We start from the raw sequence: 57,671 nt of genomic DNA, 5'->3' as shown, positions 1-57,671 counted from the left end.
GTCCCGGCGCTCGCGGGCCAGACGGAGGAGGCGGTGCGCCCGATCCTGCGCCACCAGGACGCCGACCTCTACTACCGCGACCGCTTCGACGGCATCGGCATCGGCTACTACGGCCACCGCCCGATGCCCATCACCGCCGACGAGATCCTCTCCTTCGACGAGGCCGACGAGATGCCGTCGGTCCTGAAGTTCACCGAGGACGACTTCGCCCCCGCCTGGACCGAGACCCAGTCCCTGCTCCCCGCGACGCGGGAGGCCAAGGTCGAGGAGGGCATCAACGGCCTGTTCTCCTTCACCACCGACAACTTCCCGCTCCTCGGCGAGTCCCCGGATGTCAAGGGCTTCTGGGTCGCCGAGGCGGTCTGGGTCACGCACTCCGCGGGCGTCGGGCGGGCCATGGCCGAATGGCTGGTCGACGGCCACTGCTCGTCCTTCGACCTGCACGAATGCGACGTCAACCGCTTCGAGCCGCACCAGCTGACCCCGGAGTACGTGCTGGCCCGCGACTGCCAGAATTTCGTGGAGGTCTACGACATCCTGCACCCCCTGCAGCCGTCCGGGAAGCCGCGCCCGATCCGCACCAGCCCCTTCCACGCGCGCCAGCAGGAACACGGCGCGTTCTTCCTGGAGGCGGCCGGCTGGGAGCGCCCGCAGTGGTACGAGGCCAACGCGGGCCTGGTCGAAGGCCGCAACGTCCCGACGCCGAACGACTGGGCGGCGCAGTACTGGTCGCCCATCGTCGGCGCCGAGGCCCAGGCCACCCGCGAGACCGTCGCGATGTACGACATGACGGCCCTCAAGCGCCTGGAGGTCAGCGGCCCCGGTGCCTCCGCCTTCCTGGAGCGCCTGTGCACCGGCAAGGTCGCCAAGTCGGTCGGCTCGGTGACGTACACCCTGCTGTTGGACCACGACGGCGGCATCCGCAGCGACGTCACGGTCGCCCGGCTGGCCCGCGACCTCTTCCAGGTCGGCGCCAACGGCAACCTCGACCTTGACTGGTTCACCCGCCACCTCCCTGCCGACGGCACGGTCCAGGCCCGCGACATCACGCCCGGCACCTGCTGCATCGGCCTGTGGGGACCGCTCGCCCGTAAGGTCCTGCAGCCCCTCACGGACGAGGACTTCACCAACGACGGCCTGAAGTACTTCCGCGCCAAGCGCGCCCACATCGGCTCCGTCCCGGTCACCGCGATGCGCCTGTCGTACGTCGGTGAACTCGGCTGGGAGCTCTACACCACAGCCGACCAGGGCCTGAAACTGTGGGACACCCTGTGGCAGGCGGCCAAGCCCCTCGGCGGCGTCGTCGCCGGCCGCGGCGCCTTCAACAGCCTCCGCCTGGAGAAGGGCTACCGCTCCTTCGGCACCGACATGACCTACGAGCACGACCCCTACGAGGCCGGCGTCGGCTTCGCCGTCAAGCTCGACAAGGACAACTTCATCGGCAAGGCCGCACTCGAGCGCCGCAAGGCCGACGTACGGCGCAAGCTGACCTGCCTCACCATCGACGACCCGCAGGCGGTCGTGATGGGCAAGGAGCCTGTGTACGACGGCGACCGCGCGGTCGGCTACGTCACCAGCGCCGCCTACGGCTACACGATCGGAAAGGGCATCGCATACGCCTGGCTCCCCGCCGAACTCGCCACCCCCGGCACCCCCGTGCACATCGGCTACTTCGACCAGCGCGTCGAGGCCGTCGTCGCCGAGGAGCCCCTGTTCGACCCCACCATGTCCCGCCTCCGTGGCTGACACCCCGCGCCGACTCCGAGGGAAGGAACACCGCCGGTGAACGCACAGCTGCTCGACGGCAAGGCGACCGCCGCCGCCATCCGTCGCGAACTCGCGGAACGCGTGGCCAAGTTGACGGCCACCGCCGACCGCCCGCCGGGCCTGGGCACCGTGCTGGTCGGCGACGACCCGGGCAGTCACGCCTACGTCTGCGGAAAGCACCGCGACTGCGCCCAGGTGGGCATCGCGTCCATCCGCCGCAACCTGCCCGCCGACGCGTCGCAACAGCAGGTCGAGGAGACGATCGACGAGCTCAACGCCGACCCGGCCTGCACCGGCTACATCGTCCAGCTCCCGCTCCCGCGCCACCTGGACGCCAACGCCGTACTGGAACGCATGGACCCGGCCAAGGACGCCGACGGCCTGCACCCCGTCAACCTCGGCCGGCTCACCCTGGGCGTCGAGGCACCCCTGCCGTGCACCCCGCGCGGCATCGTCGAACTGCTCCGCCGCCACGACGTGCCCCTCGCCGGAGCCCGGGTGTGCGTGATCGGCCGGGGCATCACCGTCGGGCGTCCCATCGGGCTGCTGCTCACCCGCCGGTCCGAGAACGCCACCGTGACCCTGTGCCACACCGGCACCAAGGGCCTGGCCTGGCACGTACGCGAGGCGGACATCGTCATCGCGGCGGCCGGTTCGCCCGGGCTGGTCACCAAGGACATGCTGCGCCCCGGCGCGGCGGTCCTGGACGTCGGCATCACCCGCACCGACCAGGGCCTGGTCGGCGACATCCACCCGGACGCCGCCCAGGTGGCCGGATGGCTCGCCCCCATGCCCGGCGGTGTGGGCCCCATGACCCGAGCGATGTTGCTCGCCAACGTCGTCGAGGCCGCCGAGAGGAACGCCACCGCCGTATGAACGCTCCCGCCCCGAAGTACCCGCAGTATCCGCACCTTTCAGAAGACGGAGACGTCCGATGAGCCCCCGCACCCCCGGCGCCGACCTTCCCGAGCACCCCGACTGGCTGTGGCGTACGCCCGACCCCAAGCGGTCGTACGACGTAGTGATCGTCGGAGGCGGCGGACACGGCCTGGCCACCGCCCACTACCTCGCCAAGAACCACGGCATCACCAATGTCGCCGTGCTGGAGAAGGGCTGGCTGGCGGGCGGCAACATGGCCCGCAACACCACGATCATCCGCTCCAACTACCTGTGGGACGAGAGCGCCGGCATCTACGAGCACGCGCTCAAGCTGTGGGAGGGACTGGGGGAGGAGCTCGACTACCCGATCCTCTTCTCCCAGCGCGGTGTGCTCAACCTCGCCCACAGCCTCCAGGACGTCCGCGACAGCGTGCGCCGCGTCGAGGCCAACCGGCTCAACGGCGTGGACGCCGAATGGCTCGACGAGCAGCAGGTCAAGGACGTCTGCCCGATCGTCAACATCTCTCCGGACGTGCGTTATCCGGTCATGGGCGGCACCTACCAGCCGCGCGCAGGCATCGCCAAGCACGACCACGTCGCCTGGGGCCTGGCCCGCTCCGCCGACGCCGCGGGCGTCGACATCATCCAGAACTGCGAAGTGACGGGCCTCGACATCGTCGGCGGCCGGGTCGTCGGTGTACAGACCACGCTCGGACCCATCGCGGCGGGCAAGGTGGCGCTGTGCTCGGCCGGCCACACCTCGGTGCTTGCCGCCATGGCGGGCATCGAACTGCCCGTCCAGAGCCACCCGTTGCAGGCCCTGGTCTCCGAACTGCTGGAGCCGGTGCACCCGACGGTCGTCATGTCCAACGCCGTCCACGTGTACGTCAGCCAGGCGCACAAGGGCGAGCTGGTGATGGGCGCGGGCATCGACGCCTACAACTCGTACACCCAGCGCGGTGCCTTCCACATCATCGAAGAGCAGATGGCGGCGGCCCTGGAACTCTTCCCGGTCTTCGCCCGCGCCCATGTGCTGCGCACCTGGGGCGGCATCGTCGACGTCAGCCCCGACGCGTCGCCCATCGTCGGACTCAGCCCGGTCGACAACCTGTACCTCAACTGCGGCTGGGGCACCGGCGGATTCAAGGCCACCCCGGGCGTCGGCTGGGTCTACGCCCACACCATCGCCCACGACACCCCTCACCACCTCAACGCCCCCTTCTCGCTCGACCGTTTCACCACCGGCGCGCTCGTCGACGAGCACGGCGCGGCCGCGGTGGCCCACTAGGGAGCCGAACCCATGCTGCTCATCCCATGCCCCTGGTGCGGGCCTCGCGACGAGGCCGAGTTCCACTACGGCGGCCAGGCCCACGTGCCGTATCCGGAGGACTCCGCGTCCCTCACCGACGAGGAGTGGGCCCGCTACCTGTTCTTCCGCGACAACCCCAAGGGCCCCTTCGCCGAGCGCTGGAGCCACGCGGCCGGCTGCCGCCGCTGGTTCAACGCGGTGCGGGATACGTCGACGAACGAGGTCCTGGCGGTGTACCGGTCGGGTGAGGAACGCCCGGCGACGGTCGAGGCGCGCCCGGCCGGCTCTCAGCCGAGCCCTTCACAATCAGCCCGTCTGGGGGTACCCCCTCTGGGGGAGTCTGAGCACGAGGCCCTTTCGGGGCCGATCGGGGGTCTGGGGGCGGAGCCCCCGGCACGGAAGGACAACCAGCCTCACCGCCTGTCCACCGGTGGCCGAGTCGACCGTAGCGTGCCCCTGACGTTCACCTTCGATGGCACCGAATACCAGGGCTACCGAGGCGACACCCTCGCCTCCGCCCTCCTCGCCAACGGCGTCATCCAGGCCGGCACCAGCATCAAGCTCGGCCGCCCGCGCGGCATCTTCTCGGCCGGCGTCGAGGAGCCCAACGCGGTCGTCCAGATCGAGGCACCGTTCCCCGAGCCGATGCTGCCCGCGACGACCGTCGAGTTGTACGACGGTCTGGTCGCGAGCAGCCTCCCCGGCCAGGGCCGCCTCGCCACCGAGCCGGACCCGGCCCGCTACGACGCCGTACACGCGCACTGCGACCTGCTGGTCGTGGGCGCGGGCCCGGCCGGCCTCGCGGCCGCCGCGGCGGCGGCCAAGAGCGGCGCCCGCGTCATCCTGGCCGACGACCAGCCGGAGCTGGGCGGCAGCCTCCTGGGCACGGGGGAGCACCTCGACTGGGTAGCGGAGGTCGGCGAGCGGCTGGAGGCCGAATCCGAGGTGCGCGTCCTGCGCCGTACCACGGTCTTCGGCTACTACGACGACAACCACCTCCTCGCCGTCGAGCGTCGCACCAACCATCTCGGCGCCGACGCCCCCGAGAATGTCTCCCGTGAGCGCGTCTGGCGCATCCGCGCCCGCCGCGTCGTCCTCGCCACCGGCGCCCACGAGCGCTCGCTGGCCTTCGCGGACAACGACCGCCCCGGCGTGATGCTGGCCTCCTCGGCCCGTACGTACGTCCACCGCCACGGCGTCCTGCCCGGCCGCCACGCGGTCGTCTTCACCACCAACGACAGCGCTTACGCGGCGGCCCTTGACCTCGCCGCGGCCGGCGTGGACATCACGGCGATCGTCGACACCCGCCCCGACGCGGGCGAGTGGGCCGAGCGGGCGCGGGCGGCCGGCATCGAGGTCCTGGCCGGGCACGCCGTCACCGGCGCGGAGGGCGAGGCACGCCTCACCGCCGTGACCGTGGCCCCGCTCGGAGACTCCGCCGGGCAGCGGCAGTTCGCCGCCGACCTGCTGCTGGTCTCCGGCGGCTGGAACCCGGTGGCGCACCTGTTCAGCCAGTCGGGCGGCAAACTGCGCTACGACGAGGCGCTGGGCTCCTTCGTCCCCGACACCGGCCGCCAGGCGGTCGAGGTCGTGGGCAGTGCCAGCGGCGTCCTCGACGCGGCCACCGTCCTGGCACAGGGCGCGGCCGCCGGTGCCCGCGCCGTCGAGGCCGAGGGCTACACGCCCGAGGCGCCCCGCCTCCCCGCGGTGGCCGCGCAGCCGCGACCGGCGCCCGCCATGCATGTGTATGTCGTCCCGGGTGCCTCCGCCGCCCCCCGCTTCGTCGACCTCCAGCGTGACGTCACCGTCGACGACCTGGTCCGCGCGACCGGCGCCGGCCTGCGCTCGGTGGAGCACACCAAGCGCTACACCACCGCCGGTACCGCCAACGACCAGGGCAAGACCTCCGGTGTCCTGGCCAGCGGTGTCGTCGCCGAACTGCTCGGCGTGGACATCTCTGCGCTCGGGACGACCACGTTCCGCCCGCCGTACACCCCGGTCTCCTTCGCCGCCCTCGCGGGCCGCGACCGGGGCGCGCTGAGCGACCCGATCCGCACGACGGCCGTCCACGAATGGCATGTCGCGCACGGAGCCCTGTTCGAGAACGTCGGCCAGTGGAAGCGCCCCTGGTACTACCCGCAGGACGGCGAGGACATGGACGCCGCTGTGCTGCGCGAGTGCCGGGCCACCCGCGAGAGTGTGGGCTTCATGGACGCCTCGACCCTCGGCAAGATCGACGTCCAGGGCCCGGACGCCGGCGTCTTCCTCGACCGGCTCTACACCAACATGATGAGCACCCTGAAGGTCGGCATGATCCGCTACGGCGTCATGTGCCGCCCGGACGGCATGGTCTTCGACGACGGCACGGTCATCCGCGTCGCCCAGGACCGCTTCCTGGTCACCACGACGACGGGCAACGCGGCCACGGTCCTGGACTGGATGGAGGAGTGGCTCCAGACGGAGTGGCCCGAGCTGAAGGTCCACTGCACGTCCGTGACCGAGCAGTGGGCCACGGTGGCCCTGGTCGGTCCGAAGTCCCGCGAGGTCCTCGGCGCGCTCGCACCCCAACTCGCCGTGGCCAACGACGACTTCCCGTTCATGTCCTGGCGCGAGACGACCGTGGCCGGCATCGAGGCCCGGGTCTGCCGGATCAGCTTCTCCGGCGAACTCGCCTTCGAGATCAACGTGTCACCGTGGCAGGCCCTCGCCCTGTGGGAGGCCGTGTACGAGGCCGGCGCCCCGTACGGCATCACCCCGTACGGCACGGAGACCATGCACGTCCTGCGGGCGGAGAAGGGCTACCCGATCATCGGCCAGGACACCGACGGCACCGTCACGCCCCAGGATCTCGGCATGAGCTGGGTGGTGTCCAAGAAGAAGCCGGACTTCATCGGCAAGCGGTCCTACGCCCGTGCCGACACCACGCGTCCGGACCGCAAGCACCTGGTCGGCCTGCTGCCGGAGGACCCGGGCACCTTCCTCCCGGAAGGCACCCACCTGGTCGCCGACGGTGTGCTGCCGGCGCCGCCCGTCCCGATGCTTGGCCACGTCACCTCCAGTTATCGCAGCGCGGCCCTCGGCCGGACGTTCGCGCTCGCCCTGATCAAGGGCGGCCGGGACCGCATCGGCGAACGGCTGTACGCCCCCGTCGGCGACCGGATGGTCCCGGTGACCGTCGCAAGCCCCGTCCTCTACGACCCCGAGGGAGCCCGCCGCGATGGCTGACAACGCCCTGACCGCCCCGCTTCGCAGCCCTCTGTCGCATGTCGCGGTCCGCCTGGCCGCCGCGACACGCACCTCCGGGGGTGAGATCCGGCTGGCCGAACTCCCCTTCCTGGCCCAGATCAACGTGCGTTTGGACGCCAAGGGACCGGCGGCGGAAGCCGTCGGGCTCGCGCTCGACCTCCAGCTGCCGCTCCAGCCGAACACCGTCGTCCGCGCGGGGGAGTTGACCGCGCTGTGGCTCGGCCCGGACGAATGGATGCTGGTGGGCCCGCCGGGCAGTGAACGGGACCTGGAGAGCCGGATCCGTGAGGCGGCGGGGGACGAGCCGGCCTCCGTCACCGACGTCTCCGCGCAGCGCACCACGCTCCTCGTGACGGGCCCCCGCGCCCATGACCTGCTGGCCCACGGCTGTCCGCTGGACCTGCATCCGCGGGCCTTCGGCTCCGGACGCTGCGCCCAGACGAGACTGGGCCGCACGCAGGTCGTCCTGGTCGCCCGGGACGACCCCAGGGCCGGGTTCTGGGTGCTGGTCCGTTCGTCGTTCGCCGGCTATCTGGCGGACTGGTTGCTCGACGCGGCGACGGAGTACGTCTGAGCCTGAGCGAACTCGGCGGGGGTGACCCCGTCATCCCTGTGGGAGCTCCGCCGAGGGGCTCCCACAGGGCTTTGTGCAGCACGATTCGTCATACGCATCGAAAGTCGGACGCCTGTGATCGCCACGGCCCACGCCACCACCCCGGCACACCCGGGCACAACCGAACTCCACCTGCCCGGCCTGCCACGGCCCGGCCGGACGCTGGTCATGGGCGTCGTGAACGTCACCCCGGACTCGTTCTCCGACGGCGGGCCGGCCTTCGCCGCTGACGCGGCCGTCGCGCACGGGCTGGCGCTGCTCGAACAGGGAGCGGACATCGTGGACGTGGGCGGCGAGTCGACCCGCCCCGGCGCGGTACGCCCGCCGGTCGAGGAGGAGCTGCGACGCGTCCTGCCCGTCGTCCGTGAGCTCGCCGCGGCGGGCGCGATCGTCAGCGTCGACACCATGCGGTCCGAAGTCGCCGCCCGTGCGCTGGCCGCGGGCGCACGGCTGATCAACGACGTCTCGGGAGGCCTCGCCGACGCGGCGATGCTGCCGCTGATGGCCCGGGCGGGCACGCCGTACCTGCTGATGCACTGGCGGGGCCACGCCGCCGGCATGCAGACGAACGCCGTATACGGCGACGTCGTCACCGATGTGCTCGACGAGCTGCGCCTGCGGATCCAGGCCGCGCTGGAGGCGGGGATCCCGCCCGATTGCCTGATCGTCGACCCCGGGTTGGGCTTCGCCAAGGAGCCCGAGCACAACTGGGAGCTGCTGGGCCGGCTCGGGGAGGTCCGCGCGCTGGGCCACCCCGTCCTCGTGGGCGCGTCACGCAAGTCGTTCCTGGGCCGATTGCTGGCGGACGAGGCGACGGGACAGCCCCGCCCGGCACGACAGCGGGACGCCGCGACCACCGCCGTGTCCGTGCTCGCCGCCGCGCAGGGCGTCTGGTGCCTGCGCGTGCACGATGTCGCCTCGACACTCGACGCGGTACGGGTGACGGCGCGCTGGGGCGCCCAGCCGGCGGCGTCGGTACGGTCGCCGCTGGCTGAGGGCGCAAGCGCACGACCGGCCGACCGCCGAGACCGCCGCGCACGAAGGGCCGTCACAGGCCGTTTTGCGTCCGCGGGTCCTCATGGCTGGTCGCGCAGTTCCCCGCGCCCCTGAAGGGGCGCGGCTCAGCCCAGATGGCCCATGCGGCGGCTGATCTCGTCCGCGCCCTTGATCAGCAGGGGGGCGAGCTCGTGGATGCGTTCCTCAGTGAAGCGGTATGCGGGGCCGGAGGCGCTGAGGGCGGCGACGACCTCGCCGTCGCGGGAGCGGATCGGGGCCGCCATGGCGTGCAGGCCGATCTCGAGCTCCTCCAGCGTCACCGCGTAGCCGCGCTCCCGCGCCTCGGTGAGGTTCTTCTCCAGCTTCGTCCTGGCCGTCAGGGTGTGCGGGGTCAGCTTCCGCAACCCGGACGCCGCGAGCACGTCGGCGCGCTCCTTCTCCGGGAGGTGGGCCAGAAGGATCTTGCCGCTCGATGTGGCGTGCACTGGGGTGAGCTGCCCGACCCAGTTGTGCGTACCGACCGCTCCCGGGCCGCGTACCTGGTAGAGGTTGACCGCGTAGTGCTCCTGGAGGACCGCGATGTTGACGGTCTCGCCGATCTCCTCGCTGAGGCGCTCGCACACCTGCCGGCCCTGCTGGGTGACGTCGAGGCGACCCGTGACCGCGCCCGCCAGACGCACGATTCCGAAGCCGAGCCGGTACTTGCCGCGCTCGGCTGTCTGCTCGACCAGGCCGCGCGCCTCCAGCGCTCCGAGCAGGCGGAACGCGGTCGACTTGTGGACGTCGATCTCGGCGGCGACCTCGCTGACACCCGCCTCGCCGCGCTGGGCGAGGATCTCCAGGACGCTGACGGCACGGTCGACGGACTGCACCCCGCTCACCGCGGGGCCTGCTGTTGCGCTTTCTGCCGCGTAGTTGCCCATAGCGCAACTATACGCAGGGTGTCCGCGGGTCCCGCAGGGGCCGTGGTGGACGACAGGGTGGCTGGATCCGGCCGTCCGCATGCTCGCACGGCCCGCCCCGTCGGCGGAAGACCACCGTGCACTTCCCGTTGATCAGCACCCGGCTCTTGCTGTGCCACTCGGCGGCGCGGCGAGCACCTGGGCCTCGACGTCGCGGCCGACGGTGACCAGCTCGTCGGGGTCGCGGGAGTGGTCCACGCGGACAACGTCCTGCTCAATGATCGGGCCTTCGTCGAGGTCGGACGTGACGTAGTGCGCCGTGGCCCCGACCAACAAGCACCGGGGCCGGTTGCTCGGCATCCTCATCCCAGGTCTCGGTGGCGAACACCGACAACACCGCCCTCCCCGGTTCCGCGCGGCCCGCGTCGGCCGGTGAGGAAAGCCGCGACAGCTTGCGCGAGAGCGGCATCGGGCGGTCCTGACCGTACAAGGCGACTCAACCGGGCGACATTCAGCCGTCCGGCCCTTCATGGGGGCTGGCCGGCTGCATGTGTGTGGGCGTCCGGTGGCGGACTTCCCGCGGGATGACAACTTCGCTCGGTCAACCCCTTGACAGTGAGTGTCCGCAGGGAGACAGTTTGGTCGGCCGTTGCTTATAGCGAAGAAAGTTGCGCGATATGCAACAGGGTGACTGGCCCGGTCTCGGTCCTCACCGCGTCCCGGCGAAGTCCTCTTCCTCCCCTCGTCGATCGCTCCGGGGGAGTGATCGACGCCCTCCCGCCCTAGAACGTCAGGCCGAGGTTCGCATTCGGCCGTCCCCTCGACGAGGAGATCGACCGTGACACACGAGGTACGCGCCGTCGTCGCCCGCAAGAAAGGCGCCCCGGTCTCGGTGGAGACCGTCCTGGTGCCGGACCCCGGCCCCGGTGAGGCACTGGTGCAGGTGCAGGCCTGCGGTGTCTGCCACACCGACCTGCACTACCGGGAGGGCGGGATCTCCGACGAGTTCCCGTTCCTGCTCGGCCACGAGGCCGCGGGCGTGGTCGAGGCGGTCGGTCAGGGTGTCACCGACGTCGCGCCCGGCGACTTCGTCGTCCTCAACTGGCGTGCGGTGTGCGGCACGTGCCGCGCCTGTAGCAAGGGCAAGCCGTGGTACTGCTTCGCCACCCACACCGCTACCCAGCCGATGACCCTGGCCGACGGCACCCCGCTCTCCCCGGCCCTCGGCATCGGCGCCTTCGCCGAGAAGACCCTGGTCGCGGCCGGACAGTGCACCAAGGTGGACTCGACCGCCTCTCCCGCGGCGGCCGGCCTGCTCGGTTGCGGTGTGATGGCCGGGTTCGGCGCGGCGGTCAACACGGGCGGCGTCGCCCGCGGCGACTCGATCGCGGTGATCGGCTGCGGCGGCGTGGGCATGGCTGCCATCGCGGGCGCCAAGGTCGCCGGCGCCGGCCGCATCATCGCCGTCGACGTCGACGAGCGGAAGCTGAAGTGGGCCGAGCGGTTCGGCGCCACCGACACCGTCGACTCCTCCAAGACCGACGCCGTCGAGGCGATCCGTGAGCTCACCGGCGGCTTCGGCGCCGACGTCGTCGTGGACGCGGTGGGCCGCCCCGAGACCTTCAAGCAGGCCTTCTACGCCCGTGACCTGGCCGGCACCGCCGTCCTGGTGGGCGTCCCCACCCCCGGGCTGACCCTCGACCTGCCGTTGCTGGACGTGTTCGGCCGCGGCGGCGCCCTGAAGTCCTCCTGGTACGGCGACTGCCTGCCCTCCCGGGACTTCCCCGCCCTGATCGACCTCTACCGCCAGGGCCGCTTCGACCTCGGCGACTTCGTCTCCGAGACGATCAGCCTGGACGAGGTGGAGGACGCGTTCGCCAAGATGCACCACGGCGAGGTGCTGCGCTCGGTGGTCGTCCTGTGACCGTGCGGATCGAGCGCCTCTTCAGCTCCGGCACGTTCGAACTGGACGGCGGCAGCTGTGAGGTCGACAGGATCATCGCCTCCCTCCGCGAGCGGCTGCTCATGCTTCCCGCCGACACCACCGTCCACACCGGCCACGGCGCCACCACCTCGGTCGGGGCCGAGGCGCCCCACGTCGACGACTGGATCGCCCGCGGCCACTGACCCGGCGTCACCGCACCAAGAACGCCCGTCAGCACTACGAACGCCCGTCACAGCACTACGAATCTGGAGGAAGACCATGGCGGCACAGCCGAAGGTGGTCATCATCGGCGCCGGCATCGTCGGGTGCGCACTCAGCGACGAACTGACCGCACGCGGCTGCACGGACGTCACCGTTCTGGAGCAGGGCCCGCTCTTCGCCACGGGCGGCTCCACCTCGCACGCCCCCGGTCTGGTCTTCCAGACCAACGGCTCCAAGACGATGACCGAGTTCGCCCGGTACACGGTCGAGAAGTACAGCGCGCTGACCCTGGACGGGCAGTGGTGCTTCAAGCAGGTCGGCGGCCTGGAGGTGGCCACCAGCCCCGAGCGGCTGGCGGAGGTCCAGCGCCGGCACGGCTGGCTGACCTCCTGGGGAGTGGACAGCCGCCTGCTGACCCCGGAGGAGTCCGCCCGACTGCACCCCCTGCTGGACCCGGAGCGGATCCTCGGCGGCTTCCACATCCCCAGCGACGGCCTGGCCAAGGCACTGCGGGCGAGCGAGGCCCAGGCCCGCCTGGCCACGGCCCGCGGCGCCCGCTTCCATGCCCACCACACCGTGACCGGGATCGAGACGACCGGCGACACGGTCAGCGCGGTCGTCACCGACCAGGGAACCTTCCCGGCGGACATCGTGGTCTCCTGCGCAGGCTTCTGGGGCCCAAAGATCGGCCGGATGGTCGGGCAGCCGGTGCCGCTGGTGCCCCTGGCCCACCAGTACGCCCGCACCACCGCACTCCCGCAGGTCAAGCGGAGCAACGACGAGCTCACCGAGGCGTCCCTGCCGATCCTGCGCAACCAGGACGCCGGCCTGTACTACCGCGAACTCGTCGACCGGATCGGCATCGGCTCCTACGCCCACCGGCCCATGCCCGTCTCCCTGGAGGAGGTCGCGCACCCGCGTGACGCCGTGATGCCGTCCTCGCTGGAGTTCACTGAGGCCGACTTCGAGGGCGCCTGGGCCGACTCCCTCGCCCTGCTCCCCTCCCTGACCGACACGAAGATCGAGGAGGGCTTCAACGGCATCTTCTCCTTCACCTCCGACGGCATGCCGCTGATGGGCGAGTCGCCGAAGGTCCAGGGTTTCTGGCTGGCGGAGGCCGTGTGGGTCACCCACTCGGCCGGCGTGGCCAGGGCCATGGCCGAGTGGCTGGTCGACGGCCGTCCTGGCACCGACGTCCACGAGTGCGACGTCAACCGCTTCGAGGAGGTCCAGCTGGCGCCCTCGTACGTGCACGAGCGCAGCTGCCAGAACTTCGTCGAGGTGTACGACATCCTGCACCCGTTGCAACCGGCGGAACGCCCCCGCCCCCTGCGGGTCAGTCCCTTCCACTCCCGTCAGGAGACCCTCGGCGCGGTGTTCCTGGAGGGCGGCGGCTGGGAACGCCCGCACTGGTACGAGGCAAACGCCGACCTGCCCGAGGTGGCCCGCGTCCCCGGTCGTAACGCCTGGGCGTCCCGCTACTGGTCGCCGATCGCCGGCGCCGAAGCCCTCGTCACGCGTGAGCGCGTCGCCCTGTACGACATGACCCCGCTGAAGCGACTGGAGGTCACCGGCCCCGATGCACTCGCCTTCCTGCAGGAGCTGACCACCAATCAGCTCGACAAGCCGGTCGGTTCGGTCACCTACGCCCTGCTGCTCGACGCCGTCGGCGGCGTCCGCAGCGACCTGACCATCGCCCGTCTGGAGACCGAGCGCTTCCAGATCGGCGCCAACGGCAACCTCGACCTGGACTGGCTGCGCCGGCGCCTGCCCGGCTGGAGGCACCTCCCAGCGGTAGCTGGGGGAGGCTCCGTGCAGGTGCGTGACATGACCGCCGGCACTTGCTGCCTCGGCGTCTGGGGCCCGCGTGCCCGCGACCTCGTGCAGCCGCTCACCGACACCGACTTCTCGCACGAGGGCTTCGGCTACTTCAAGGCCAAGCAGGCGTACCTCGGCGACGTCCCGGTCACCGCGATGCGGCTGAGCTACGTCGGCGAGCTCGGCTGGGAGCTCTACACCACAGCCGATCTCGGTGCCAAGCTGTGGGACACCCTGTGGGAGGCCGGGCAGGAGCTGGGGATCATCGCCGCCGGCCGCAGCGCCTTCAACAGCCTGCGCCTGGAGAAGGGGTACCGCTCCTGGGGCCATGACATGACAACCGAGCACAACCCCTACGAGGCCGGCCTCGGCTTCGCCGTCCGCCGTAACAAGGAGCACTTCACCGGCAAGGCCGCGCTGGAGGGCATCAGCGACGAGACGGTCACCCGCCGGCTCACCCCGCTGGTCATCCATGACCAGCACTCCGTGGTGATGGGCCACGAACCCGTCCATGTCGACGGCCGCCCGGTCGGCTATGTGACCAGCGCCGCCTACGGCTACACCATCGGCGCGCCGATCGCCTACGCCTGGCTGCCCGCCGAACACGCCGCCCCCGGAACCCCGGTGGAGATCGAGTACTTCGGCGCCAAGGTCGCGGCCGTCACCGCCGCCGAGCCCCTGTTCGACGCCGAGATGTCCCGTATCCGTCGCTGAACCGGCCCGAGCGCCGGCAGTACCACACCCTCATCGGCAAGATTCCCAGGAGATGGACACATGGCCACTTCGTACGACGTGATCGTCGTCGGCCTGGGCGGGATGGGCAGCGCAGCCGCCTATCACCTCGCCGCCCGCGGACAGCGCGTGCTCGGCCTGGAGCGCTTCGGCCCCGCCCACAACCTCGGCTCCAGCCACGGCGGATCCCGTATCTACCGGCAGGCCTACTTCGAGGACCCGGCCTATGTGCCGCTGCTCCTCCGTGCCCACGAACTGTGGGAGAAGCTCGCCGCTGACTCCGGACGCGAGGTCTTCACCGAGACCGGCGGTCTCATGATCGGCCGTGAGGACAGCGAGGCCTTTGCCGGCACCCTGCGCAGCGCCCACGAGTGGGGTCTGGACCACGAGGTCCTGGGTGCTGCCGACATCCGGCGCCGCTTCCCCACCTTCAACCCGGCGGCCGAGGACGTCGCCTTCTACGAGCGCAAGGCCGGCATCGCCCGGCCCGAGGCGACCGTCACGGCCCACCTGGACCTGGCCCGGGCCCACGGCGCCGATCTGCACTTCGCGGAGATGGTCCTCGGCTGGGAGGCCGACGGGGCGGGCGGCAAGGCATGGGTGGTCACCGACCGCGGCGCCTACACCGCCGACCGGCTGGTCATCGCCCCCGGGGCCTGGGCGCCCAAGCTCCTGACCGACCTAGGCGTGAGCGTCATGGTGGAGCGTCAGGTCATGTACTGGTTCCAGCCCGAGGGCGGCACCGGACCGTTCACCCCCGACCGGCACCCCGTCTACATCTGGGAGGACCCGGACGGCACCCAGATCTACGGCTTCCCCTCGCTCGACGGCCCCGACGGCGGCGCCAAGGTCGCCTTCTTCCGCAAGGGCGTCCCCAGCGATCCCGACACCCTCGACCGCCGGATCCACCCGGACGAGATCGCGGCCATGGCCGAGTACCTGCGCCCGCGCATCCCCACCCTGCCCGGCCGTTTCCTCAAGGCCGCGGCCTGCATGTACGCCAACACCCCGGACGAGCACTTCGTCCTCGCCCGGCACCCCGAGCATCCGCAGGTGACGGTGGCCTGTGGATTCTCCGGCCACGGGTTCAAGTTCGTTCCCGTCATCGGCGAGATCCTCGCCGACCTGGCCACCGAAGGCACCACCGACCACCCCATCGCCCTGTTCGACCCCCGCCGCGTGCGTGTCTGACACTTTCCGAAGGTGACGAGATGACCCTTACGAAACTGCCGCCCAGCCTGATCCCCACGCTGTCCGGCGAGTACTACACGGACCCCGAGGTCTTCGCCCAGGAGCAGGAGCGGGTTTTCGAGGCCATGTGGTTCTGTGTGGCCCGCGCCGCCGAACTGGCCAAGCCCGGTGCCTTCCGCACCTACCAGGTCGGACGCGAGAGCGTGCTCATATCCCGCTCGCGGGACGGCTCGATCAAGGCGTTCCTGAACATCTGCCGGCACCGCGGGGCCAAGCTGTGCACCGAGGAGTCCGGCGAGGTCAAGCGGGCCTTCCAGTGCCCGTACCACGCCTGGACCTACGGCCTGGACGGCAAGCTGGTCGCCGCGCCGAACCTGACGTCGATGCCGGACATCGACCGGACCGAATACGGCCTGATCAACGTCCATGTGCGGGAGTGGCTCGGGTACGTGTGGGTGTGCCTCGCCGACAACCCGCCCTCCTTCGAGGCGGACGTGCAGGGCGCGGTCGTCGAGCGGCTCGGCGACCTGGAGTCGATCGAGCGCTACGGAATCGACGACCTGAAGGTGGGCCGCCGTATCACCTACGACGTGAAGGCCAACTGGAAGCTCATCATCGAGAACTTCATGGAGTGCTACCACTGCGCCACGATCCACCCCGAACTCACCGAAGTGCTGCCGGAGTTCGCGGACGGTTACGCGGCCCAGTACTACGTCGGGCACGGCGCCGAGTTCGGCGAGGAGGTGCAGGGCTTCACCGTCGACGGCTCCGAGGGCCTCGACCGCATCCCCGGCGTCGCCGACGACCAGGACCGCCGGTACTACGCAATCACCGTCCGGCCGCAGGTCTTCATCAACCTCGTGCCCGACCACGTGATCTTCCACCGGATGTACCCGATGGCACCCGACCGCACGGTCGTCGAGTGCGACTGGCTGTACCTGCCGCACGTCGTGGAGAGCGGCAAGGACGTGGACCGTTCGGTGGAACTCTTCCACCGGGTCAACCAGCAGGACTTCGACGCTTGTGAGCGCACCCAGCCGGCGATGAGCTCGCGGGCGTACGCCAAGGGCGGCGTCCTGGTGCCCAGCGAGCACCACATCGGCGAATTCCACACCTGGCTGCAGAACAAGCTCGAGGTTCGGCCCACACACTGACCCCCCACCCCCAGTACCGCCCGCCCACCTGCTGTTGCGGCCCCTCCGGCAGGTGGACGGGCTATGGGGCTGTCTGCTCCTGAGGCGCGGAAGGACGCCGCAGGAAAGGGGCGCTCCGCTACGGCGGCGATCCCATCCGCCTCCGTCTCCTTTACGACCGTGACAGCCTGATCTGCGAAGTCTCCGACGGCAGCAGCACGTTCCTGTACCTGCGCCGCGCGGCCACCACCGACGAAGGTGGCCGAGGGCTGTTCCTCATCGCTCAGTTCGCCCGGCGTTGGGTCACCCGGTACGCCGATCGCGGCAAGGTCATCTGGAGCGAACAGTCCCCGGACGCCGCCGAAGCCGGACTCGACGAAGCCATGGGCGACATCCTGCTGGATCCGTGGGACGAGCCGACCGTAACCCAGCTCCGCCTGCAGGCTTTGGTTGCGAAAGGCGCAACGTCGAGCGTCATCAGAAATTGATATGCGACTCCTCCCTTGACAACCCCGCGCTGCGCGGAAAGCATGTTGCGTATAGCGAATGTCGTTGTGTTATGTGAGACAACCCTCGTCTGGAGCCGGCATGAGGAGCATCACCGTCGTCGGAGCGTCGCTGGCAGGCCTGAGCACGGTCCGCGCGCTGCGCGCAGAGGGCTACGACGGCGAGATCGTCGTCGTGGGGGAGGAGCGTCACAGTCCCTACGACCGCCCGCCGTTGTCCAAGGACTTCCTCAAAGGCGACCTCGACGCCGACGCGCTCGCGCTCGGCGACGCGGACGAATACGAGGGCCTGGACGTGCAGTGGCTGCTCGGCGAGCGCGCGGTGCGCCTTGACCCGGTCGCCCGGGCCGTCACCCTGACCGACGGACGGCATGTGCGCACCGACGGGGTCGTCGTCGCGACCGGCGCCAGTCCCCGGACGCTCCCGGGTACGGACGGGCTGGCCGGAGTCCACACTCTCCGCACCCTGGACGACGCTGTGGCCCTCCGAGCCGAGCTGTTGGACGGCCTGCCCAGCGTCGTCGTCATCGGCGCCGGGTTCATCGGCGCCGAGGTGGCGTCCACCGCGCACCGGCTCGGGCTCCACGTCACCGTCGTCGAGGCGCTCGAGGTACCCCTGGAGCGCCAACTCGGGCGCGAGATGGGGCTCGTGTGCTCCTCGCTCCACAGCGATCACGGTGTTCAGCTGCTGTGCGGAACCGGCGTGGCGGAACTCGTCGGCGAGGGCCGGGTCACGGGCGTAGGGCTGGTGGACGGGCGCCTGCTGCCCGCCGACATCGTGGTGGTCGGGGTGGGCGTCCGGCCCAACACCGACTGGCTCGCCGGTTCCGGTGTGCAACTGGACGACGGCGTGGTGTGCGACGCCGGCTGCGCGACCGGTGTCCCGGGCGTGGTCGCCGTCGGTGACGTCGCCCGCTGCCCCAACCCGTTCACCGGACGGCACGCTCGCATCGAGCACTGGAGCAACGCCACCGAGCAGGCGAAGACCGCCGCCCGCACGCTGCTGACCGGTGTGTCGGCCGCCGCCCCGCTCACCGCGCCGTACTTCTGGTCCGACCAGTACCAGGTACGCATCCAGGTCGCCGGGTATGTCGCTCCGGGCGCCGTGCCCGAGGTCGTCGAGGGCGATGTCGACAGCCGCACCTTCACGGCCGTCTACCGGCGCGAGGGCACCCCCGTCGCCGTGCTCTCCCTCAACCAGCCGAAGTTCTTCAATCGGCTCCGCCGCACTCTCGTGCCCGCCGCCGCGGCCGTCCTGTCATGAGCTCCGCGCCTCAACTCTCCGTGGAATCCGCAGGGGAGACCGCCACGAGCATTCCGCGGCACCTGCGTTACACCTGGGACCACGAGTGGCTGGCCGTGGACGAGAGCAACGCCACGGTGGGCATCACCGCATTCGCGGCGCAGGCCCTCGGTGACGTCGTCAACCTCCGACTGCCCGAAGTCGGTACCTGGGTCGAGGCGGGGGAGAGCTGTGGCGAAATCGAGTCACTGACAGCCGTCAGCGGCTTGTACGCCCCCGCCTCGGGCCGGGTCCTGGAAGTCAACACCGCGCTGGCCGACGACCCCGGCACCGTCAACGCCGCCCCCTACACAGGCGGCTGGCTGTTCCGGCTGCGGGTCGAGAACATCGCCGGCGCGCTGTCCGCCGACGCCTACGCCGTCCACTGCGCCCACACCCAAGGAGACCGCCGATGACCCTGTTCAACCAGCCCCTGCACGAGCTAGACCCGGCCGTCGCCGCCGCGGTCGACGCCGAGCTGGAGCGTCAGCAGTCCACCCTGGAGATGATCGCCTCCGAGAACTTCGCGCCGGTCGCGGTGATGGAGGCGCAGGGTTCGGTCCTGACGAACAAGTACGCCGAGGGCTACCCGGGCCGCCGTTACTACGGCGGCTGTGAGCACGTCGATGTCGCCGAGCAGATCGCCATCGACCGCCTCAAGGAGCTGTTCGGCGCCGAGTACGCCAACGTCCAGCCCCACTCCGGCGCCTCCGCCAACCAGGCCGCCCTCTTCGCGCTGGCCCAGCCGGGCGACACCATCCTCGGCCTGGACCTGGCCCACGGGGGCCACCTCACCCACGGCATGAAGATCAATTTCTCGGGCAAGCAGTTCAAGGTGGTCCCGTACCACGTGGATTCCGAGTCCGGCCTGGTCGACATGGCCGAGCTGGAGCGGCTGGCCAAGGAGCATCGTCCGAAGGTGATCATCGCGGGCTGGTCGGCGTACCCGCGGCAGCTGGACTTCGCGGAGTTCCGCCGGATCGCGGACGAGGTCGGAGCGTACCTGTGGGTGGACATGGCGCACTTCGCGGGTCTCGTCGCGGCGGGGCTGCACGCAAACCCGGTGCCGTACGCCGATGTGGTGACGTCCACGACGCACAAGACGCTGGGCGGGCCGCGCGGCGGCATCATCCTCGCCCGCAGCAAGGACTTCGCGAAGAAGCTGAACTCGTCCGTGTTCCCTGGATTCCAAGGCGGCCCCCTGGAGCATGTGATCGCGGCCAAGGCGGTCTCCTTCAAGGTCGCCGCGAGCGAGGAGTTCAAGGAGCGCCAGCGCCGTACGGTGGAGGGCGCGAAGATCCTCGCCGAGCGTCTGACGGCCCCGGATGCCTGTGATGCCGGGGTGAAGGTGCTGTCCGGCGGCACCGACGTGCACCTGATCCTGGTCGACCTGCGTGATTCGGAGCTGGACGGCCAGCAGGCCGAGGACCGCCTCCACGAGGTCGGCATCACCGTCAACCGCAACGCCGTCCCCAACGACCCGCGCCCGCCGATGGTGACGTCCGGCCTGCGCATCGGCACCCCGGCCCTGGCCACCCGCGGCTTCACGGCCGAGGACTTCGCGGAGGTCGCGGACGTCATCGCCGAGGCGCTCAAGCCGTCGTACGACGCCGAGGCGCTCAAGGCCCGGGTCAAGGCCCTGGCCGACAAGCACCCGCTGTACCCCGGCCTGTAACCGACAACCTCCCGCAGGGGCGTGCCCGTGATCACTCGGCACGCCTCTCCAACCCCACGGAGTATGGCGTGGCAATCAGTGTCTTCGACCTGTTCTCCATCGGCATCGGCCCGTCCAGCTCGCACACCGTCGGCCCGATGCGCGCCGCCGTGATGTTCGTCGCCCGGCTGAAGCAGGACGGCGTGCTGGCCCAGACCGCCGCTGTCCGAGCGGAGTTGTTCGGCTCCCTCGGCGCCACCGGTCATGGCCACGGAACCCCCAAAGCGGTGCTGCTCGGCCTGGAGGGCAACGAGCCGCACACGGTCGATGTCGCCCAGGCCGACCTGGACGTCGAGCGGATCCGCACCAACGGACGCATCCGCCTCCTCGGCGCCGAGATCGGCCCGGCCCACGAGATCGACTTCGACGCCTCGACCCAACTGGTCCTGCACCGCAGGCGGTCGCTGCCGTACCACGCCAATGGCATGATCCTCTTCGCGTACGACGCGGACGGTGTGCCGCTGCTGGAGAAGACGTACTACTCCGTGGGCGGCGGCTTCGTGGTCGACGAGGACGCGGTCGGCGCGGACCGGATCAAGCCCGATGACACCGTGCTCGCCCACCCGTTCCGCACCGGCGACGAGTTGCTGCGCCTGACGAAGGAGACCGGCCTGTCGATCTCCGCGTTGATGCTGGAGAACGAGAAGGCCTGGCGCACGGAGGAGGAGATCCGCGCGGGCCTGCTGGAGATCTGGCGGGTCATGAAGGCCTGTGTCTCCCGAGGCTTGGGCCGCGAGGGCATCCTCCCCGGCGGCCTGAAGGTCCGTCGCCGGGCTGCCGCGGCGGCCCGGGCGCTGCGCAGCGAGGGCAACCCGGCGGCCCGCGCCATGGAATGGGTGACCCTCTACGCGATGGCCGTGAACGAGGAGAACGCCGCGGGTGGCCGGGTCGTCACCGCTCCGACGAACGGCGCGGCGGGCATCATCCCCGCTGTACTGCACTACTACCTCGACTTCGTGCCGGGCGCCGACGACGACGGCATCATCCGCTTCCTGCTCGCGGCGGGTGCCATCGGCATGCTCTTCAAGGAGAACGCGTCCATCTCCGGCGCCGAGGTCGGCTGCCAGGGCGAGGTCGGCTCCGCGTGCTCCATGGCCGCCGGAGGGCTCGCCGAGGTCCTCGGCGGCAGTTCCGAACAGGTCGAGAACGCCGCCGAGATCGGCATGGAACACAACCTCGGCCTCACCTGCGACCCGGTCGGCGGCCTCGTCCAGATCCCGTGCATCGAACGCAACGGCATGGCCGCGGTCAAGGCCGTCACCGCCGCGCGGATGGCCCTGCGCGGAGACGGCCGCCACCACGTCTCCCTCGACAAGGTCATCAAGACCATGAAGGAGACCGGCGCCGACATGAAGGTGAAGTACAAGGAGACCGCCCGCGGCGGCCTCGCCGTCAACGTCATCGAGTGCTGAGGAGGCGGACGGAGCGGGAAAAGGGATCGCCGTCATGCTCATCGACACTTTCGGTCGCGTCACCACCGACCTGCGGGTCTCGCTCACCGACCGGTGCAACCTGTGCTGCACGCACGCATGCCCGAGGTGAGCCAGTACATGACCCGCCTCGAAGGGCTCCAGGACAGCCGTACGCACGGCAGCACGCTCGTCGGCCCGCCCCGGTTGCGGCCACCCGACGCCCACGGCCGCCCCCGCCGCGTCGCGATGCTCAGCGTGCACACCTCACCGCTGCACCAGCCCGGCACCGGCGACGCGGGCGGCATGAACGTCTACATCGTCGAGCTCGCCAAGCGCCTCGCCGCCATCGACATCGAGGTGGAGATCTTCACCCGGGCCACCTCCGCCGCGCTCCCGCCCAGCGTCGAACTCGCGCCCGGCGTCCTGGTACGGCACGTGGCCGCCGGTCCCCACGAAGGTCTGGCCAAGGAGGACCTGCCCGCACAGCTGTGCGCCTTCGCGCACGGCGTGACGCAGGCCTGGGCCGGCCAGCACCCCGCCCACTACGACCTCCTCCACTCCCACTACTGGCTCTCCGGCCACGTTGGTCGCCTCGTCGCCGAGCGCTGGGGCATTCCGCTCGTCCACGCGATGCACACCATGGCCAAGGTCAAGAACGCCTCCCTCGCCAAGGGCGACACCCCCGAGCCCGCAGCCCGTGTGTTCGGCGAGACCCAAGTCGTACGGGCCGCCGACCGGTTGATAGCGAACACCGAGAAAGAAGCGGAGGCACTCCTTCGCCACTACGACGCCGACACCGGCCGGGTCGCCGTCGTCCACCCCGGGGTCAACCTGGACCGCTTCCGACCCGACGCCTCCGGCGTCGAGGTCGGCCGGACCGCGGCCCGATCCCGCCTCGGCCTACCGCAGGACGCGCTGATCCCCCTGTTCGTGGGCCGCGTACAGCCGCTGAAGGCGCCGGACGTCCTGCTGCGCGCGGTGGCCCGGCTGCTGGAGGAGCGGCCGCGGCTGCGTGAGCGGATTGTGGTGCCCGTCGTGGGCGGGCCCAGTGGCAGCGGCCTGGTGAGGCCGGAAGGACTGCAGAAACTGGCGGCCTGCCTCGGCATCTCGGACGTCGTGCTGTTCCGTCCGCCGGTCGGCCAGGACCAACTCGCCGACTGGTACAGGGCGGCGTCTGTCCTGGTCATGCCGTCCCACAGCGAGTCGTTCGGTCTCGTGGCCGTCGAGGCACAGGCCTGCGGCACCCCGGTGATCGCCGCAGAGGTCGGTGGCCTGCCGGTGGCTGTACGAGACGGGGTGAGCGGCGTTCTCGTACCCGGGCACGATCCAGCGGACTACGCGCGGGCGCTGTACGGCTTTGCCGAGGACCCGGCCCGCTCCGCCCGGATGAGCGAGGCCGCGGTGCGGCATGCCCGGTCCTTCGGCTGGGCCACGGCCGCGGCGGCGACTGCGGACGTGTACACGGCGGCCCTGCACGAGATTCGGTGAACCCCACGCTCGTGCAGGGCCCTCGCACTCCTCCCGGGCGAACAGGCAGGTGCGCACGTGGCCGTCGACGCACGGCCAGCCCGGAGGCCGTGCGGACCAAGGCGCGGTGGCCGATCGCCGACACACCCCCGGTCCGGGTCACCCGCATGGAACTATGCCCTGCAGTCGCGGCCCCGTCCTGCCGTCCCGGCGGCCCGGGCTCCGCGGGCACAGGCCCCGCAGTGTGACCAGGCACCGCTGTCAGATCCCACCCTGACCGGGATGTCCAGCCGGCAACTGGACGCCCTCACAGGGACTTCGGCCCACGACGGCGATGCCCGGCGCGCTGTCCCGGCTCGCCTTCCCCGAACAGGGCCAGGCCACCGTGCTCCGTCTGCGGGTCGCCCTGGCCGCGGAACCTCTCGCCGTATTGTTCGGCAGCAGCCGGACGGAGATGCATCGCACCCTCCGGAAGATCAGGAGACTGCTCGAGGCACACGGCATCGACATCCCACCCACGACGACACCACCCGTCGCCCTCGCGGCCCTCCAGGCTCGGGTCCTCGCAAACCGGAGGACCCCACAACAAGATCAAGAAGACGCGTCAATGATCTGCGAGCCCCTGGAAGAAACCCAGCTCCTTCGGCGAGTACGACACCAGGAGGTTCTTCGTCTGCTGGTGGTACATCTGACCGCGTGACCCTGACCGGTACGAACAGGGGCTGGAAAGTCCGGGTGCAGAGACACTGGCCCGCTTATGGTCCGGATCTTGGTCACGGGTCGGCCAGGGCCGGCGTGCGGCCATTCCTACGGACGCCGGAACTGCGGTGATGACAGGGGGCGGAGTTGATGCGGCATCCTCAGGCAGTGCAAAGAGCGTGGATCGGCGGGCATCATGTGTCGCGACGACGCGCCCCCACCCGGCGGTGCCGCGACCGAATCCCAGCCTAGGTGCGACCGGGTTCTCCGCCGTCACGAAGGTGAGCCGGTGGCCTTCGTCGTGAAGTTGTCTACTTAGGAGAGCTGACCTGCGCTGATGCGGCTGCCTCTGTAGCTGAACTGCGGTGACAAACGGAATCACGGCTGCCTCGGCACGCTGAGTGCCTGCTGTTGGGGCCGGGCGATGCATTGATCTCGGCCGTCCCGGAGGGCGACCGCCACACGATCAACGCTCCGTCTCACACAACCGACCATAGTTGCGGTCCTCGGCCGTCCCGCCGTCGGCCGCGAACGAGATCAACAAGTTCACCTCGCCGATGTTGCGATCCACGATGACCACCAGAGCATTCCGGCCCCCACTCATCCGGCCACTGCCGTCAATAACGGCCTTCGCGGCGCCTGGTGGCGATTCTCGGATGGCGTGCCGAGTGGTGTAGTCACTGGTCGAGGTGATTTGGCTCCGGTGCGGGAAGCCGGCGCTCGTCCCCGGTCGCCTTGAGATCGAGGAACTCGGCCATGGAGCTTTCGGAGAGGCAGCGGCGATCGAAGTCCTGGCCAGTGTCGTGGAGTTCGGCCAGGACCGCGGCGACGCAAGTCAGCGCGAGACGCCGAGACGGTGCGCTCGCCCGGGGTGCGACCCCACGCGGCACGACGAGGTGAAGGCGCACTTCTGCACCTTCGGTGGCCTGCGGGCCCCGCGGAGTGGGTCGATCGCTTCCGCCGGGGAGACCGGGAGGGCTGACAGGGGCCGGCTCCGGCTGGTCGTTATTTCGTCGGCAGGTCGGTGGGTCGGTGGCCATATCTGATCGGTGGGTGCGCGGCGCGGCTGGGATGCCCGGCACCCGTCAACCGCGCTGCTCGCTGCACTTGCGCCGTCCATGCCAAGGCCCTATAACGTCTCCTGCAGGTATCGGCGGGGATGGCCGGAAATGGCAGTAGCCGCCGACCAGGGGGGATCCTCGGCTCCGCCGCGATCGGCATCACTGCCCGCAGACCGACGGAGACCGAACCATGAACGACGACGCATATCGTGCTGCCCTGACCCGCCTGGCCGTCGACCCGGCCTTCCGTGCTGAACTCGACGGCCACACCGGCGAGGTGGCGCGAAGACTCGGCCTGTCGCCCGCCCAGGTCGCCGAACTCCGCTCCCTCCGCGTCGAGTCCGGCACCGAGGGGGGACCGGCCGCTCTCGACCCACGGCTGTCCAAGTCGTCCCTGTTCTTCGGAAGCGCGGCGCACGCGCTGGCGCATCACGACATCACGGCTGACCACGCCGTCCCGGCCGACCACCAGGCCGCGGTGACGCACGAGGCCTCCACGACCCACGCCGTCCCGGCGGAGCAGGTCTCCGGCGACCACGATGCCGGCGCCCCGGCCTCCGCCGACCAGGGCTACGACCTGTCGGGTCCCGCCGAGGGCCAGGAGGGTGCCGGCAGCCTGGACACGGCCGCCACCGATACCCACAGCCTGCTCGGCGGCCCCCTGCTGGACCGGTCCCCGGCCGAAGTGGCCGGCGAGCAGGACCAGGTCGGCAACTTCGGTGACTTCGGAGGGTTCGGCGAGTATGGAAGCGAGGGCCCGGGTTCGGACCTCGGCGGGTTCGGGGAGCATGTCGGCGGTGGCGGCGAGGGGGGCTTCGGCGACTTCGGCGCCGGGAGCGACGGCGGGTTCGGTGGCGCCGAAGGGGACTTCGGCGGGTTCGGTGGCGGTTCCGATGGCGGGTTCGGCGGTACCGGCGGCGGGTTCGGCGATGGCGGTCTCGGCACCGGCGGCTTCGGTGACGGTGGTTTCGGTGACGGCGTCGGCTCCGGTGGGTTCGGCGACCTCGGGGGCCATGGCGGCTTCGGCGGTGCAGGCGGGGAGGGCGGCGGGGACGCCGGTCACTTCGGCCACGGCGGTATCTACGACCGTGACGGCGGCGAAGGCGGCGGTGGCGGCGAAGGCGGCGGTGGTGAGGGTGGCGGCGACCCGGAGAACACCAACCGTCCCAGTGGCGGTGGTGGCCACGGTGGTGGTGAGGGTGGCGGTGAAGGCGGCGGCGGTGAAGGCGGCGGCGACCCCGAGAACAGCAACCGTCCCAGTGGTGGCGGTGGTCATGGTGGTGGTGAGGGTGGCGGCGGCGGTGGTGAGGGCGGCGGTGACCCGGAGAACACCAATCGCCCCAGCGGCGGTGGTGGTCATGGTGGTGGTGAGGGTGGCGGCGGCGGTGGTGAGGGCGGCGGCGACCCGGAGAACACCAACCGTCCCAGCGGCGGTGGTGGCCATGGTGGCGGTGACAGTGGGGGTGACGGAAACGGCGGAGGCAGCCAGGAGAACAGCGGTCGGCGTCCCGGCGGTCTCGGTGAGCCCGGCGGTGGTAACCGCATCATCGTCCAGGGCGGCCTGCCCGCCTCGGGCGAGGGTGGCAGCGGTGATCACATCATTGTCCAGGGTGGCCTGACCGCCTCCGGCCTCGGAAACGCCGCCACGCACCTGCCGGACTCCGGCCCCGCCGCGGAAGGCGACGCAGGCTTCGACGGAGGAACGTTCGCCAGCGGTTCCGGCGCGGGCTGAGCCACCGCATGCTCTGCCATGTCTGCCGCGTCCATGTGCGACGCGACTTCCCGTACTGCCTGCACTGCGGCACCCCGCGTCGGGGTGCCGCGCCGACGTCGTACGCCGCGCCCCAACTGCGCGGCCTCGACGACCCCACACTGCTCGTCCCGCTGACCGGCCCCGTCACCACGCTGGGCCGGGGCGAGGACAACGACGTAGTCCTGTCCGACACCAGCGTCTCGCGCCGCCACGCCCGCATCGTCCGCACCGCTGAGGGCTTCCGGATCGAGGACCTGGACTCCTTCAACGGCACCGCTGTCGGCGGCGTCGACCTGCACGGCGGCGCGGCCGGCCTCGCCGACGGCACCGAGTTGTCCGTCGGGGACGTACGCCTGATGTTCGAGCAGCCCCGTGACACCCGGATCGGCTCGCGCACGATGGTCGTCGGCACCCAGTTGACCCATCTGCCCACCGCCGGACAGGCCGGGCAGGAGGAGGCCCCAGAGGCGAACGGCCCGCTCACCGCGCGCCCCCGCCGCCGTTCCGGCTGGGCCCTCAAACAGATCCCCACCGAACGCGGCGCACCCCGCTGGGTGCTCAGCAGCACCCGAACCGGCCGCTATCTGGAACTGGACGAGCGCCAGGTCTTCCTGTGGCACGCCGTCGACGGCGAGAACACCGTACGGGACCTGCTGTTCGCCTACGCCGACCGCTACGGCGAACTCGCCCTGCCCCGCATCGAGTCCGCGCTGGCCGCGTTCGCGGACGCCGGGCTGCTGCGTGGCCTGCCCGGGCGGCCGGAGGAGGAGCGGCCGAAGGGCTGGCGGCGGGTGGCGCGTGCCGTGTACCGGGCGCTGCTGAAGCTGGAGGTGTCCGTCCCCGGCCTCGACCGGCTGGTGACCCGGCTCTACCAGGCTTGCGGCTGGCGGCTGTTCACCCGGACCGGGGTGCTGCTCGCCTGGCTGTCGGTGGCCGGCGGCCTCGTCGCGTTCTTCGCCGCGCAGGGCCGGCACCATCTGCTGGACTTCGGCGGGGCGGGCGTGTGGGGCCCGGTCCTGCTGGCCGCCGGATATGTGACCGCGCTGCTCGTCCACGAGCTCACGCACGCGCTGGCCGTGAAGTCGTACGGCCGCAAGGTCAGGCGTGGCGGATTCCTGCTGATGATGGGCATGCCGTTCGCGTTCGTGGACACCAGCGACATGTGGTTCGGCTCCCGCTGGTCACGGGTCGTGGTGGCCCTGTCCGGGCCCCTGTCCACGGCGGCGCTGGCCGGCTGGTGTGCCACGGGCGCGGCCCTGCTGCCCGCGGGACCCGCCTCGGCCGTCCTCTACCACCTGGCCTTCGGCCTGTACCTGAACACCCTCTACAACTTCAACCCGCTGATGCCGCTGGACGGTTACCAGGCGTTGACCGACGCCCTGCGAGTGCCCCGGCTGCGCGAGGAGGCGAGCGCCTACTTCCGCACAGGCCTGTGGCGGGACCTGCGCGCGGGCAACCGGCCCGGTCCCCGTCAGGCCGGCCTGGCCGCCTACGGCCTCGCGGTCGTCGTGGGCACCTACGGTTTCCTCGGCCTCGCCCTGCTGGCCTGGCGCTCCCGCATCGGCGACCTGCTCGAGGGCCGGCTGGCCGAGCCGTGGACCACGGTGATCGAGGCGGCCGTGGTCGCCCTGGTCGCCTTCCCGGTGTGGTCCGCGCCCGTGCGTTGGCTGCTGCGCCGGGTACGGCGCCGGCGGGACGCGAAGGACGTACCGCAGGGCGCCGGGCTCCCCGCGCCAGTGGAGGGGACGGTATGACCCAGGACACGCACACCGAGGGTGGCTGGGCCGTACCCGGCTACGCGGCCGTCCGGACGCTGGGAGAGGGAGCCGGCGGCCGGGTCGTCCTCGCCCGGCACACCGCGACCGGCGTGCCCGTCGCCGTCAAGTACCTGAGTGAACGCCTGTGCGCGGACCGGGAGTTCCTGGCCCGCTTCCGCGCCGAGGCCCGGCTGCTCGGCGAGCTCCGGCACCCGTGCGTGGTGCGGCTGTACGAGTATGTCGAGGCACGCGCCGGTGCGGCGATCGTGATGGAGGCGGTGGACGGCGTCAGCCTGCGCCAACTGCTGCGCCGGCACGGGGCGACCGGCCCCGAGGCCGCGCTCGTCCTGCTCAAGGGCTCCCTGCTGGGGCTGGACGCGGCCCACACGGCCGGGGTGGTGCACCGCGACTACAAACCGGAGAACGTCCTGGTCCGCGCCGATGGCACCAGCGCGCTCGCCGACTTCGGCATCGCGGTGCGCAGCGGTCGGGAGACCGAGGTCGCGGGCACGCCCGCTTATATGGCGCCGGAGCAGTGGAACGGTGAGCCCGCCGGCCCGGCGGCCGACGTCTACGCGGCGTCCGTGGTGTTCTTCGAGTGCCTGACCGGCCGGCGGCCGTTCCCCGGCGACGACGTGACCGCGCTGCGTCTGCAGCACCTGCGCGCACCGGCCCCGCTGGACGACGTACCCGCGCCGGTGCGTGCGCTGCTGCGCGCGGGCCTGGCGAAGAACCCGGCGGACCGGCCGGACGTCGAGACGTTCCTCGCCGACCTGGAACGGTCCGCCATGGAGGGCTACGGCGCCGGCTGGGAGGAGCGCGGCCGCCGCCGGCTGGCCGAAATCGCCGCGCTGCTCGCCCTGCTGTTCCCGTTCACCACGACCGCGACCCTTGAGGGCTCGGCCAGTGCGCTGACCCTGCTGGGCCGGCTGAAACGCGGGGGATGGAAAGTGGCGACCGGTGGGGTGGCCGCGCTGGTGGTCGTCGCGGGCGGAGCGACGTACGCGACGGGCCGCCCGCACGAGACATCGACGACGGTGGCGAGTTCAACCCCTTCGCCGGTCAACTCGCCTACGGAGCACGGCACTTCACCTTCCGCATCCACCTCGCCGACCGCCGCCCCGCCGACCACGGCCGACGCTCCGCCCTCCATCACGCCCTCGGACGGCCCCTCTTCCTCGCCGCCCCCGTCCACGGCGACGACCCCAACTGCCGAGCCGCCGGCCGCCGCGTCCCCGAGCGCGGCCACCCCCGGCACTGTCACTGTCACCATCGGCTCCTGGCAGCGTGGACAGAAACCGGGCACGCTCATCGCGGCGGTGACGGTCGGGACGACGGGCACCGGTCCGCTGACCGTTACCGCGAACTACTACGTCGACACACCCGCCGACCCGTACGGCTCCCAGTCCCAGCTCCTGTCCGGGAGTACGCGGTACGACCTGACCTTCGAGGCCGATTTCTCCAACCACCCGTGCCGGGGGACCTGGGACGTCACGCTCAGCAGCGACCCGTCGGCAGCGAACGGTCCCCAGACGGCATCCCTGGACGCACCGCCGTGCTGACCCCGCTCCCGAGGGACCCGAGAGCCACTCCCCGCCGCGACGAGAACGGATCGACATGACGACAGCCACCACGGTGGCCGGCCGGCCCCTGTCCGGCTGGTCACGGCACACGCGCCACGGCACCTGGTACGCCCTGCTCCCCGCCCGGTCCGGCGAGGGCACCCTCGGCGCGCTGCGCATCGAGCGCGCCCTGCTGGCGCCCGAGGGCACGCGCGAGCGCCTGGCGGCCGTGGTGCTCGCCACGGCGAAGCTCAGGCTGCCCGGACTGCTCGGTACGGTCGACCTCGTGGCCGAGTCCGGTGAGGTGTGGCTGCTCACGGCCCGGCCACCGGCCCCCACCCTGGCCGACGTCCTGTCGTCGGCCAACGGTCCTCGCCCGGACGCGGGCGGCGCGGCCAGCATCCTCAACGAGACCGCGCAGACCCTCCTCGCCCTGCGTACGGCAGGCCTGACCCACGCCTCGCTCGGCCCCGACACCGTCGTGATCGACCCGGATGGGGTCGCCCTGCTGGCCGAGGCGGAGCTGGCCACAGTGCTGGGCGATGCGGCCGCCGTACCGCTGTCGGGCGACACGCCGCATGCCGACCGCCAGGCAGTCGCCACCGCTGCCTGGGCGGCCCTGGCCCGCACCCTCGGCGCCGCCTGGACGCAGCCCGGAACCCCCGCGGCGGACCTGTTCGCCCGCTGCTCCGCCACCGCCGAGTCGGAGGGACTGGCGGCGGCCAGGGCCGCCCTGGTTGCCGGACGCGGCGCGCTCCCGGCGGACTTCCTGCGCCGCACGGCGCTCCGCGCGGCGACGGCCGCGTCGACCCCGGAGTTCGCGCCGCCGAAGGCACCGGCACCGTCCGTCGCAGTGGCCCCCGGCCGCCCGGCTCCACCGACGGACCCTCACCCGACGCCGACCACAACCGACCCCGCCCCACGCCGCACCGCCCCCGAAAACGCTGCTGCCGCACCCGACCGCTCGTCCCGCCCTTCAGCCACCGCCGATCAACCCGCCATGGCGGCCCACGCCCACACCGCCGCAGGCCCGGACCCGCGAGCCCCCCTGGCCGCCCCCGGACCTCACCCTTCAGCCGCCGCCGACCAGCTCACCACGGTCGGCCGCGCTCGCCGTCCCACCGCCCTGGACACTCAGGCGACCGTCCTCGGCAAGCGCAACCGTGTCACCTCGCCTCCGGTGACGGCCGGGGAGGACTCCGGCGGGATCCTGCTCCGGTTCGGGCCCGGGGTCCCGGTGGAGGAGCAGGACGTCCTGCGTGACCGATGGCGGACCGAGGCAGCGATTCCCGCCTCCCCCCGCTCGCGACGCGGACGACGGGGCTGGATCGTCACCACAGCCGTCGTCACGATCGCCGCCGTCCTGCTCTGGCTGCTGCTGCGCCCGGCCCCCGCTCCCGAGGTCGTCTCCGTCCGGGTTGAAGCCCCCGCTGGGCCGTTGCACTGTGGTCAGACGGCCGACCTGATCGGTGTCGTCACCACCGACGGGCAAGGCGGCCCCGTCACCTACCAGTGGCTGCGCGCGGACGGTCAGGACTCAGGCGAACTGGTCCGCACCGCCCACCGCGGTGAGCGCCGGGTCAGGGTGCACCTGCGCTGGACGGTCCGCGGTCCGGGCCGCTTCCGGGGGACCGCCCGCCTGAGGATCGCGCACCAGCCGTCCCCGATGGAGGCGAAGGCGAGCTTCGCCTACGTCTGTTCTTGAGGCGTGTGTCCATGAGGCGTCTGTCCTTGGGAATGGTGTCGGGGTGAGCCGCGTCGCATCGGAGCGGGCGAGGCTTGCTATGCAACGAGTTGCATAGCAGGATCGGAGACATGGCACTCGAACACGCGATCCTGGTGTCGCTTCTGGAGAAGCCAGGATCCGGCTACGAGCTGGCCCGGCGCTTCGAGCGGTCCATCGGCTACTTCTGGACCGCGACCCACCAACAGATCTATCGCGTGCTCAAGCGCATGGAGAACGACGGTTGGGTCGACGTCCGGGACGTCCCGCAGCAGGGCCGGCCGGACAAGAAGGAGTACTCCGTCGCCGACCTCGGCCGGGCCGCGCTGTCCTCTTGGTTGCACGATCCGATCGAACCGGAGAGCGTCCGCCACGACTTGGCCGTGAAGATCCGCGGCGCCGCCTTCGACAACCCGGCCGCCCTGATCCTCGAGGTGGGGCGGCACCGCCAGGCGCACCGGGACCGGCTGGCGCACTATCTCGCAGGAGAGGCGCGCGACTTCACGGTGCCCGACGACGGCGCGGCCGGCCCCGAGGCGCCGCTCGACGCGGAACAGGAGCTCCAGCACGTCGTCCTGCGCGGCGGCATCGCGTACGAGCGGATGATGATCGACTGGCTGGACGACGTGCTCGCCACGCTGGCCAGGTTCGGTCCGGGCTGCTGATCGCCGCCGATCCTCCCGATCCCCCGATCCGGCCTGTCCAGCCGTCCGACCGCCTCTTTCCCGCCCGTCCACCAGCCGAAAGGCGTCATCCCATGGCCAACCAGCTGCTGTTCAACCCGCGCACCTACGACCCCGCGCACTTCGACCCCGAGACGCGCCGCTTGCTGCGTGCCACCGTCGACTGGTTCGAGGAACGTGGGAAGGGGCGGCTGATCGAGGACTACCGGACCCGCGCCTGGCTCGGCGACTTCCTCGCCTTCGCAGCGAAAGAGAACCTGTTCTCCACCTTCCTGACGCCGTCGTCCGCCGCGGGGGAGGGGGAACCGGACAAGCGATGGGACACCGGCCGGATCGCCGCGCTCAATGAGATCCTGGGCTTTTACGGCCTCGACTACTGGTACGCCTGGCAGGTCACGATCCTCGGCCTCGGCCCGGTCTGGCAGAGCGACAACGCCGCCGCCCGCGCCCGCGCCGCTGAACTCCTCACCCAGGGAGAGGTTTTCGCATTCGGACTGTCCGAGAAGGTCCACGGTGCCGACATCTACTCCACCGACATGCTGCTCGAGCCCGACGGCAACGGCGGCTTCCGTGCCACCGGCTCCAAGTACTACATCGGCAACGGCAACGCCGCCGGACTCGTCTCCGTCTTCGGCCGCCGTACCGACGTAGAGGGCCCCGACGGCTACGTGTTCTTCGCCGCCGACAGCCGTCACCCGGCCTATCACCTGGTCAAGAACGTCGTCGACTCCTCGAAGTTCGTCAGCGAGTTCCGGCTGGAGGACTACCCCGTAGCGGCCGAGGACGTCCTGCACACCGGCCGCGCCGCTTTCGACGCCGCCCTCAACACCGTCAACGTCGGCAAGTTCAACCTGTGCACCGCCTCCATCGGCATCTGTGAGCACGCGATGTACGAGGCCGTCACCCACGCCCACAACCGCATCCTCTACGGCCGTCCCGTCACCGGCTTCCCGCACGTGCGGCGCGAGTTGACCGACGCGTACGTCAGGCTCGTCGGCATGAAGTTCTTCAGCGACCGTGCTGTCGACTACTTCCGCTCCGCCGGCCCGGAGGACCGCCGTTACCTGCTCTTCAACCCGATGACGAAGATGAAGGTGACCACGGAGGGGGAGAAGGTCATCGACCTGATGTGGGACGTCATCGCGGCCAAGGGCTTCGAGAAGGACAACTACTTCAGCCAGGCGGCCGTGGAGATCCGCGGCCTGCCGAAGCTCGAAGGCACGGTCCACGTCAACCTGGCGCTGATCCTGAAGTTCATGCGCAGCCATCTCCTCGACCCGGCCGAGTATCCCGGCGTGCCGACCCGCCTCGACGCGGCCGACGACGACTTCCTCTTCCGGCAGGGGCCGGCTCGCGGCCTCGGCTCGGTGCGCTTCCACGACTGGCGGCCCGCCTTCGACGCGTACGCGCACCTGCCCAACGTGACCCGCCTCCGCGAACAGGCCGACGCACTCTGCGAGTTCGTCTCCATGGCCGCTCCCGACGCGGAGCAGAGCCGTGACCTCGACCTCGTCCTCGCGGTCGGTCAGCTCTTCGCCCTCGTCGTGCACGGACAGCTCGTCCTGGAGCAGGCCGCCCTGACCGGCCTCGACGAGGACGTGCTCGACGAACTCTTCGCCGTCCTCGTGCGGGACTTCTCCGCGCACGCCGTCGAACTGCACGGCAAGGACACGGCGACCGAACAGCAGCAGGAGTGGGCGCTGGGTTCGATCCGGAGGCCGGTCGTCGACGAGGCACGCACGGAGCGGGTCTGGCAGCGGGTCGAGGCGCTGTCCGGCGCGTACGAGATGGCCCCGTAGGCGCGCCCTACGCATCAACACCGGTGGCCGGGCCGCGTGGGCCCGGCCACCGGTCGGCAAGGGTTCAGCCCCGTGCGCCGCCCGCGCCGCGCCGGGTGTCGCCGGGTGTGCGACAGCCGCTCGAGCCCCATGGCGCAGGAAGTTCGCGACGTGATCGCACCGGGCAAGGGCGAGCCGGCGCGGGTGGAGACGATCGTCGTGCCCGACCCGGCCCGGAGAAGCGATGGTCCTCGTCCAGGCCTGCGGGCGGCGTCGTCACGGCCGGCAAGGAATGGCCCGATGACGGTGCCGTCCATGAGGTCCACTCCCTGAAGCGGCGTGCGGCCAGGGTCACACGGCCGGTTCCTGTCCCACCTGTCCTGGTCCGCATGCTGCGCGAACGCAGAGAGCACTTCGGCGTCGCACCGTATGGGCGCATGTTTCGTAACGCTGCCGGCAACTACATCGATGCTGCTGCGTACGGCATCACGTGGCGTCGGCACTTGAGGCATCGCTCATCCTCGACGAGCTTGCCCTTGAACTGGCACAGCGCCCCTACGATTCCCCGCCACGCGGGCATCTCCTTCTGGCTCGCCTCCGGAGTCGACCCGGCCGAATGCGCGCGCAAAGAACGCCCCGGAACAGCTGGTCAGAGGTGGGATACGGGTGGGATAAATCGGGAGTAAGGGCGAATCTCGTCTCGTCCCCCAGATGTTGTGGGAGAAGGGCGCCTGCTGGGCATCTGCCCTGGTCAGGCGCCCTTTCTCGTGCTTCTGGAAGAAGCCCAACTTCTTCGGCGAGTACGACACGAGCAGGTTCTTGGTCTGCTGGTGGTACATCGCACGTATGGCGCTGACCTGCGCGAATGCGGGGTTTGCAGAGAGCTGGCGGGAGCTGGTCCATGTATGGTCCGGATCTTGATGGTGTCTCCTTACCGGCCTGCTCCGGCAGGAGCGGCCTGGGAGCGAGCGCACCGATAGGGCGGGGCCATCCTTGCGAGTAACTCCGCGGATGTCCCCGGCAGGCCGGGCGAGTGGCGAAGCTCGCGAAGTTCTGGGGGTCCCGGATCTGGACTCGGTCCCTGACACGGAGCCGAGGGCCGCCACCGGAGACGGCCCCAAGCGCCATCCGTGGAGGTCAGCACCGCGCGGAGGCCTCGGCGTGGGCAGCGCGCAGCGAGACCTTGTCGATCTTGCCGACCGGGTTCTTCGGGATGGCATCCACCACGAAGAACGCGGTCGGGCGCTTGAAGCCGGTGAGGCTGCGCGCGCAGAGGGACTGCAGTGCCGACGGATCGACGGTCGAACCCGGTCGGGGCTGGACGTAGGCGACGACGACCTCTCCCCATTTCTCGTCGGGGACGCCGATCACGGCGGCCTCGAGCACCGACGGGTCACCGACGAGGACGTCCTCGATCTCCTTGGGGTAGATGTTCTCCCCACCTCGGATGATCATGTCTTTCGACCGTCCGACCAGGGTCAGGTATCCGTCGGCGTCGAGTCGGCCCACGTCGCCGGTGTGCAGCCAGCCGTCGACGATGACCTTGGCTGTCTCCTCCGGGCGACCGAGATAGCCCCGCATGACGTTGGGGCCCCGCACGACGACCTCTCCGTCCGCGCCCGGCGGCACCTCGCTGCCGTCGGCGTCGACGATCCGGATCTCCTGGCCGGGGAAGGGCAGTCCCACGGTTCCGGCGCGTCGAGGGCCCGCGACAGGATTGATGGTGGAGCCGCAGGTTCCCTCGGACAGCCCGTACCCCTCGACGAGCGGAAACCCGTAACGGGCCTCGAACCGGGTCAGCAGCTCGGCGGAGGCGGGTGCCGCACCGCAGACTCCGAAGCGCAGGGACGACGTGTCGGGGCGGACCTGGTCCGGGAGCGCCGCGAGCATGCTGTAGATCGTCGGCACGGCGCTGAAGAACGTGGGGCGCTCGCGCTCGACCACGTCGAAGAACGTCTGGGGATTGAATCGGTCGGCGATGGTGACGCTCGCGCCCGCCAGCAACGGTACGAGGGTGCTGACCACGATGCCGTTGACGTGGAAGAGCGGCAGGATCAGCAGACACCGGTCTGCCGGACCGACCTCCAGCGCCCGACGCCCCATGTCCGCCATGGCGTCGATGTTGGCGTGATCGAGCATCACCCCCTTGGGAACCCCCGTCGTGCCGCTGGTGTAGATGAGCAGGGCCAGCGCGGACGGGTCCGGAAGGGGGGCCTCATCCGGCTCCGCCGCTGCGTCGTCGCGCAGTTCGCCGACGGCGAGAACGGCAGTCCCGTCCGCCACTGCGGCCTCGCCGTCCTCGCTCACCAGAAGGCGTGCGCGGGAGTCCTTGAGCTGTCGGGCCACTTCGATGTCGGTCATGCTCGGGTTGACCGGCGTGATGGTGGCGCCGAGCCGCCAGGCGGCGAACAGCAGAAGCACGAACTCCACGCGATTGGTGAGCTTGAGAGCCACGACATCGCCGGGGCCGATCCCGAGATCCTGGAGGTGACGTGTCGCCGCCTGGACGCGACGCAGCAACTGGACGTTGGTGAGGGCCTGGCGGCCGTCCGAGACCGCGGCCCCGTCGGGGTCGAGGGACGCGCGGCGGTCGGGCAGAGATGCGAAATTCATGGCGAGGGCGTACCTGTCTGGGTGTGATGCGGTCCGGTCACGGAGCTGACGCGGCGGCTGCCGGCTTCAGCTGGCGGGTGAGGAACTCGATCTGGTCGCGCACCAGTACTTCGAAGGTCTCGCCGGTGTAGAAGTCGAAGTGGCCGGCGTCGTACCTCTTGATCTCTCCCTTGAGTGCGGTGCGCGCGTAGCGGAGGGTCTGGGCGGGAGGCGTGACGGAGTCGGTGTCGCTGACGCAGAAGAGGATCGGCATGGCGATCTTCTTGGCCGCGCGCCCGGGCCGGTAGGTGAGGATGGTCGGGATGACCCGCGCCGCCACCTCGTTGCGGAACGTCGTTCCCGGAGGCTGGAGCGCCTGGTATCCGGGCAGGGCGTCCGGGGCGTTCATGAGGGCCGACGAGCCGGGGGTGGCGGCGATCGGCACCATCACGGGCGGCTTTCCGCGGCCTCTGGCCGCCAGGTCGCGGGCGACCACGGGGAGGACCTTGAGTGAGGCGACAGGGCCCAGCGCGAGCGCGGAGGCGAGACCGTCGGTGAAGGGGCATTGCGACACTGCCGCGCGCAGTTCGGGGTGGCGGGAGGCGACGGTGATGGCATGGCCGCCGCCGAACGAGCTGCCCCATACGGCGATGCGGGCCCGGTCGACGTCCGTGCGGGCCTTGACGTAGGCGATGGCGGCGTCCCAGTCGGCGAGCTGACGCTTGATCGACAGGAGCTGGCGAGGGTGGCCGCCGCTGTCGCCGAAGTGCCGGTAGGTGAAGGCCACCGCGGCGATGCCGGCCTGCGCGAAGCGCTCGGCGAAGGCGTCCAGGCGCATCTCGCGGACGGCGCCGAGGCCGTGCCCGAGGATGACGACGGGCGCAGACGTGACGCCCGTGGGGAGGTAGAGCCAGCCGGCGCAGTTGCTGTCGCCGGAAGGGAACGTGATGTCGTGACGGGTGAAGGACTGCTGAGTGGTCATCGTCGGTTCACCGCCCGCTCGTCGAGCGACCGCCCGGCACGCTGCCCGAGGCGAGGGCTCGTGCGTAGGTGCCCGGCGTGTAGAGCGGGAGTTCGCCGGTGGCGGCGGTCGTGGCCTGGTAGTCGAGCATCAGCCTCTGGCCTTCCTCTGACATGATCTGGGCGAAGAACTCGGCGCGTTCGACGTGCAGACCGTCCTCCAGTGACATCGAGCCGCCGAAGTACACCGACCTCTTGGCCGCCGCGACCGACCCCTTCGACCGCTTCCCGAAGTGCTCGGCGAGTTCGACCGCCTGCGCGACCACCTTGTCCTGCGCGACGACCTTGTCCACCGCCCCGTTGGCGAGGGCCTCCGCGGGCGTGAACGGCTTGCCTTCGAGGATCGCGGCCAGGGACCGGTGGGTGCCGATCAGGCGGGTCAGCCGCTGGGTGCCGCCACCGCCCGGGATGATGCCGAGGAGGATCTCCGGCTGGCCGATGAAGAATTCCCCCTCGGCCATGACCCGCAGATCGCACGCCCAGGCGAACTCCGCGCCGAGGCCGAGAGCGGAACCGTTGAGGGCGGCGACGTAGAGCACACCGCTGGCGTTCATCCGCAGGAAGGTGGTGTGCAGACGTTCCAGCTGCAGGGCCCCTCGCATCGGGGTCCTGCGCAGCAAAGGCGCGAGGAGACGGGACCGGTCCACGTGCTTCGCCATGCGGACGACGGCCGCGGCACCGCGCCGGCCGACCGTGGGGCTCGCGGCGCCCTCCTCCTGCAGCCACCGGACCGCGGCATGACTGACGAACCGCTTGGGATGCGCCCCGGTGAAGACGACGGCACGGACGTTCGGATCGCGGTCGGCTCGGGCCACCAGCCTGTCCAGCTGCTGGGCGATGTCGAGGCCGAACTCCTGGTGCGGGCCGCCGTCGACCCGGACGATCAGGACGGCCCCGCGATCTTCGATCGTCAGACGGCCTTTGTCTTTGTATGGCATGAGTTCTGCTCCCGTGCTGAGTTCATGGCGATGGGAAAGTGCGTCGGGACGGCCGCGGATGCGTGTGGCAGCGATGAGGTCGGGTTCGCCCGACACGCTGTGCCCGCACAGGCGGCAGGAGACTGGACCAGCGCGTGATGACGTGCCCGAGGGCGGACGCGTGTATCGAAGGCGGCGCGTCACGTGCGATGTGTACTATTGCCGTGAAGAATTACATAACCAAGTTATTTCGTGTATGTCAACGGTGGAGGCGTGCGGGACATGGCAGGGCGGGCGAGGCTCGATGACGCACCGGAGCGACTTGTGCAGGCGGCCGTCGGCTTGCTGGCCGAGCAGGGTCCGTCGGCTCTGAAGGTGCGCGCGGTGGCGTCCGCGAGCGGACTGTCGACGATGGTGGTCTACAGCCACTTCGGTGGGATCCCCGAGCTGATGAGGGCTGTCGCCGACCACGGGTTCAAGGAACTCGGCGCGGCGTTCGGCCGGGTACCGGTGACGGAGGACCCGATCGCGGATCTCTTCGCCATGGCCTTGACCTGCCGTCGGCAGGCCCGGGAGAACCCTCACCTCTATGACCTGATGTTCGGTCTGTCCACTCGGGCGACATACCGGCCGCTGCCGGATACGGACCGTCGCCGGAGCGGGCATTCCCAGGCCTTTCGGGAAGCCCACGCTCATGTCACCGCGGCGTGCGAACGGCTCGTGCGCTCCGGCAGGATCGAGCGTCAGGAACCCGAAGCCATCGCCGCCCAGCTGTGGAGTTACGTGCACGGTTACATCACCCTTGAACTGGCTGAGCACTTCGTCGAGTTCGACGACGCCGTGGCGCAGGTGCTCGTGCCGATGGGTGTGAACTTCACTGTCGGACTCGGTGACGAGCGCGAACATGCCGAAGCCTCCCACGAGGCCGGCGCGCGCCTGTACGACTCGATCGTCCAAGGCCGCTGAGAAGCCGGGCGGTTGGGCGCTGCCCCGGGCGCGGCTAGGACGACCTGGTCTCCGCGGCAGGGGCATCTGCGCCCGGCGTGACCTGGTCCTGCCTCCCCAGCGCCGCGACCTCGCGTTCGAGGGACGGCACCGCCCGGGCCGCGAAGCGCCTCGCCCAGGGCCAGGCCAGCGGTGAATTCAGCGCCGCCTTGGCCCAGTTGGCCACGACGACCGCACGCGGGACATACACGCGGCTGCGTCGGCGCACGAGCCCGTCGACGATCGCGGCGGCCGCCCGGTCGGAGCTCGTGGTGACATTGCCCGGATAGGGGAGTCGCGCGCGCAGGTCCTGGAACGAGGGGAGGTCAGCCTCGGCGCCCCGGACGAGGTCCGTGTCGATCCAGGAGGGGTGCACCACGCCGACCGTGACTCCGAGGTGGGCCACTTCCTGTCGGTAGGTCAGAGCGAGCAACTCGGCCCCGGCCTTGCTCGCGCCGTAGGAGGCCATCGCGGCCAGCGGCATGAACGACAGCGCGGACGCCACGACCAGCACATGGCCACGGCTGCGCTCCAGATGGGGCGTCGCGTCCGGGCCCCTCGGGCGGCGGCCAGGCGGGCCACCTTCTCACCGATGCCGCGTGCCGCTCCGGTAACAACCAGCTTCTTGCCCAGCAAGTCACGTTTCATGGCGGCAACATAACTTCGTTATTGATGGAGCACAAGAGACCGCGCACCGGTCGCTGTTCGGTTCACCTGCTGGGTCTCACGACTGGACGAACCTATGCCGGCCGTCATGAGACGGACATCCTTTGCGCAGTGGCCCTGCTCGATCGCGCGCACCATGGACCTGCTCGGGGACTGGTGGACGCCGCTGGTGCTGCGTGAGGCGTTCTACGGGATCCGGCGGTTCGACGCGTTCCAGGAGTCGCTGGGGATCGCCCGCAACACGCTGACGGACCGGCTGCGCCGGCTGGTGGAGGAGGGACTGCTGGAGAAGCGGCCCTACCAGACGGAGCCGGTCCGCCACGACTACGTGCTCACCGAGAAGGGGCGCGACTTCTATGGCGTGCTGCTGGTGATGAACCGGTGGGGGGACCGCTGGCTCTCCGGCGAAGCGGGCCCGCCGGTGACGATGCGCCACGAGACGTGCGGGCAGGAGACGCATGCCGAGGTGGTGTGCGCCGCCTGCGGCGAGCCCATGACCCTGGACAACACCCACCCCCGGATGGCCCCGGCTACCCACCGCACTTGGCCGAACGGCCGGATGTGCGGGCCCGGTTCACGGGCTGACCGGGCGGCGCCCTGCAAGGCAGGTCACCCTTGACAAGTGGGTCTACCTACGCAACTTTTCTGGTCAGACGCTCATTCGAGCGCTCTTGGCGACAGAGGGGCTGCGGGTTCATGGAGTGGACGGGCGCACGCTATGCGGACAAACCGACGGTTGAGGTCCACACCTGGATCGCCGCACCACCGGCTCAGGTGTGGAGGCTGGTGTCCGACATCGAACTGATGCCGCGCATGAGCTCCGAGCTGCAGTCGGTGGAATGGCTGGACGGCGGCGGGCCTGCTCTGGGGGCCCGGTTCGTCGGCCGGAGCAAGCACGAAGCGTTCGGGGAGTGGGCCACCACGTCCCACATCGTCGAGTGCGAGCCGCCGAAGCGGCTCGCCTGGGCGGTAGAGGATCCGCAATACCCCACGGCGATCTGGCGGTTCACGTTGGAGCCACAGGACGGGGGCACGGTGCTGCGGGAATGGGTGCAGATGGGGCCGCCCCCCTCGGGGCTCTCCTTCGCCATCGAACGCATGCCGGAGAAGGAGCAGAAGATCGTCTTTGTGCGCATGCGGGAGTTCGAGGCCAACATGACCGTCACCCTCGAAGGGGTCAAGAAGCTGGCCGAGAGCCCCCGGACCTCGGGGGAGGCGAGTCTGTGATGCGTACCTCCACCACGATCGAAGCCTCCGGCGGCGACTGGCGGGAGATCGTCGACTACGTCACCGAGGCGGAGAGGCTCGGTCTGGACATCTGCTGGGTGGCGGAGGCATGGGGCTCCGAGGCACCCTCGCCGTTGGGCTATCTCGCCGCGAAGACGGAGCGCATGCTTCTCGGATCGGGAATCATCCAGCTCGGCACCCGCACGCCGATGGCCATCGCGCGCGCCGCGATCACGCTGTCGCAGATCTCTCAGGGGCGCTTCCTCCTCGGCCTTGGCCCCTCCGGACCCCAGGTGATCGAAGGGTTGCACGGCGTGCCTTTCGACCGGCCGCTGTCCCGGATGTGCGAGACCGTCGAGATCGTGCGACAGGCCGCCTCGGGGGAGAAGGTCTCCCACTCCGGCCGTGAATTCCAGATCCCGCTGCCCGGTGGGGAGGCCAGGCCCATGCGCCTGTCCATGCGCGCCGAGCACGATATCCCCGTCTACCTGGCGACCCTCTCGCCGAAGATGCTGCACCTGACCGGCGAGATCGCCGACGGCTGGCTGGGCACCAGTTTCGTACCCGAGGGCGCCAAGAAGGCGTACTTCGACCACCTGGACCGGGGCCTGGCCAACGCCGGTCGTACGCGCGCCGACCTCGACATCTGCCAGGGCGCCGAGGTGGCCTTCGCGGACGACGAGGACGCGCTGTGCGTGATGGTGGCCGGACGCAAGAAGGAGCTGGCCTTCAGCCTCGGCGGCATGGGATCGGCGACCACGAACTACTACAACAACGCCTACAGCCGACAGGGTTGGGCCGAAGTGGCGGCCGAGGTGCGGACCCGCTGGCAGGCCGGGGACCGGGACGGCGCGGCTGGCCTGGTCACCGACGACATGGTGCTGGCGACGACGCTGATCGGAACCGAGGACATGGTGCGCGAGCGGCTGCGCGTGTGGCGCGACGCCGGTGTCGACACCGTCCGTTTCTATCCCGCCGGCGAGAACCTCGACGCCCGGCTTACCACCCTGGGCCGGGCCATCGAGCTGGTCCGCGACATCGAGGACGAGGCGGCACGCTAGCGACAGGCCAGGGCGGCCGACGCGGGTCGCCACACACCGACGCCGTCCGCCAGGCTCCGTTTCAGATCAACCACGGGCGCTGACGCCGTCGGCCGCCAGGCCCGACATCAGCAGGGTGATCGCATGGAACGTCCTGGTCAGGGCCTCCTCCCGGTCCCCTGCGGCGGCGATGATCTGGTTGCCCTCGCACAGACCAGCCAGCAACAGCCGGGCGACAGTGGAGACGGGAACGTCCGGCTGCAGTTCACCGCGCTCGGCCAGCACGGTCAGCAGCCGTTCGATCGGAGGCTGGGCGACGGTGTCGTTGATGTGCCGGTACTGCCCTCCCAGGACCGAGGGCGCCTGAGCCATCAGCTCACGGTGCAGGGGATCGTCGATGGTCCGCCGCAGGAAGGCGTGCGTGAGGTCGGCGGCTGTGGTCATGGCGGGTTGGCCCGGCGGTGCCGCACGGATCGCCTCGGATGTCGTGTCGGCCAGGACACCGACCTGCTCAAGCAGCTCGGTGTAGAGCTCGGCGAACATTGCCTTCTTGTCCGGGAAGTGGCTGTAGAAGGTGCCCTTGCTCACCCGTGCCGCCCCGGTGATGGCTTCGACCGACGTGTTGGCGAACCCGCTGTCCACGAACAGCTTTCGAGCGGCTGTCACCAGGTCCGCCCGGGTCTGTTCCGCATACATCTGTCGTCGGTTTGGCCTTTGCATGCGCACCATCGTATATTCGGTGACCTGGAGTCAGTGAATGACTGACGGTCATTCGATGGTTGTCGTGACAACGCCCTCCGGAAGGCAGGCGGAGCCGTGGAAAAGCGCAGGATCGTGTTGCTGGGTGCGACGGGGTACACCGGGCAGCGCGTGCTCCGGGAACTGCTCGCACGAGGGGAGAAGCCGACCTTGGTCGGGCGGAGTCGGACCAGGATGCTGACCCTGGCCGACCGCTTCCAGGCGGACCTGCCGGTGGCCGAGGTCGACGTCACCTCGACGGCCGACCTGACGCGCCTCGTGGAGCCCGGCGATGTCGTCGTCTCCACGATCGGACCGTTCATGCGGCTCGGAATGCCCGCGGTCACGGCTGCCGCGCGGGCGGGGGCGCACTACTTCGACTCGACGGGGGAGGGGACCTTCGCCCGCCGCGTCCTCCTTGAGCTGGACGCCGTCGCGGCCGGCCGGGGAGCGACTCTCGTGCCCGCGTTCGGCTACGACTGCGTGCCGGGCAACCTCGCCGGCGCGCTCGCCCTGACGCGCGCGGGCGAGCGGGCACGCCACGTGGAGACCGGGTACTTCATCACCCGCGCCGGACACGGCGACGAACTGCGTTACCGCAGCACCCTGCGCGACGCGTACACCCTGACCACGGGAGGCACACGTCAGACGCTGGTCGCTGCCGCGGCCGAGGACGGGTTCGCCTACCGCAGGCCGCGCCCCTGGGCCGGCGCCCGGGTGGTCGACGAGCGCGCCGCCAAGCGGGTACGCACTTTCCACTACGGAGGCATGAAACGTACGACCATGACCGTCCCGGGCACGGAGCATCTCGGACTGCCGGAGGTCTTCCCTCAGTTGGAGAGCGTCGAGGTGGGCCTCGGGTGGCTTGGACGGTGGACCCGCCCGGTGCAGATCGCTGCCACGCTCCAGGCGCCCGTGCTGCGCTCGGCGAAGGTACGGGCCGCGCTGGCGCGGTGGTCCGAGCGGCTCCCGGGATCGCAGCGCGAGCCTGATCCCGACGGCCGTTCCCTGGTGATCGCCGTCGCCCGCGACAGCCACGGCCGCCCCCTGGCCACGACGGCCCTCACCGGACCCGATCCGTACGAGATGACGGGATCCCTCCTGGCGTGGGGCGCCGCCCACGCGGCTCAGCCGGATGCCGTACTCAAGCCCGGTGCGCACGGCCCGGTCGCCGCCTTCGGCCTCGACACTCTCAGGCTCGGTGCCGCCGAGGCCGGAGTACACGAAGTCGACGGGGCGCCGGCCCGCCGTCGATGACGGCTGAGCGGGCATAGATCACCACGCCGCGGCGCTGAAGCTGACGTTCGGGAAGCCGCCGAGACGGTGGACCATACGGCCGCCTCCACCGGTTCCCCGCGCGGCGGGCGGTGGCGGATGCCGCCGCCGGCGGGTTGGTGAACAGATGGTTCGATCGGGAGCGAGTCCGCCCCTCGCGGGGGCCGGCCGCACCAGCGGAAAGGAAGCCGTCCATGGACGAGCAGGGTGAGCGCTTCGACGTCGTCGTACTCGGCGCGGGCCCCGGCGGGTACGTTGCCGCGATCCGGGCCGCACAACTGGGCAAGCGGGTCGCGGTCGTCGAGGAGAAGTACTGGGGAGGCGTCTGTCTGAACGTCGGCTGCATCCCCACCAAGGCCCTGTTGCGCAACGCCGAACTCGCGCACGTCTTCACGCGCGAGGCGAAGACCTTCGGCATCAAGGTCGACGGCGAGGTCTCCTTCGACTACGGCGAGGCGTTCCGCCGCAGCCGGAAGGTCGCGGACGGCCGGGTCAAGGGCGTCCACTACCTGATGAAGAAGAACGAGATCACGGAGATCAGTGGGCGCGGCACGTTCCTCGACCCCCATACGCTCCAGGTCGTGGACTACGACGGCAACACCCGAACCGTCGGTTTCGACCACTGCGTCATCGCCACCGGAGCGACGCCCAAGCTGCTGCCCCTCACCCGCCGCACCTCGCGTGTCGTGACGTTCGAGGAGCAGATCCTCGCCGAGGACCTGCCGCAGTCGATCGTGATCGCGGGAGCCGGCGCCATCGGCGTCGAGTTCGCGTACATCCTGCACAACTACGGTGTGAAGGTCACCATCGTCGAGTTCCTGGACCGGATCGCCCCGCTGGAAGACGCCGAGGTCTCCGCCGAACTCGCCAAGCAGTACCGGAAGTCGGGCATCGCGTCCTCACCTCGACCCGCGTCGAGTCGATCGACGAGTCGGGCGCGCAGGTCCGTGTCACGGTCACCGGCAAGGACGGCGCCCAGCAGGTCCTTCAGGCCGACAAGGTCCTGCAGGCGATCGGTTTCGCGCCGAACGTCACTGGCTACGGCCTGGAGAACACCGGCGTGCGGGTCACCGAATGGGGCGCGATCGACGTCGACGGCCGCTGCCGCACCTCCGTCCCGCACATCTACGCCATCGGTGACGTCACCGCGAAGCTGATGCTCGCGCACGCCGCCGAGGCCATGGGCGTGGTCGCCGCCGAGACGATCGCGGACGCGGAGACCATGGAGCTGGACTACGTGATGATCCCGCGGGCCACCTTCTGTCAGCCTCAGATCGCCAGCTTCGGCTACACCGAGGCACAGGCCAGGGAGAAGGGCTTCGACGTCCAGGTGGCCAAGTTTCCGTTCACCGCGAATGCCAAGGCCCATGGGCTGGGCGATGCGACCGGGTTCGTGAAGCTGATCAGCGACGCCAAGTACGGCGAGCTCCTCGGCGGCCACCTCATCGGCCCCGACGTCACCGAACTCCTCCCCGAGCTGACCCTGGCCCAGCAGTGGGACCTCACGGTCCACGAGGTCGCCCGCAACGTCCACGCCCACCCGACCCTCGGCGAGGCGGTCAAGGAAGCCGTCCACGGCCTCGCCGGCCACATGATCAACATGTAGCGTTATGAGGGCTCGACATTGGTGACGCTCTCGCGGAGGCGTGCTGCCGGCGGCTTTCGAGAACTGCCGGATCGGTGTGTTCCTCGCCTACGCCACCGCCCGCGGACGCACGCTGATCGACCGGCGGTTGTATCTGCCCACCTCCTGGACGGACGACCGCGAGCGCTGCCGACGGTAGGGCGACGTGTCGAAGTCCTTGCGGCGTGAACCGGAGGTCCGGGGTTCAGGATCCGGTGCCGTAGCGGCTGAGCATGAGGGCGACCGCTTCGTCCACGATCGCGGCGTCGGTGGGGTTGGGCGGGACGAAGTCGCTCCGTACGAGTTGGGGCCACAGGAACTGGCTGCAGATCATGCCGAGGAACTGTTCGGCCACTTCGGATGCCGACAGCGGCTGTCCGTCGGCCGAACGGAAGTCGAGTGTGCCCGCCTGTGCTTCGGCCTCCAGGTAGTCGCGGAGCCGGTCGAAGAACGGGCCCCGGTCGATGGCGAAGCCGGTGCCGACGATGTCGGCGAGTTCCGGCATCTGGGGCAGCTCGGTGATGATGAGGCGGCACAGTGCCGCCGTGCCCGGCCGCGCGACCAGGCAGGCGTAGTCGCGGCCGATGTGGTCCAGACCGTACCGGGGGTCGCCGGGCGGTGGCGGCGCGGCGTACTCCACATCCAGCTGCCATTGTTCGGAGGTGACGGCCGCGAACAGCGCGGCCTTGGAGGGGTACCGCTTGAAGAGGGTGCCGGTGGAGACGCGGGCCTCCTTGGCGATCTGGGCGAGGGAGGTCTTGTCGTATCCCCGGGCGAGGAAGAGGTCGCGGGCGGCGCGGATGATGCGGGCGCGGTTCTCCGCTTTGATCTGCGCGTGATACCCGGCCTGGCTCGCTTCGCCACCGGTTTCCGCTCGTTCCGCCACCGCCATGCCCTCGCCCCTCGCCCGTCTCCCGGCCGCGTCCTCGCTGTCAGAGAACGGTCTGGCCGCCGTCCAGGATAAGGTCCTGGCCCACCGCGAAGGCGGAGGCGTCGGAGGCCAGGTACACGACGGCTTCCGCGACCTCCTCCGGCAGACCCATGCGGCCCAGCGGGATGCCGGCGCTGATCCCCTCCAGGACCGCCGCCTGCACCGCGGGGTCCTCGATCCCGAGCTTGGCGTACAGCGGGGTGTCCACCGGGCCGGGGCTGACCGCGTTGAATCGGATGCCGTGCGACTTGAGCAGGTCCGCGTTCCACGAGCGCATCAGGGAGCCGACAGCCGCCTTCGTCGCGGCGTAGGCGTTCGAGTTCCCGTAGCCGCCGTGCGCGCTGTTGGACGCGTTGAGGATGACCGAGGACGGGTTGGCCAGCATCGGCACCAGGGCCTGGGTGAGGAAGAAGACGCTCTTGACGTTGATGTCGAAGAGCCGGTCGTAGCTGTCCTCCGTGTGGTCCTCGAAGGGCCGCCAGTCCGAGACGCCGGCGTTCAGGAACGCCACGTCCAGTTTCCCGAAGTGCTCACCCACCTGCTTGGCCAGGGCGCGCTGCGCATCGAGATCGCGGGCGTCGGCCTGCACGACGGGCACCTTGTCCCCGAGGACCTGCCGGGCCCTGTCGATGCTGGCCGGGGTCACGCCGGTGACCAGCACGTCGGCCCCCTCCGCGAGGAACCGCCGGGCGGTCTCCAGACCGATCCCGCTCGTGCCGCCGGTGATGAGGGCACGCTTGCCCGCAAGACGATTCATGGTGATTGTTCCTTGCCGAATCGAAAGGTAAGTCGGTGGACTCACCACTCGAAGGTAGCTCCCGCACCACCCTTATGGCAAGTCGATCCACTTACCATCGGTGGTCCGGTCGGCGACTGGCTGGGAGGGCTCCTCGTCGAAGAGCGGCAGGATCGCTACGGTCGGTTCCATCGGCCCCTCGGGCCGTAGGCGGGCATACGCGGACGAGGTGAGCCGACGGGGTGCTCCTGCCACGTGGGTGCGTTAAGAGGAGTCAATGACCGCAACCAGTTCCCGCCCGCGAGGGTGGCCCAGGGTTCGGCTGTCTTGGGTTGGATGCCGAGCAGGTCGGTGATGACCATGGGCGGCAGGTCTACGAGGGCGTCCATCATGGCGGTGTTCCGGGCTGCGCGGGCGGGCAGACCGTGGTGTCTCAGGGTGTCGGTGAGGCCGAGGGGGTTGCGCGGGCGTCCAGGGCTGTGACCGGGCAAGAGGTATCTGCACCCGGCCGTGTTGCTGGGGCGCTCCTGCCCGCAACCGCCACCACACGCCGTTCACGACCTGCCGGTCTTCCCGCCAAGACCGCCCACGACCATCCGCACCCGGCAGCAGCGGAGCTATCCGCTCCCACGCCGCATCCGTCGACTCACCCCGACCAACCACAAGATCAGTTATCAGACGCGGCCTGGGTCAGGGAGCACGTCAAGCCCTTTTCGCGCCGCTCTGCTCGCGGACGGCGTCGAACATGGCGGTGAGAGCGGGGCTCTCGGCGAGGCTGCTCAGCAGGGCGTGTAGCGAGTGCCGTTCAGTGGTGTCGAGGTCGGGGAGGATTTCGGTGTCGAGGCCGATGAGTGTGCGGTTGAGGTCGGCCAGGACTTTGCGCCCGTCGTCGGTGATGTTGACGGCGTAGCGGCGTCGGTCCTGCGGATCGCGTGTCCGCTCGGCGTATCCGGCCCGCTCAAGGTCGTCGAGACTCGTCACCATCGTCGCCGGGTCGATGCGCAGGAACGAGCCGAGCGCCAGCTGCGGCATGGCCCCGTTGTCCGCCAGGGCCTGCAAGACGCTGTAGTGGCGCACGCGCAGGCCGGTACCGCTGAGGCCGTCTTCGGCGATCCTGAATGCCACCTGCCCGAGTTTGACCAGCAGGCAGATGGTGTGTTCAGCCACTGTCCCCGGTACGAGCGGAGCCTCGGACATCGTTTACCCCGCCTATGGTTAGCCCTGCGTATCGTCTGGGTCCATCCTACGAGAAGGCCTGAGGTGGCCGGACCGGGGCAGCGATCTCGGCGCGTGGAATCGGGGCACGCAGGGCAGGGGATGCGCGGGGTCGTCAGCCGGTGATGGTCCGGCCGAAGATCTGCCGGGCGATGACCCACTTCTGGATCTCGTTGGTGCCCTCGTATATCTCGCCGATCTTGCTGTCCCGGTAGATCGCCTCGACGGGGCCGGGGCTGCCGTCGGCGCCCAGTTCGCGTGCGAAGCCGAGGCCTCCGAATGCCTGGACGGCGTCGCGTGCCATGTCCACCGACAGCTTGGTGGCGTAGTACTTCGCCATCGCGGCCTCGGGTTCCGGGGACGGGTTGCCGGCGTCCAGGCGAAGGGCCGCCTTGGTGACGAGGGTGCGGGCGTTGTCGATCTCGGTGGCCCGCTCGGCGAGCAGGAACTGCCAGTGCTGGTTGGCGGCCACCGGCTTGCCGAAGGCATGTCGCGTCGACAGGTGGGCCACGGTGTGGTCGAAGGCGGCCTGTGCCATGCCGACCCCGGCGGCCGCGATGCCGATCCGGCCGTAGGTCAGTGTGGACAGTGCGTGGCGCAGTCCGTGTCCCTCGGTGCCGCCGAGGAGGTCGTCGTCGGACAGGTGTACGTCCGAGAAGCGGATGTCCGCGGTGAGCTGGCCGCGGTTGCCCATCTTGCGGTCGGCGAGGCCGACTTGAACGCCCGGAAGCGCTGTGTCGACGATGAACATGCTCAGCCGCTCGCCGGTGCGGGCGAGAACCACCACGAACGCGGCCACGGGCGAGTTGGAGATCCACCGCTTGTGGCCGTTCAGCACCCAGCCGGCCTCGGCGCGCACGGCCTCGGTCCGAACGGCCTGCGGAGACAGATCGCTGGAGGCGTCCGGCTCGGTGGTGGCGAACGCGCCGACCACCGAGCCCTGTGCGACCTTGGGCAGCCAGCGCTGCTGCTGCTCCTCGGTGCCCTGCCGCAGTGCGTTGCCCGCCAGGATGCAGTGCACGTCGAAGACGGCCGCGACGCTGCTGGAGTAGTAGGCCAGTTCCTCGATCGCCGCTGCGGTGGCGGTCGCCGGGTGGGTCAGACCGTCGCCGCCGACCTCGCCGGGGAAGGGGATCCGGAAGACCCCCGCCGATGCGAGCGCGTCGAACACCTGCCGGGGGAAGCCGTCGGTGCGCTCGTCGCCGTTCGCGATCGCCGCGGCGTGCGGAGCCACTTCCTGCTCCGCGATCCGGCGCACGGCGGCGCGGACGGACTGGGTCTCTTCGGGGGCGAGGAGCTCGTGGTAGAGCCGGTCGCTCTGGCGTGCGGGAGTCGAAGTCATGCGCGGACCATATCATTCGCACTGCGTATGATTAGTTCATCAATCGATTTTGGAGGTTCGACCATGACACGAACACTGGCCGACAAGACCGTCCTGATGTCGGGAGGCAGCCGCGGCATCGGGCTCGCCATCGCTCTGCGCGCGGCCCGCGACGGTGCGAACGTGGTGATGCTCGCCAAGACCGCCGTACCGCACCCGAAGCTCGAAGGTACGGTCCATACCGCGGTCGAGGAGATCGAGCGCGCGGGCGGCAAGGGGGTCGCCGTCGTCGGTGACGTCCGCAACGAGGACGACGTACGCACCGCCGTCAACGCCGCGGTCAGTGCCTTCGGCGGCATCGACATCGTGGTGAACAACGCCAGCGCGATCGACCTGTCGTCGTCGGAGCGGCTGGAGATGAAGCGGTACGACCTGATGCAGGACATCAACACGCGTGGCACGTTCCTGCTGAGCAAGGCCGCGATCCCGCACCTGCGTGCGGCGGGCAACCCGCACATCCTCACCCTCTCGCCGCCGCTGAACCTGGCGCCGCACTGGGTGGGCAAGCACCTGGGTTACACGCTGTCGAAGTACGGGATGAGTCTGTGCACCATCGGGCTCGCCGAGGAGCTCGCCGCCGACGGCATCGCCGCCAACTCGCTGTGGCCGCGGACCCTGATCGACACGGCCGCCGTACGCAACGTGGTCGGCGGCGCCGGACAGGCCCGTAGTCCGCGGATCATGGGTGACGCCGCGTACGCCGTCCTCACGCGTGACGCGCGCAAGTGCACCGGCAACCTGTTCATCGACGACGAGGTCCTGTCGGACGAAGGCGTCGCCGACCTCTCCGGGTACAGCCCTGCCGGCTTCGAGGGGGATCTCGCCCTCGACATCTTCGTCGATCCGGCCTGATCCCGCTCCGCTTCGGGTCGTGGGCGGAACTCCCCCTCTCGGACGGCGACGATCCGCGCCCCGGTGCGCAAGGCGTGCGCGACACCCCGCTCACGGCTGCGCTACTCGGTCTGCGCGATCGCAGTCGTGTTGGCGCTGGAGACGCAGCTCAGGATGGCGACGGCCGAGCCGGGGCGCAGGGTTCTGACCGTGCCCGCCGCCCGCGCCGCCGTGATTGCTGCGCTACTTGTGCGGGCATTGCCTGCGCCTGTGGCGTGACCTGCCTGGAGAGGTGGTGGGTGCGTGACCGCTTCAGGGCCGCGCTCGGCAGGGGCGGGAACGGGCGTTGTTCGATTCTCGGGGCCGCCTGGTCCACGTCCGGCGACCGACGCCCGCAATCGCCACTGGTGGTCCAGGCCCGGCGGCGACCGCCAGAACGAAGACCCGGGCCGGACCGGGCGAGCGCGAGCGCACCTGGACGGACCGCGCCCGTCGCGAGCTCCCGGCGCCACCGCGCTCAGTTCACTCGGCGGGCCTCAGGCGAAAGGCGGGGCCGGGGATGCTCTCGATGTCTTCCGGCTGTACGGCGTGGCCCTGGTCGCAGCGGATCTGGGCGTCGACATGCGCGCCGCATCCACGGTGCCGGGACAGCATGGCCGGGCCCTCCGGGTCGGCGCGGTAGCGGTCCCCCCACTGCAGGAGCCCCATCACGGCCGGGACCAGATCCACACCCTTGGGTGTGATCACGTACTTCGGCCGGCTCCGCGAGCCCGGCTCCTTGTAGGTCTCGGTGGCCAGGATCCCTTCCTCCACGAGCATCTTGAGTCGCGCCGCGAGGAGGTTGCGAGGACAGCCGAGGACGCGTTCGAACTCGCTGAAACGGGACGAGCCGTACCAGACCTCGCGCAGGATCAGGATCGTCCACTTCTCGCCCACGACCTCAAGGGTTCGGGCGATCGAGCAGTTCGACGTGTCCCGGTCGAGATGGGGAAACGTGCCGGCGTCGTCCTGCAGGGCTTCGGTCGTTGCGTCCATAGGGGTGATTCTAACCTCCTCTAAGTTTACTTTTCCATACTCAGCTAGTACTGTCATGATCGGCACGTCAACCCGGCCGCAGACGAGAAGCAGGCGCACAGGGGACCCGTCCCAAGAATCACACCGACCACCGAGACACCCACGCAGAAAGGCGGCCGCCATGAAGGCATTCGTCGTCGAGAAGTACGGCAAGGACGGCGCCCGCGCCGCCGACGTGCCCGAGCCCACCGTCGGAGCCCGCGACCTTCTGGTCAGAGTGAGCGCCGCCAGCATCAACCCGCTGGACAAGATGGTCCGCAACGGGGAGTTCAAGCAGCTCCTGAAGTACAAGACCCCGTTCGTGCTCGGCCACGACGTGGCCGGCGTCGTGACACAGGTCGGCTCCGCCGTACACGGCTTCAAGGTCGGTGACCAGGTCTACGCCCGGCCGCGCGACCTTCGCGTCGGGGGCTTCGCGGAGTACATCGCGATCGACGTCGACGATGTCGCGCCCAAGCCCGCCTCCCTCACCCTCCAAGAGGCAGCCGCGGTGCCGCTGGTGGCCCTGGCCGCCTGGCAGGTCCTCGTCGAGCGCGCGCATGTGAAGCCGGGGCAGAAGGTGCTCGTCCACGCCGGTGCCGGCGGCCTCGGTTCGACGGTCATCCAGCTCGCCAAGCACCTCGGTGCCACGGTGGCGACGACCACGAACACCGCGACCGAGGAACTGGTCAGGAGCCTCGGCGCCGACGTCGTCGTCGACTACACCAGGGAGGACTTCTCAAAGGTGCTCTCGGACTACGACCTGGTGTTGGACTCCGTGGGCGGGGCGAACCTCGAGAAGTCGCTGACGGTGCTGAAGCCCGGCGGCCTGGCCATCAGTGTCGTCGGCCCGCCGGACGCCGTATTCGCTAAGCAGCTCGGCGCCCCCGCCGTCATGGGCCTGGTCATGAGCGCCCTCAGCCGCAAGATCCGCAAGCGGGCCAGGGCGCTGGGCGTGCGCTACGAGTTCTTCTTCATGGAGGCCAACGGCTCCCAGCTGCGCAAACTCGGCGCCCTCTACGACAGCGGGAAGCTCCGCCCGGTCATCGACAGCACCTTCCCCTTCGACCAGACGCTCGAGGCGATGGCGTACGTCGAGCAGGGCCGCACCAAGGCCGGCAAGGTCGTGGTCTCGATGGTGCCCGACGGCGAGTGAAACCGTGCGGGCCGATCCGGTGGCCGTTCACCCATGCGGGGACGGGCGGCTGATCGTCACGCGAAGGCCGGAGGGGGCTGGTAGCCCTGGACTTCCCGGCCCAGGAGCTCGGCGAACTTGATGGTGGTGAGGTCGCCGCCGCTCGGCCCCATCGCCTGCAGCCCGACGGGCAGACCCTCCCGGCCCGTTCGGACGGGGATGGTCGTCGCCGGAGAGCCGGCCACATTGGCGATGGCGCTCCACTTGACCTGATCCCAATAGGAACGGGAATGCCCGTCCACCTGGATCCGACGCCCGAACCTGTCGATCGGCTTGGTGTGATGAGGCGGCGCCGTGGTCGGAGTCACCGGCATGAGCAGGATGTCGAACTCACGGAAGAACTCGGCCCACCGGTGCCGGAGTTCATGGCGTGCAACGTCCGCTTGCAGCCAGCTGTAGTGGGATTGGAAGGTTCCTCTCACTGCGTCCAGCACCTCTCCACGAGGGTGTTGGACAAGACGCGCGAGGGTCGCGGCGTTGGAGGCCGCTGTCAGTCCGGACCGGTCGTAGGTGAAGGCGCCGAAGAGCAGGCGCTGGAACAGGGCATGACTGGTCGTCATGTCGACGGGCAGGCTGGTGGGCTGTACTTCGACCTTCGTGCCCGCCGCTTTCAGGGCGCTCAAGGCGTCGTCCACCGCGGCAACGACATCGTGGTCTATCGGGCATGACGCGTCCTCGGTCTACACCGCCACTCGGAAGGCGCCGAGTTCGTTCGCTCGTGGTGGTGCGAGGGTGTAGCTGAAGCCACCGTCGCGCTCCGGCGGTCCTACCGTCGCGTGGAGGATGGGGACCAGGTCGCGCGCGTCGCGCACTTGGGCGCCGGCGCAAGCGAGGTCGATCTCCGCCCACCGTCCGACACCTGGTCCGCCCGGGACGTGTCCGATGAGGGGGATGGACCGCCAGGTCGCCTTGTGTCCGTAGAGACCGTTGAAGTGTGCCGGAATCCGGGTGGATCCGCCGATTTCCGAGCCGAAGTCGAAAGCCGTGAGTCCGGCGGCTGTTGCCACTGCTCCACCGCCTGCGGAACCTCCGGACGTGCGGGCGGTGTTCCAGGGGTTCGGCGTCGGCCCGAACACGGGGTTGTCCGCTTGGACGTCCTGGTTTCCGGCGGGCAGATTGGTCTTGCCGATGATCACTGCACCTGCGGCCCGCAAGCGTTGTACCGCCTCTGCGTCCTGCTCGGGTACGTAGTCCTTGAGGTGGGTGCGACCGCAGACCGTCCGTAGGCCGGCGGTCTCGTAGCTGTCCTTCAGTGTGATCGGGAGACCGTGGAGCGCGCCGAGTTCCGCCCCGGCCGCCCGTTTCGCGTCGGCTGCCCTGGCATCGAACTGCGCCCGCTCGACGTCCAGCGTGACAACCGCGTTCAGCGTTTCGTGTGCACGCCAATGCGTCGCAAGTAGGTTTCGAGCAGTTCCTCACTCGAAACCTGCCCTGACGCCAGCGCATCCAGTTGGTCCGTGGCCGGCTGGAAGGGGAGGTCACGCACGGAGAGCCTCGTTTCTGTGTGCGCTGATCGGCGAACCCGCAGTTGAGCGACCGTGGCTGGTCGGTCGTCGCAGCGGGAGGGCCTTGGCGGTGTCGCCGTGAGGTGCTGACACGTGCGCCTGGAGAGTTCCGGATCGGACAGCGGTGGGCGCAGTTGCCAGAGCTGACGGCGGCCATGCGCAGCGCCCGTAGCTCTTGGGTCTCGGTGCGCAGGCGCTTGCCACGCGCGAACACATCGTGGGTGAGAGAGACGGCGGCAGCGAAGGTCACGCTGGTCATGGCCGTGAGCACCGTGAGGAACACGACACATGCCAAGACGGTGATGAGCGCGATGCGTCCCGTCGAACCGTCTTGGAGCACCTCAGAGGCCAGCTGGATCGGGGACGGCTGCCCTGTGGCATCGACCGCGCCGAGACCGGAGGCGCCCACCAAGGCCGCTGCTGCGAAGCCGGTGGTGATCAGCAGGAGAATGAACGCGCCGACCAGTCCTGTGGCGACGCTCGTGGACCGCCGTGCCGTGCGGCCGGTTCGGGATGCGCTGACCCGCAGGATCTGGTGAGGCATCACGGCCGTGCCGAGGATGAAGACCATGTGATTGCCGAATGTGTTGAGTGAGCCGAAACTCGCCGTGTACGGCCAGAACCCCGGCTCCAGATATTCGTCCGGCGCCGTGCTGTTGTCCACCGCGGCCGAGAACAGAGACCCAGGGGCCCAGTCGAACTTCCTGAGGGCCAGCAGTGTGAGTACCGCGAGTGCCGTCAGGGTCAGCGGGACCTTGGCGACGTGCATGAAACTGTTGCCGCGAAGGCCCGCTACCGCGGCGAAGCAGGCGACGAGGCAGCCCATCAGGATCGTGTACACGAGTTGCCCCCCGTCGGTCGTCATACCGACCAGGAGGGCCGTACTGGTTCCGGCGACGCGCAGTTGGATCACGATGAGGGGGATCGTGATGGCCAGCGTCACCGCCGCCGCGGCGAGGCGGGGGCCCGGTCCTGACGCCCGCAATGCGTAGAGGTCACCGAGCGTGTAGCGACCGCTGGTACGTATCTTCTGGGCGAGAAGCAGCAGTACGCCGAGCATGATCAGGCCGTCGAGGGCGTACGTGAACCCGTCGTAACCGAACAGCGCGACACCGCCGGACACCGTCAGCAGGGTGACGACCGAGATCTGCTCACCGGCCAGGGCGAATCCGTTGATGACCGGGGAGAGCGACCGGTTGGCGACATAAAGCCTCTCCGGATTCTCCTCCTCCGCCGTGGCGAGAGTGAAGAGCCACAACAGGAACCCTCCGATGAAGATGAGGAAGGCCATGATCACGGGGCGTCTCGCGTCCGAACCGATGGGGTCGAGTACGCCCGAGCTCAGGATGTCCAGAGTCACCGCGTCACCACCGGGAACCGTTGGCGGAGGCGACATCGGATACGTCGGTGGGGGGTGCGTCGGAGGTCAGAGCCTGTTCGAGGGGATCGGTCGACCGGGAGCTTCGTATCTCGTACAACCAGGCAGTGGCGATGAACAGGGCGCATTGCAGAACGCCCCACATCAGGCCCAGGGTGAGTTTGCCGTACACCTGCACCGCGGGGACGTCCGTGAAGCAGGACAGTGTGATGCCGACGGCGAAGGGGATCCCGTTGACGACAAGGAAGTCGCGCTGCAGGCGATGCGCGGTCTCGCGGAGTCTGTTCAGGTGGTGTGACGGTCCGTCATGGTGCGACGGGAGCGGGGCCGACGGGCGGCCAGGGGGGTTGGGGAGAAAAGCGAGTGCACGGAACCTCCGGGCATTGAGGGTGGGTGACGGCGCAGCGCGCAGCGTCCGGTGCCGGCAGGCGGGTCCGGCCGGTCACGGGATGGCGATGGTGGGCAAGGGCCAACGGGTGTGGCGCCCGGGGGAGCACGGCACACAGCACATGGGGCTGTTCGCATCTGCTGCCACTCGATGCACAGGGTGCTGCGTCGGGGGCTTGGCGGATCAACGCGGACGACGAGCTGGGCACGGACCGTGAGGTTCCAGCCGGACCTCGCGGAAGCGTGCAGGTAGCTGCAAGCCGCTGTTGTCGTGATGCGCCGTGTTGTGATCAGGAGAATCACGGACTCTGTGATGGCCTGTCAACAGCCTGTGAGACGTGTGCGACATGTCACTGCGTGCCAACGGGCCTCCCAGGGTGCGCCCCTGAGCGCCCTTGCCACACGAGTGGGGGCGGCTCACGCCACGGCGACCGGCGCCGGCAATGCCTCGGTGCGCGGGGGAACCCTTCGCCCTACGGGCTCGACCGAACTGTCCCTTCTGCGGCCCGTGCGAAGGCTGCTCGCCTGCTGGTGCAAAGAGTTGGCGCGCGGCGTGCGACGGGATTCGCCGGTCAGGCGTGCCTGGAGATGCGTCCGTTCACTGCCCCGAGGTTTGGTGTCCGACGTCCAACTGAGGTTCCCCCGGCGTGCGGGAGGTGCTGATCAGCTGGTCAGACACCCCATGTCGTTTGGTGTCAAGCGGCATGGAGGTGGGCGTGGTGTGACCAGGCGGTCGCTTCGTCGTAGAGGGTGCGGGTCTTGAGGCATCCGTGGAGGATGCCGACGAGGCGGTTGCCGACCTGTCGGAGAGCGGGGTTGTAGCCGGCCTCGCGGGCGCGCTGCTTGT

42 protein-coding genes and 10 pseudogenes (1 of these 52 running past the window's edge) are annotated in these 57,671 nt (G+C 70.1%); 34 read left to right on the top strand and 18 right to left on the bottom strand.

Going from position 1 to position 57,671, the window contains the following annotated elements; translation table 11 throughout:
- The 6 genes from ACIBK0_RS27195 to folP form a co-directional block, all read left to right on the top strand.
- Positions 1-1,746, top strand: partial view of an FAD-dependent oxidoreductase gene (locus ACIBK0_RS27195; RefSeq protein WP_399085215.1) — the 3' portion only. It extends 693 nt beyond the left edge of the window; the window shows 1,746 of its 2,439 coding nt (coding positions 694-2,439); the start codon falls outside the window, past its left edge; the stop codon is at positions 1,744-1,746.
- A 36-nt stretch (positions 1,747-1,782) separates the two neighbouring features.
- Positions 1,783-2,643 carry a bifunctional methylenetetrahydrofolate dehydrogenase/methenyltetrahydrofolate cyclohydrolase gene (locus ACIBK0_RS27190; protein ID WP_399085212.1) on the top strand — a complete coding sequence of 287 codons (861 nt, stop codon included), beginning with the start codon at positions 1,783-1,785 and terminating at the stop codon, positions 2,641-2,643.
- A gap of 58 nt (positions 2,644-2,701) precedes the next feature.
- Positions 2,702-3,934: a sarcosine oxidase subunit beta family protein gene (locus tag ACIBK0_RS27185; RefSeq protein WP_399085209.1), complete on the top strand. Its 1,233-nt coding sequence runs from the start codon at positions 2,702-2,704 to the stop codon at positions 3,932-3,934.
- 12 nt (positions 3,935-3,946) lie between these two features.
- Complete coding sequence (locus ACIBK0_RS27180; RefSeq protein ID WP_399085206.1) at positions 3,947-7,180, top strand: sarcosine oxidase subunit alpha family protein; 3,234 nt, start codon at positions 3,947-3,949, stop codon at positions 7,178-7,180.
- On the top strand, positions 7,173-7,775 hold the full coding sequence (locus ACIBK0_RS27175; RefSeq protein WP_399085203.1) for a sarcosine oxidase subunit gamma: 603 nt from the start codon (positions 7,173-7,175) through the stop codon (positions 7,773-7,775). The genes ACIBK0_RS27180 and ACIBK0_RS27175 overlap by 8 nt, the downstream gene beginning before the upstream one ends.
- Positions 7,776-7,982: 207 nt before the next feature.
- Positions 7,983-8,924 (top strand): dihydropteroate synthase, encoded by a 942-nt coding sequence (gene folP / locus ACIBK0_RS27170; RefSeq protein ID WP_399085745.1) that lies wholly within the window; start codon positions 7,983-7,985, stop codon positions 8,922-8,924.
- A gap of 11 nt (positions 8,925-8,935) precedes the next feature.
- Here folP and ACIBK0_RS27165 read toward each other — a convergent pair whose 3' ends face one another.
- Entirely contained in the window at positions 8,936-9,733 is a 798-nt protein-coding gene (locus ACIBK0_RS27165) for an IclR family transcriptional regulator (RefSeq protein ID WP_399085200.1), read from the bottom strand.
- 103 nt (positions 9,734-9,836) lie between these two features.
- A pseudogene (locus tag ACIBK0_RS27160) lies at positions 9,837-10,045 on the bottom strand (formyltransferase family protein); the annotation flags it as partial.
- A gap of 505 nt (positions 10,046-10,550) precedes the next feature.
- Between ACIBK0_RS27160 and ACIBK0_RS27155 the strand changes: the two are divergent.
- From ACIBK0_RS27155 to ACIBK0_RS27100, 12 genes and pseudogenes are all read left to right on the top strand, one after another.
- Positions 10,551-11,636, top strand: a complete 1,086-nt coding sequence (locus tag ACIBK0_RS27155) for an S-(hydroxymethyl)mycothiol dehydrogenase (RefSeq protein ID WP_399085197.1) — start codon at positions 10,551-10,553, stop codon at positions 11,634-11,636.
- Positions 11,633-11,839 (top strand): hypothetical protein, encoded by a 207-nt coding sequence (locus ACIBK0_RS27150; RefSeq protein ID WP_399085194.1) that lies wholly within the window; start codon positions 11,633-11,635, stop codon positions 11,837-11,839. The genes ACIBK0_RS27155 and ACIBK0_RS27150 overlap by 4 nt, the downstream gene beginning before the upstream one ends.
- Positions 11,840-11,915: 76 nt before the next feature.
- Positions 11,916-14,390, top strand: a complete 2,475-nt coding sequence (locus ACIBK0_RS27145; RefSeq protein ID WP_399085191.1) for an FAD-dependent oxidoreductase — start codon at positions 11,916-11,918, stop codon at positions 14,388-14,390.
- 60 nt (positions 14,391-14,450) lie between these two features.
- Positions 14,451-15,599 (top strand): N-methyl-L-tryptophan oxidase, encoded by a 1,149-nt coding sequence (gene solA, locus ACIBK0_RS27140; RefSeq protein ID WP_399085188.1) that lies wholly within the window; start codon positions 14,451-14,453, stop codon positions 15,597-15,599.
- Positions 15,600-15,619: 20 nt separating this feature from the next.
- Positions 15,620-16,753 carry an aromatic ring-hydroxylating dioxygenase subunit alpha gene (locus ACIBK0_RS27135; RefSeq protein WP_399085185.1) on the top strand — a complete coding sequence of 378 codons (1,134 nt, stop codon included), beginning with the start codon at positions 15,620-15,622 and terminating at the stop codon, positions 16,751-16,753.
- Between the two features lie 110 nt (positions 16,754-16,863).
- Positions 16,864-17,148, top strand: a pseudogene (locus tag ACIBK0_RS27130) (ATP-binding protein); the annotation flags it as partial.
- A gap of 172 nt (positions 17,149-17,320) precedes the next feature.
- Complete coding sequence (locus ACIBK0_RS27125; protein ID WP_399085182.1) at positions 17,321-18,502, top strand: NAD(P)/FAD-dependent oxidoreductase; 1,182 nt, start codon at positions 17,321-17,323, stop codon at positions 18,500-18,502.
- Complete coding sequence (gcvH, locus tag ACIBK0_RS27120; RefSeq protein WP_399085179.1) at positions 18,499-18,936, top strand: glycine cleavage system protein GcvH; 438 nt, start codon at positions 18,499-18,501, stop codon at positions 18,934-18,936. The genes ACIBK0_RS27125 and gcvH overlap by 4 nt, the downstream gene beginning before the upstream one ends.
- The gene (gene glyA, locus ACIBK0_RS27115) at positions 18,933-20,195 is read left to right on the top strand and encodes a serine hydroxymethyltransferase (protein WP_399085176.1); all 1,263 of its coding nucleotides are present in this window, start codon (positions 18,933-18,935) and stop codon (positions 20,193-20,195) included. Before gcvH ends, glyA begins: the two co-directional genes overlap by 4 nt.
- 68 nt (positions 20,196-20,263) lie before the next feature.
- Positions 20,264-21,646: an L-serine ammonia-lyase gene (locus ACIBK0_RS27110; protein WP_399085172.1), complete on the top strand. Its 1,383-nt coding sequence runs from the start codon at positions 20,264-20,266 to the stop codon at positions 21,644-21,646.
- A 126-nt stretch (positions 21,647-21,772) separates the two neighbouring features.
- On the top strand, positions 21,773-23,134 hold the full coding sequence (mshA, locus tag ACIBK0_RS27105) for a D-inositol-3-phosphate glycosyltransferase (RefSeq protein WP_399085742.1): 1,362 nt from the start codon (positions 21,773-21,775) through the stop codon (positions 23,132-23,134).
- A gap of 144 nt (positions 23,135-23,278) precedes the next feature.
- Positions 23,279-23,681, top strand: a pseudogene (locus ACIBK0_RS27100) (ISAzo13 family transposase); the annotation flags it as partial.
- 808 nt (positions 23,682-24,489) lie between these two features.
- Here the strand turns inward: ACIBK0_RS27100 and ACIBK0_RS27095 are convergent.
- Complete coding sequence (locus ACIBK0_RS27095) at positions 24,490-24,720, bottom strand: hypothetical protein (RefSeq protein ID WP_399085169.1); 231 nt, start codon at positions 24,718-24,720, stop codon at positions 24,490-24,492.
- Between the two features lie 343 nt (positions 24,721-25,063).
- Here ACIBK0_RS27095 and ACIBK0_RS27090 point away from each other — a divergent pair, with 343 nt between their 5' ends.
- From ACIBK0_RS27090 to ACIBK0_RS27060, 7 genes and pseudogenes are all read left to right on the top strand, one after another.
- Positions 25,064-26,605, top strand: coding sequence for a hypothetical protein (locus tag ACIBK0_RS27090; protein ID WP_399085166.1), 1,542 nt, complete (start codon positions 25,064-25,066; stop codon positions 26,603-26,605).
- An 8-nt stretch (positions 26,606-26,613) separates the two neighbouring features.
- A complete protein-coding gene (locus tag ACIBK0_RS27085; protein ID WP_399085163.1) occupies positions 26,614-28,380 on the top strand; it encodes an FHA domain-containing protein in 1,767 nt (588 codons plus the stop codon).
- The gene (locus ACIBK0_RS27080) at positions 28,377-29,945 is read left to right on the top strand and encodes a serine/threonine-protein kinase (protein ID WP_399085160.1); all 1,569 of its coding nucleotides are present in this window, start codon (positions 28,377-28,379) and stop codon (positions 29,943-29,945) included. The genes ACIBK0_RS27085 and ACIBK0_RS27080 overlap by 4 nt, the downstream gene beginning before the upstream one ends.
- 55 nt (positions 29,946-30,000) lie before the next feature.
- Positions 30,001-31,650, top strand: coding sequence for a hypothetical protein (locus ACIBK0_RS27075; RefSeq protein ID WP_399085157.1), 1,650 nt, complete (start codon positions 30,001-30,003; stop codon positions 31,648-31,650).
- 110 nt (positions 31,651-31,760) lie between these two features.
- Positions 31,761-32,333, top strand: coding sequence for a PadR family transcriptional regulator (locus tag ACIBK0_RS27070; RefSeq protein ID WP_399085154.1), 573 nt, complete (start codon positions 31,761-31,763; stop codon positions 32,331-32,333).
- Between the two features lie 92 nt (positions 32,334-32,425).
- Positions 32,426-34,150 (top strand): acyl-CoA dehydrogenase family protein, encoded by a 1,725-nt coding sequence (locus tag ACIBK0_RS27065; protein WP_399085152.1) that lies wholly within the window; start codon positions 32,426-32,428, stop codon positions 34,148-34,150.
- 129 nt (positions 34,151-34,279) lie between these two features.
- A pseudogene (locus ACIBK0_RS27060) lies at positions 34,280-34,397 on the top strand (S-(hydroxymethyl)mycothiol dehydrogenase); the annotation flags it as partial.
- 869 nt (positions 34,398-35,266) lie between these two features.
- On the opposite strand, the gene ACIBK0_RS27055 reads toward ACIBK0_RS27060, so the two are convergent.
- Genes ACIBK0_RS27055 through ACIBK0_RS27045 form a run of 3 tightly spaced genes read right to left on the bottom strand, consistent with a single transcriptional unit; the run spans position 35,267 to position 38,679 of the window.
- Complete coding sequence (locus ACIBK0_RS27055; RefSeq protein ID WP_399085149.1) at positions 35,267-36,742, bottom strand: class I adenylate-forming enzyme family protein; 1,476 nt, start codon at positions 36,740-36,742, stop codon at positions 35,267-35,269.
- Positions 36,743-36,779: 37 nt separating this feature from the next.
- Positions 36,780-37,703, bottom strand: a complete 924-nt coding sequence (locus tag ACIBK0_RS27050; RefSeq protein ID WP_399085145.1) for an alpha/beta hydrolase — start codon at positions 37,701-37,703, stop codon at positions 36,780-36,782.
- A 7-nt stretch (positions 37,704-37,710) separates the two neighbouring features.
- A complete protein-coding gene (locus ACIBK0_RS27045) occupies positions 37,711-38,679 on the bottom strand; it encodes an enoyl-CoA hydratase/isomerase family protein (protein WP_095851138.1) in 969 nt (322 codons plus the stop codon).
- Between the two features lie 261 nt (positions 38,680-38,940).
- Between ACIBK0_RS27045 and ACIBK0_RS27040 the strand changes: the two genes are divergently transcribed.
- Positions 38,941-39,624, top strand: coding sequence for a TetR/AcrR family transcriptional regulator (locus ACIBK0_RS27040; protein WP_399085739.1), 684 nt, complete (start codon positions 38,941-38,943; stop codon positions 39,622-39,624).
- 34 nt (positions 39,625-39,658) lie between these two features.
- Here the strand turns inward: ACIBK0_RS27040 and ACIBK0_RS27035 are convergent, their stop codons facing one another.
- Positions 39,659-40,147: an SDR family NAD(P)-dependent oxidoreductase gene (locus tag ACIBK0_RS27035; RefSeq protein WP_399085142.1), complete on the bottom strand. Its 489-nt coding sequence runs from the start codon at positions 40,145-40,147 to the stop codon at positions 39,659-39,661.
- A 249-nt stretch (positions 40,148-40,396) separates the two neighbouring features.
- On the opposite strand from ACIBK0_RS27035, the gene ACIBK0_RS27030 reads away from it, so the two are divergent.
- The 3 genes from ACIBK0_RS27030 to ACIBK0_RS27020 all read left to right on the top strand — a co-directional run bounded on the left by ACIBK0_RS27030 (position 40,397) and on the right by ACIBK0_RS27020 (position 42,596).
- Positions 40,397-40,927, top strand: a complete 531-nt coding sequence (locus ACIBK0_RS27030) for a winged helix-turn-helix transcriptional regulator (protein ID WP_399085139.1) — start codon at positions 40,397-40,399, stop codon at positions 40,925-40,927.
- A 77-nt stretch (positions 40,928-41,004) separates the two neighbouring features.
- The gene (locus ACIBK0_RS27025; protein ID WP_399085136.1) at positions 41,005-41,535 is read left to right on the top strand and encodes an SRPBCC family protein; all 531 of its coding nucleotides are present in this window, start codon (positions 41,005-41,007) and stop codon (positions 41,533-41,535) included.
- Positions 41,535-42,596, top strand: a complete 1,062-nt coding sequence (locus tag ACIBK0_RS27020; RefSeq protein WP_399085133.1) for an LLM class flavin-dependent oxidoreductase — start codon at positions 41,535-41,537, stop codon at positions 42,594-42,596. Before ACIBK0_RS27025 ends, ACIBK0_RS27020 begins: the two co-directional genes overlap by 1 nt.
- Positions 42,597-42,662: 66 nt before the next feature.
- Here the strand turns inward: ACIBK0_RS27020 and ACIBK0_RS27015 are convergent, their stop codons facing one another.
- Positions 42,663-43,295: a TetR/AcrR family transcriptional regulator gene (locus ACIBK0_RS27015; protein WP_399085130.1), complete on the bottom strand. Its 633-nt coding sequence runs from the start codon at positions 43,293-43,295 to the stop codon at positions 42,663-42,665.
- A 96-nt stretch (positions 43,296-43,391) separates the two neighbouring features.
- Here ACIBK0_RS27015 and ACIBK0_RS27010 point away from each other — a divergent pair, with 96 nt between their 5' ends.
- The 3 genes and pseudogenes from ACIBK0_RS27010 to ACIBK0_RS27000 all read left to right on the top strand — a co-directional run.
- Positions 43,392-44,570, top strand: a complete 1,179-nt coding sequence (locus ACIBK0_RS27010; protein ID WP_399085127.1) for a saccharopine dehydrogenase NADP-binding domain-containing protein — start codon at positions 43,392-43,394, stop codon at positions 44,568-44,570.
- A 212-nt stretch (positions 44,571-44,782) separates the two neighbouring features.
- Positions 44,783-46,194: pseudogene (gene lpdA, locus ACIBK0_RS27005) on the top strand (dihydrolipoyl dehydrogenase).
- 58 nt (positions 46,195-46,252) lie between these two features.
- Positions 46,253-46,369: pseudogene (locus ACIBK0_RS27000) on the top strand (IS701 family transposase); the annotation flags it as partial.
- Positions 46,370-46,417: 48 nt separating this feature from the next.
- Here ACIBK0_RS27000 and ACIBK0_RS26995 read toward each other — a convergent pair.
- From ACIBK0_RS26995 to ACIBK0_RS26975, 5 genes and pseudogenes are all read right to left on the bottom strand, one after another.
- Positions 46,418-47,104: a TetR/AcrR family transcriptional regulator gene (locus tag ACIBK0_RS26995; RefSeq protein WP_399085124.1), complete on the bottom strand. Its 687-nt coding sequence runs from the start codon at positions 47,102-47,104 to the stop codon at positions 46,418-46,420.
- A 40-nt stretch (positions 47,105-47,144) separates the two neighbouring features.
- Positions 47,145-47,900, bottom strand: a complete 756-nt coding sequence (locus tag ACIBK0_RS26990; RefSeq protein WP_399085121.1) for an SDR family oxidoreductase — start codon at positions 47,898-47,900, stop codon at positions 47,145-47,147.
- Positions 47,901-48,401: 501 nt separating this feature from the next.
- A pseudogene (locus ACIBK0_RS26985) lies at positions 48,402-48,542 on the bottom strand (transposase); the annotation flags it as partial.
- A 39-nt stretch (positions 48,543-48,581) separates the two neighbouring features.
- The gene (locus ACIBK0_RS26980) at positions 48,582-49,004 is read right to left on the bottom strand and encodes a MarR family winged helix-turn-helix transcriptional regulator (RefSeq protein WP_399085118.1); all 423 of its coding nucleotides are present in this window, start codon (positions 49,002-49,004) and stop codon (positions 48,582-48,584) included.
- 205 nt (positions 49,005-49,209) lie between these two features.
- Entirely contained in the window at positions 49,210-50,436 is a 1,227-nt protein-coding gene (locus tag ACIBK0_RS26975; RefSeq protein ID WP_399085114.1) for an acyl-CoA dehydrogenase family protein, read from the bottom strand.
- 63 nt (positions 50,437-50,499) lie between these two features.
- Between ACIBK0_RS26975 and ACIBK0_RS26970 the strand changes: the two genes are divergently transcribed.
- Positions 50,500-51,327 (top strand): SDR family oxidoreductase, encoded by an 828-nt coding sequence (locus ACIBK0_RS26970; RefSeq protein WP_399085112.1) that lies wholly within the window; start codon positions 50,500-50,502, stop codon positions 51,325-51,327.
- 501 nt (positions 51,328-51,828) lie between these two features.
- On the opposite strand, the gene ACIBK0_RS26965 is transcribed toward ACIBK0_RS26970, so the two are convergent.
- A complete protein-coding gene (locus ACIBK0_RS26965) occupies positions 51,829-52,341 on the bottom strand; it encodes a helix-turn-helix domain-containing protein (RefSeq protein WP_097256920.1) in 513 nt (170 codons plus the stop codon).
- Between the two features lie 160 nt (positions 52,342-52,501).
- Between ACIBK0_RS26965 and ACIBK0_RS26960 the strand changes: the two genes are divergently transcribed.
- On the top strand, positions 52,502-53,515 hold the full coding sequence (locus ACIBK0_RS26960) for an NADP-dependent oxidoreductase (RefSeq protein ID WP_399085109.1): 1,014 nt from the start codon (positions 52,502-52,504) through the stop codon (positions 53,513-53,515).
- A gap of 56 nt (positions 53,516-53,571) precedes the next feature.
- Here ACIBK0_RS26960 and ACIBK0_RS26955 read toward each other — a convergent pair.
- From ACIBK0_RS26955 to ACIBK0_RS26940, 4 genes and pseudogenes are all read right to left on the bottom strand, one after another.
- Positions 53,572-54,945 (bottom strand): annotated as a pseudogene (locus ACIBK0_RS26955) (amidase); the annotation flags it as partial.
- Positions 54,946-55,222: 277 nt separating this feature from the next.
- A pseudogene (locus ACIBK0_RS26950) lies at positions 55,223-56,350 on the bottom strand (transporter); the annotation flags it as partial.
- 73 nt (positions 56,351-56,423) lie between these two features.
- On the bottom strand, positions 56,424-56,666 hold the full coding sequence (locus ACIBK0_RS26945; protein ID WP_399085736.1) for a DUF485 domain-containing protein: 243 nt from the start codon (positions 56,664-56,666) through the stop codon (positions 56,424-56,426).
- A gap of 853 nt (positions 56,667-57,519) precedes the next feature.
- Positions 57,520-57,671: pseudogene (locus tag ACIBK0_RS26940) on the bottom strand (IS110 family transposase); the annotation flags it as partial.

Origin of the sequence: Streptomyces sp. NPDC050564 (assembly GCF_044457265.1) — a bacterium.
Lineage (GTDB): Bacteria > Actinomycetota > Actinomycetes > Streptomycetales > Streptomycetaceae > Streptomyces.
This window is presented reverse-complemented; position numbering and strand designations above follow the sequence as displayed.

What these genes read in the sequence shown, in the direction of transcription:
- ACIBK0_RS27185 (WP_399085209.1), top strand. Translation starts at nt 2,702, where the DNA reads ATGAGCCCCCGCACCCCCGGCGCCGACCTTCCCGAGCACCCCGACTGG.
- ACIBK0_RS27180 (WP_399085206.1), top strand. Translation starts at nt 3,947, where the DNA reads ATGCTGCTCATCCCATGCCCCTGGTGCGGGCCTCGCGACGAGGCCGAG.
- ACIBK0_RS27175 (WP_399085203.1), top strand. Translation starts at nt 7,173, where the DNA reads ATGGCTGACAACGCCCTGACCGCCCCGCTTCGCAGCCCTCTGTCGCAT.
- folP (WP_399085745.1), top strand. Translation starts at nt 7,983, where the DNA reads ATGGGCGTCGTGAACGTCACCCCGGACTCGTTCTCCGACGGCGGGCCG.
- ACIBK0_RS27165 (WP_399085200.1), bottom strand. Translation starts at nt 9,733, where the DNA reads ATGGGCAACTACGCGGCAGAAAGCGCAACAGCAGGCCCCGCGGTGAGC.
- ACIBK0_RS27145 (WP_399085191.1), top strand. Translation starts at nt 11,916, where the DNA reads ATGGCGGCACAGCCGAAGGTGGTCATCATCGGCGCCGGCATCGTCGGG.
- solA (WP_399085188.1), top strand. Translation starts at nt 14,451, where the DNA reads ATGGCCACTTCGTACGACGTGATCGTCGTCGGCCTGGGCGGGATGGGC.
- ACIBK0_RS27135 (WP_399085185.1), top strand. Translation starts at nt 15,620, where the DNA reads ATGACCCTTACGAAACTGCCGCCCAGCCTGATCCCCACGCTGTCCGGC.
- ACIBK0_RS27125 (WP_399085182.1), top strand. Translation starts at nt 17,321, where the DNA reads ATGAGGAGCATCACCGTCGTCGGAGCGTCGCTGGCAGGCCTGAGCACG.
- gcvH (WP_399085179.1), top strand. Translation starts at nt 18,499, where the DNA reads ATGAGCTCCGCGCCTCAACTCTCCGTGGAATCCGCAGGGGAGACCGCC.
- glyA (WP_399085176.1), top strand. Translation starts at nt 18,933, where the DNA reads ATGACCCTGTTCAACCAGCCCCTGCACGAGCTAGACCCGGCCGTCGCC.
- ACIBK0_RS27090 (WP_399085166.1), top strand. Translation starts at nt 25,064, where the DNA reads ATGAACGACGACGCATATCGTGCTGCCCTGACCCGCCTGGCCGTCGAC.
- ACIBK0_RS27085 (WP_399085163.1), top strand. Translation starts at nt 26,614, where the DNA reads ATGCTCTGCCATGTCTGCCGCGTCCATGTGCGACGCGACTTCCCGTAC.
- ACIBK0_RS27080 (WP_399085160.1), top strand. Translation starts at nt 28,377, where the DNA reads ATGACCCAGGACACGCACACCGAGGGTGGCTGGGCCGTACCCGGCTAC.
- ACIBK0_RS27075 (WP_399085157.1), top strand. Translation starts at nt 30,001, where the DNA reads ATGACGACAGCCACCACGGTGGCCGGCCGGCCCCTGTCCGGCTGGTCA.
- ACIBK0_RS27070 (WP_399085154.1), top strand. Translation starts at nt 31,761, where the DNA reads ATGGCACTCGAACACGCGATCCTGGTGTCGCTTCTGGAGAAGCCAGGA.
- ACIBK0_RS27065 (WP_399085152.1), top strand. Translation starts at nt 32,426, where the DNA reads ATGGCCAACCAGCTGCTGTTCAACCCGCGCACCTACGACCCCGCGCAC.
- ACIBK0_RS27055 (WP_399085149.1), bottom strand. Translation starts at nt 36,742, where the DNA reads ATGAATTTCGCATCTCTGCCCGACCGCCGCGCGTCCCTCGACCCCGAC.
- ACIBK0_RS27050 (WP_399085145.1), bottom strand. Translation starts at nt 37,703, where the DNA reads ATGACCACTCAGCAGTCCTTCACCCGTCACGACATCACGTTCCCTTCC.
- ACIBK0_RS27045 (WP_095851138.1), bottom strand. Translation starts at nt 38,679, where the DNA reads ATGCCATACAAAGACAAAGGCCGTCTGACGATCGAAGATCGCGGGGCC.
- ACIBK0_RS27040 (WP_399085739.1), top strand. Translation starts at nt 38,941, where the DNA reads ATGGCAGGGCGGGCGAGGCTCGATGACGCACCGGAGCGACTTGTGCAG.
- ACIBK0_RS27030 (WP_399085139.1), top strand. Translation starts at nt 40,397, where the DNA reads ATGAGACGGACATCCTTTGCGCAGTGGCCCTGCTCGATCGCGCGCACC.
- ACIBK0_RS27025 (WP_399085136.1), top strand. Translation starts at nt 41,005, where the DNA reads ATGGAGTGGACGGGCGCACGCTATGCGGACAAACCGACGGTTGAGGTC.
- ACIBK0_RS27020 (WP_399085133.1), top strand. Translation starts at nt 41,535, where the DNA reads ATGCGTACCTCCACCACGATCGAAGCCTCCGGCGGCGACTGGCGGGAG.
- ACIBK0_RS27015 (WP_399085130.1), bottom strand. Translation starts at nt 43,295, where the DNA reads ATGCAAAGGCCAAACCGACGACAGATGTATGCGGAACAGACCCGGGCG.
- ACIBK0_RS26995 (WP_399085124.1), bottom strand. Translation starts at nt 47,104, where the DNA reads ATGGCGGTGGCGGAACGAGCGGAAACCGGTGGCGAAGCGAGCCAGGCC.
- ACIBK0_RS26990 (WP_399085121.1), bottom strand. Translation starts at nt 47,900, where the DNA reads ATGAATCGTCTTGCGGGCAAGCGTGCCCTCATCACCGGCGGCACGAGC.
- ACIBK0_RS26975 (WP_399085114.1), bottom strand. Translation starts at nt 50,436, where the DNA reads ATGACTTCGACTCCCGCACGCCAGAGCGACCGGCTCTACCACGAGCTC.
- ACIBK0_RS26970 (WP_399085112.1), top strand. Translation starts at nt 50,500, where the DNA reads ATGACACGAACACTGGCCGACAAGACCGTCCTGATGTCGGGAGGCAGC.
- ACIBK0_RS26965 (WP_097256920.1), bottom strand. Translation starts at nt 52,341, where the DNA reads ATGGACGCAACGACCGAAGCCCTGCAGGACGACGCCGGCACGTTTCCC.
- ACIBK0_RS26960 (WP_399085109.1), top strand. Translation starts at nt 52,502, where the DNA reads ATGAAGGCATTCGTCGTCGAGAAGTACGGCAAGGACGGCGCCCGCGCC.